This window comes from Bacillus cereus group sp. MG4, from assembly GCF_040460055.1.
GTDB lineage: Bacteria > Bacillota > Bacilli > Bacillales > Bacillaceae_G > Bacillus_A > Bacillus_A wiedmannii.
Genome location: NZ_JARVGZ010000001.1, coordinates 5,144,611 through 5,202,281, shown reverse-complemented (window position 1 = coordinate 5,202,281; position 57,671 = coordinate 5,144,611). Strand labels below are relative to the sequence as shown.

Genomic DNA, 57,671 nt, shown 5'->3' with positions numbered 1-57,671 from the left:
CGTTCCCTCCCGCCAAATATTAACGCGGCAATTACAGCTCCAACACCAGAGGATGCCATTCCTAATCCATACACGTATGCTTCAAAATGATGATGAACATTAAATAACCATGGAATTAATACGACGATAATTCCTGCATAACAAATATTGATGAAAGAAAAGACTAAAATTGTAATCCATAGCCACGGATGACTTTTTAAAACGAAAACACCTTCCATAAACTCTTGTTTGTAATCGACCTTTCTCTTTTCAATGGAGTTTACTTTTTTAAACTTTATTTCTCTTAAAAATAATAAACAAAAAAATGATAGCAAATACGTTACTGCATCTAGTCCAAATCCTATTCCAGCAGATGCAACTGAAACGATTAATCCTCCAAGAGCCGGTCCAATTAGTCGTATACCTTGATTACTCATTTGCGTTAATGCATTAGCTGCATTTCGAATGTCCGGTACAAATACTTTCGCTCTTACAGCCGCATACGCTGGCTGAAATATCCCTTCCATAAGTCCATATAATGCTACAAGTACATATAGAAGTGGAATTGTTAAAACGTCCATAAATATAAGTGTCGCAAGTAATAGCATTACTATACAGCGAATTATATCTGTAAATAACATTACTTTCACCCGATCAATTCGATCTACGACTAATCCAGCAAACGGTAACGCAAGAATATTAGGCAGCATGTACATTGCCATTGTCATCCCCATTACAACTGTTGAACCAGTTAATGAATACACAACGACTGGCAAAATAACCATCGTTATCGAACTGCCTAAAGTCGAAAGTAATTGCCCAATCCATAAAAACTTAAAATGTGGTGACGCTTTAACTGGCAATAATAATTTCCAAACATACCCCAAACCTTTTTCTCTTTGTACTTCCCCTTGCATTTCTCTCTCCTCTTTTCAAATGATTATAGACTTTATTATATATCACTAAAAATTCCTAATATTCTTTTTTAATTATATAAGAAACCATTATGTTATGGTAAAATTATCAAAAAAAATATAAAGGAGAATACATTGTTATGCCTCAAAATTCTCATAACATCGAGCACCGCATCTATACAATGTGTATGATCCAACGAAATAATGAAGTTTTACTTATAAAACGCCCCGATCATCGAGGTTTTCCTGGCTACATCGCTCCTGGCGGAAAAGTAGATTTCCCAGAAAGTATCGTTCAAGCTGCTAAACGAGAAGTAAAAGAAGAAACTGGATTACTTGTTTCAAATTTAACTTTTAAAGGATTAGATGAATACGTAAATCCGAAAGAAAATGTTCGATATATGGTATTTAACTATTGGACAGATTCATTTGAAGGTGAACTCCTTTTGAATCCTCCTGAGGGCGAATTATTATGGGTAGCAATCGATACAGCACTAAATCTTCCTATGCAAAATTGGTTTAAAGAGAGATTCCCATTATTTTTTGAAAAAGGTACGTTTGAAATTCAACGTGTTTGGGACCCAGACTTAGATAAACAAGTTGCTATGACAATTACGCATACGTAAAAAAGGCTTGGTATCTCTCCAAGTTTTTTTACTTTCCTTCTATTTTCTTAATCTCATAATCAATTTCTAAAAACTTAACTCCAAATATCCACATTCTATGGTTAGCTTCTAATATGTGATTCGTGTTCTCCTTTATAATAAAAGTCTCTGCTAACGGTAAACGAATTGTAAAGAAACGAGTATGTAAATAAATCCCCTCATCTCCTTTACCATTTCTTCTCAGCTTACTAGTAATGATTAAATCATTACTCTTATTACATAATTTTAAAACCCCCGTCATATTCGAATATGGTAAAGGTAATGCAATATTCATATATGTCTCGCTCTTATATGTGTGCTTTGAGTAAAGAGCTACAAAAATAGATTCTCCTGCTTCATTTTTTCTTAGCCAAGCCCTTACATTCTCCCTTCCATCTTTCTCATCTATTATCCCAACGATAGAGCCATGCATCGTTTCCCACTTACCGCCCATTCCTAAATGTATTTGTCCTACACGCTTACTCATTTTCTCATAGCAAAATGCAACCGGACGAAACCAACGAGCCCACTTAATATACGATTGTAACTCATACTCTTTTGTATTTTCATAAAAACGAGTAATACTTAAAGGAATCTTCGCCATGCCAAATCCCTCACTATGAAAATCGTTCATATTATCAACTAAACCTTTGTATTCCTTGCTATCTATTAAACTTCTGTTATGTAAAAATGCTTCCCCAACTGTCGCATTTCCTCTTAACCTGCTCATTGGTTTCCCGTAATATTTATAATTCGGAGCACTCTTTTCAATCATCCAGCCGACAAATGCGGGTAACGCTACTCCAATTCCATTGGCAACACCATGAATCCAAACCATTTGAGCAATTGTAATCGTCATTACATGTTTCAAATTCCCATATGAATATATAAGTGAAAACATAATTGTTACCATGAGTGTACTAGACGATATGATCAGAAGAACCTTTGCACTAATAGCATTAAATTTCGTACGCCAAACATAAATCCCATAACTATAAATAGCACATAAATATAGAAAAACTGCAAAAAAATCAAATACTCTTGAGTACGTAATTCCTATTGCAACTGTCATAGGTGAAATGACGATGATAAACATAATAGCATCATATACTTTACTTCTCTTTTCTCTTTTTCTCCCAATTAAACCGGCTGATAACGGCAATAGAAATGCCGAATAATGAAAGTGTGCAGCGGTAAGCAAAACAATGTCAGAACTAAAGTGCATAATGGAGAGTTTTGCTACAGAAGCAAAAAACCAGAAACCACCTAAAAACAAATACATAAACGCACTATCGATAGCTGTCTCCTCTAACGGTTTCCATCCTCTTTCTAGCAATCTACTTATACCAAATAACGAAACAATTCCTGTATATACAAACCAAAGTAACGCAAAGAAATAATGATTTGTTACGAAAGCTAACGTTGCACTAATTGCTGCAATTGGATATAACGGCGATACAAATTTATAAAAGAATACATATGATCCATTTCTTGTTTTCTTATCAATGATGCAAAATGACATCGGTATAAATAACAAAATAGATAATAAAATAATTGCTTCCACCGGGTTTATATTTGACCACTCACATATTAGAAAAATAATATAACAAGCAAACCCAACTATTATATTTTTCATATCATTTATTTCCTCTCTACAAATGTTCCCTTATATGAAAATAATGAACCAATTAACGGATTGCTTACTTGTACATGAATTCGAAAACATTGTATTGTTTCATCATAACTTTCTACAATGTTGGCCTCTCCGTATAAAAACCTAGGTAACGGGACTTTCTTTCCAAACATGTAAAACCATTGTTTCTTTGAAGAAATATGCATTGCCCCCACCTCATCAATATGAAAATTCAATGTAGAAACGAGTAAATGTGGCTCACCAAAACAATCTACAATTTCATTATTCTCTTCATCCAACTGCATAACAGCGTTAAAGTATCTTTTCTTATTATGAAAATAAAAAGTACGATTCCACCGCACAAGTTCATTTCCATGTTCATCTCGCTCAGCGGTATTATGTATTGTAAATGGCACTTCCTTCCCCCGTTCAGAGAAAAACATTCGAAACTTCGATGCAATTTTTAATATCAATTTTACGAAAAAAGAACCTCCGTAAATTTCATCCATCTTTCCTTCTCCAGTAAAGCTATTTTCTTCTGTAATCTCATAGCGTTTCTGTAATTTTGGATGAAGTTTTTTATAAGAATCCCCTAATAGTCTTTCATAAATATTAGCCATACATTATCCCTTTCTCTTCCTCTTGCAATTTTTTGAGCTTGGCAAATTCGTGCTATTTATATAACCGACAATCGATAACCCCATAAGTAGAACGTTTAATGTAATTGGATTAAACGGCTCTGTAAAGCTTACGATATTCGTAAAACCCGCCGCTATCGTTAAGGCTATTAACATAAAAATATGTACGATAAATACTTTTCGTTTTGGAAATGACAACAGCCATATGACATCAAAAATAATTTCTAATAATCCAATTATTTTAAGTACAAAAATACTATATTCCGTTGAACCAATTATCACAGATAGCATTTTTACTTCTTCTGAATGAGTAAACACTAGTTTCGGCACTATTCCTTGATACATCCATACAAAAGCAAACAAAAAACATACGAGCCAATATGTCATTGTTCTTCTAATTAGTAATCTCGGATGAAGTCCCTTTTCTAACCATAATTTTAAAGCATCAAAACTCCAAGCAGTCGCCCAGCCTAATAACGGACGAAACATATAGAAATCTATTACATTTCCTATACGACCAAACCTCGTATCGTAATCATATTGCGTCTCAAAATGAATGTGTTCTTTACGCGGTGTATACTTCCAATAACCACGCCCTATTTGAATAAGTGATAATTTATTATCTGTCCAAAATTTTAAAGAAGAAATCCGTTCACCCGTTTCTTTTCTTATTTCTCCTATCGATTCCCCTTCACCAACTATTTCAAGTCCAAATCCAATTTTAGTTTTATATAAAAACTTCTGCGGTTCTCCTTCTTTTTTCTCTAAATACGAAATTTCAGTAAAGCGAGCATCCCATTCTGTATGTATATCTGGTCCCTGTGTATATCCCCATAATTTTTCCATTGTTGTGTTCATTTCTGCCGAAACATAAATAGGCTTTTTCCCCTTCATTCTTCCACCTCCTACACGCTATAAACTTAATGTACATGCAATGAATTTATTTTGCTACAGTTTTCACAAACTACTTCAAGAAAAGAAAGAATTTTTAAAATTTATACAAAACACTTGATTCCCCGAAAAATTTAAATTATTATAAAACAAATGTTACCAACAACTTCATAAATCAAACACTCTCGCCTAAAACGTGAGATAGAGGTTGCGATACTTATGATTATTCTAATGGAGACACAGAGATGTCTATGAAATTAGATGAAAGGAAGTATTGCCGAAATCGATAATTTTCTCTGCATTTATCGATTGGGGCTGTTTTCGAATAGAAACAGAACTGTCATATGTACAGCAGTGTATGTATGAAGAGCTATCTACAAAAAAGAGATATCATTTTTATGGTATTCCTTTTTTGGCGGTTTTTTTATTAGCTCCGTTTTCTGTTTCCCTTTTCCTGTAACAGCACCATCCTCACTTATTTGAGATGGTGTTTTTTGTTTTTCTCTGGTAACTACAGGAATATTGGAATCTATATATGTCCTAATCTATTCTTAAAAATGGATGAAAGAAGGAATTCGTAATGGAAACGATTGTACAAAAATTTGGTGGCACTTCTGTTGGAAGCGTTGAGCGCATTCAACATGTAGCAAATTTAATTATTGAAGAATATGAACGAGGGCATAGCATCGTCTCTGTCGTTTCAGCAATGGGAAAAAGCACAGATGAACTCGTAGCACTTGCTAACGCGATTTCAGAAAATCCGAGTAAACGCGAAATGGATATGCTTCTATCAACAGGAGAGCAAGTTACTATTTCATTATTAACGATGGCACTACAAGCAAAAGGTTATAACGCGATTTCATTAACAGGATGGCAAGCTGGTATTACGACAGAATCTGTACATAGTAGTGCACGGATTACTGACATTCATACAGATCGAATTCAATCTTATCTTACTGAAGGTACGATTGTTATTGTAGCTGGCTTCCAAGGAGCCAGTAAAGAACATGAAATTACAACGCTTGGACGTGGTGGTTCTGATACAACTGCTGTTGCATTAGCTGCTGCACTGAAAGCAAAAAAATGTGATATTTACACGGATGTGACCGGTGTATATACAACGGACCCACGAGTTGTAAAAGATGCTTATAAATTAGATAAAATTTCTTATGACGAAATGCTAGAACTAGCAAACCTCGGTGCTGGTGTATTACACCCGCGTGCTGTTGAGTTTGCTAAAAATCATAATGTCATGTTAGAAGTTCGCTCAAGTATGGAACAAGAAAACGGAACAATTGTAAAAGGAGAATGTAACATGGAACAACAATCAATCGTTAAAGGTATTGCATTTGAAGATAATATTACACGCGTCACAATGAAAGGATTGGAACAAGGTGCACTTTCAACAGTTTTCTCTACATTAGCAACAGCACATATTAATGTAGATATCATCATTCAAAGTATTACAAATGAAGGAACTGTTCACCTCTCCTTCTCAATCCATTCTAATGATTTAAAAGAAACATTAGAGGTATTGGAACAAAATCAAGAAACACTTCACTATGAATCTGTAGAATATGAAAATCATTTAGCAAAAGTATCCATTGTAGGATCTGGTATGGTCTCTAATCCAGGAGTTGCCGCGAATATGTTCACTACTTTAAAAGAAGAAAATATTCATATTAAAATGGTAAGTACATCAGAAATTAAAGTGTCTGTCGTTATTGACCGCCTTCATTTAGTAACAGGTGTTGAGGCACTGCATCAATCATTTATGGCGAAAATCGAACCTTTAGTGCAGATGAGTTAATTTCCACCGGTAAAACTTTAAAAAATATATGAATCTATTTCCTTCCTATATAAATAGCAAGCTGTTTGCTTTGTATAGAGTGACAAGAAAGTTATTTACAACAATCGAACCATTTAATAGCGTACAGGATAGGAATATTTTGTGGGGAACTCGAAGTTATTTTATCGAATAGCAACTACATTATCAAAATCTTGAAATGATAGCATTCACGAAATAAAGTTCGCACATATTTCAATAGTAGAGGGTTTAGGAAGTGTTGTTCGTTAACAAGGTGTTATATACTATCCCCGAAAACACTTTGTCACATTTTCCTACACTGTGACAAGGTGTTTTTTGTTTAGAAGAGATTTTAGTATAATTATAAGGATAATTATATAATAAATTTATACATATAAGGAGATAAAGACTATGACAAACAACAGATTACTACGAATGGACAATGTCAGTATCGTTGTAGAATCCCTTGATAACGCAATCTCTTTCTTCGAGGAGATTGGTTTGAAACTCGAAGGGAGAGCAACTGTCGAAGGTGAATGGGCTGGTCGCGTAACCGGACTCGGTTCTCAGTGCGTAGAGATTGCTATGATGGTTACGCCAGATGGACACAGCCGAATTGAACTTTCGCGATTTCTCACCCCACCTACTATAACAGATCACCGGGCAGCTCCTGTAAACGCCCTCGGCTATCTGCGCGTCATGTTCACCGTTGAAGATATTGACGAAATGGTATCCAGACTTACTAAGCATGGTGCTCAGCTCGTTGGCGAAGTAGTTCAGTACGAGAACTCGTATCGACTCTGCTATATTCGTGGAACCGAAGGCATTTTAATTGGTTTAGCGGAAGAACTCGGTAACAAATAAGAAAGTGATGAATTATGAATTAAACTACTATATTTTTAGCCACGTCCTAATTTTAGAACGTGGTTACGCTTGTTTGAGCTTTTAAAAATGTATTTTCATTTTACACATAGATTTCTAGACTCTATCCAAACACTTCTCTAACATATCAACGAAATCCTAAAATCATAATAAAATAATTTAACTGCTCACTTCATCCTTTCCTAGGAAATATAACTGACTCCTCTCATGTTATATCTTATCGCCCTTTCCCATGAAAAAAAGATCTATATTCATTCAAAATAACTTTCTTCACATCCGAGTAAAAAACCATCATGAATAGTGCAGCTCCTAATACAGCCACCTGTATTTTTTCATAATCAATGAAAGTACTCATAATTAGCAAACCAAATCCTATATAAAAACCAAACTCGTTCTCTTTCTCAAAATCCTCATCTTCTTCATCAATATGTATTTTTTCTTTAATGTTTTGATTCCCTTTTATTAACTCATCGAGCGTAACATTGTACATTTCACTTAGTAAAATTAAATTATCAATATCAGGACAACTTTTATCATTTTCCCATTTGTATACTGCTTGCCTTGTCACACCAATCTTTTTAGCAACATCCTCTTGCGAAAACCCCTTTAATTCTCTTAGTTTTTTTAGCTGTTCTCCTAAGTTCATAACGTCCCCTCCTTTAACAAATTATTACATAATAGGAGATAAAAAAGAAAGAAACTAATAGTAAAACTCTCTGTAAACCATTCGTTTACACAACAAAAAAGTGAGAGCAGCTCCGTGTTGGAGCTACTCTCACTTCTATTAAAACAAATGAATGTTTTCTTTCTTGCAAGCTTCACGTAAATCGTCAGGCCATACAGAAGATTGAACTTCACCGATATGTGCTTTACGTAAGAAGTACATGCACATTCTTGATTGTCCAATACCACCACCAATTGTTAATGGTAGTATATCTTCTAGAATACCTTTATGGAAATCATACTCACGTTTGAAATCATCACCCGTTTTTGTTAACTGTTCATCAAGTGATTTACTATCAACACGAATTCCCATTGATGATAATTCGAATGAAGCTTGTAGTACTGGGTGCCAGAATAAAATGTCACCGTTTAATTTCCAATCGTCGTAATCAGCTGCACGTCCATCATGCTTTTCACCTGAACGAAGTGCATCACCAATTCCGATAATGAAGACTGCACCGTGTTCTTTCGCAATTGCATGTTCACGATCTTTCGGTGTTAATTCTGGATATTTATCTTCTAGTTCTTGGGAAGTAATGAAAACAACCTCTTCTGGTAAATACTTTCCAAGGAACGGATATTTTTCAAATAAGTGATCCTCTAAATCTTTGAATATTCCATAAATTGTTCGTACTGTTTCTTGTAAGTAATCTACAGTGCGCCATTCTTTTTGAACGATTTTTTCCCAATCCCATTGGTCAACGTAAATGGAATGTGTTGCATCAAGCTCTTCATCACGACGGATCGCGTTCATGTTTGTATATAAACCTTCACCAGCTTCATATCCGTATTCATGTAATGCGAATCTTTTCCACTTTGCTAGTGAATGCACAATTTCTAATTCTTCTCCTGAATGTAACATATCAAATTCAATTGGGCGTTCTACACCGTTTAGGTGATCGTTTAATCCTGATTTTTTCGTTACGAATAATGGTGCAGATACGCGGAATAGTTCAAGTCGTTTTGCTAATTGATCCTCGAAAAATGTTTTAACTTCCTTAATTGCGATTTGAGTCTCTCTTACTGTCATTAATGATTGATACATGGTGGTTTCCTCCTAAAATGTTTGGATGTTGTGAAAAGAAGCCAACAAAAAAAGCCCTTCTTTCCCAAAAAACTGGGACGAAAGACTTTGGTTCCGCGGTACCACCCAAATTAGCAACAGAGGTTGCTCACTTATACAATACGGAGATGAAATATCTCGATACTGTTCTTCTTGTAACGGCGAAGTTCCCGGCTAAGTCTACTTTCCTCTAAAGGATTTCGGTTAGCAACTCCAGGAGGTTCTTCATAATAGGCTTCGTATCAGGCTCACACCACCCCTGACTCGCTTAGACTACATCCTACTACTACTCGTCCTTTCATAGTCGTTTTGTTGTCACATCTCTGAAACATTTTATTAATGATTATTCTATACAAAAAATAAAGAAAGTCAACAAAAATTTAAAAATATTTTTCAATTCTTTATTTTACGGCTTTATTGATTGTTTTCAATATAACGTCTTCACTTCTTTTGTCTTGTCAATCCAAAAAACGTTTCACTAACCGAAACTAACATATACACAACAAGTAATGTAATCGTTCGAAATATAGAATCCGCAGTATTTCGTATTATTTTCATTTTCTTTGTAATTCCTTTCAGTTTACTTGCAAATTCGTGTTATACTATAGCATTCAAGCAGTTTATTTTACTTAAAGCAATCATAGTCATTTATAAAGAGTATGTTCTAAATCATTGACTATTATCAAATAAGATTTTTATATAACGGAGTGATCATATGAGTAAAACGAAAGCAAAACCGAAAAAAGGTGTAGGACAAGGTACAGGAAGTAAAGGATGGAATCGTTGGCAATCAAGTGCAAAGAAAAAGGCAGCTGCCAAGCCATATAAAAGTAAAGGGACTAAAAAATAAATTCTGTATTATCTCTTTACTTTGTTCAAAACAAATTATAATTATTACACTAAAAAAGCTATGCTCTCATACATGTGAAAGCATAGCTTTTTATATTAAATCATTAAAATATCTCGTATTTCTTCCTCCGTGATTGATGATAATTTCTCTTCTCCCGGCTCAATCACTTCAGCGATTAAATTTTTCTTACTCTCTTGCAGTTCATGCATTTTTTCCTCAATTGTTCCGTGGGCTACTAATTTTATAACTTGTACTGTATTTTTTTGTCCCATTCGATATGCTCTATCAGCTGCTTGTTGTTCAACAGCTGGATTCCACCATAAATCGTATAATATAACCGTATCGGCACCCGTTAAGTTAAGACCCGTACCACCAGCTTTTAAAGAAATGAGAAATAGATCCCCTTCCCCCTCGTTAAACCGATTACATAGCTCTACACGTTCTTGTGATGGTGTACTCCCGTCTAAATAAAAGTATGGAATCGCTTGACGATTTAACTCACGACCAATAATAGACAGCATCTTCGTAAATTGAGAAAAGATTAAAATTCTCTTACCAGTACTTCTGCATTCCTCTAGTATCTCTAGTAGTTGTTCAAATTTAGCTGAACTACCCTTATAATCATCAACGAATAAAGCGGGATGATTACAAATTTGTCGCAATCTCGTTAAGCCAGCTAAAATTCTAATTTTATTTTTACGTAACGTATCTTTATCTAAATGTTTTAACGTTTCTTCCCTTAATTTCGCTAAATAAGCAGCATAAAGTCTCTTTTGATCTGGTAATAACTCCGATGACTGTAAGTGCTCTATTTTATCTGGAAGCTCCTGTAATACGTCTTCTTTTAATCGTCTTAATACGAAAGGTTTTACGCGCTTCGCTATATCTTCGCGCCTTAAATCACCGAATTCTTTTCTTCCTGGTAATAATTCTGGAAATACGACATGGAAGATAGACCATAGCTCTTCTAATGAATTTTCTACAGGCGTTCCCGTTAGCCCGAAACGATATTCAGCTTGAATTGTTTTCACTGCTTTTGCAGTTTGGGTTGTAGGATTTTTAAACGCCTGTGCTTCGTCAAGAAACAGTGTATGAAACGGCCTCGCATACGATCTTATATCTCTTCTCAGTAATGGATATGACGTAATTACGACATCAAATTCCACTATGTCTTTTAATATTTTTCGCCGCTCCGTTTGATTTCCATCTGCAATAACTGCTCTAATATGCGGGGCGAATTTTTTCAATTCACTAAACCAATTATAAACGAGAGAGGACGGTGAAACGACTAATATAGGTAGTTTCTTTTCTCGAATTTCAGGCAACACAGAATCTATGTAAGCAATACTTTGCAGTGTTTTTCCAAGTCCCATATCATCTGCTAAAATACCGCCAAAACGGTAATAGGCGAGTGTTTTCATCCACTCAAATCCGTATACTTGATACTCTCTCATTACAGCATTTAAAGTTTGCGGCACTGTAAACTTTAATTTTTTCGGATTTTGAATACTTTCCACTAAATCTTGAACAGACTCATCTAAACTTAAAACATTACCTTCGTGAAGTCCGTTCATCCATTTTACACTCCGGATAAGCGGAACGTTCACTTCTTCTCCGTGTAAAAACTCTTTCCGAATACCCGATTCTTTCACAAACTGATTAATTTCATTAAATTCTTTGCTCTCTAGTGATAAGAAAGAACCATTCGCTAATCGGTAATATTTGCGTTTCTCTTCAAGAGCCACTAATACACCTTTAATTTCTGCTTCCGGTATTCCTTTTATATCAAAACGAAATGATAACCAATCAATTCTTTCTTTTCTTCTCACTCTAATAAGTGGTGCTGTATCCCCTTTATGAATACGTAATTTAATTGCTGTCGTCGCATAAATATCAACTAAGCCTTTTAACGACGGGACGACGTGATATAAAAAGTTATACTCAGCCTCTTCATTATGCATAAAATAGCCGCCTTCTGTTTTCGCAAAGGCACTTTCACTCATAATATCTAAAATTTCTTTTTCCTTTTTCTCATCACGATTAAAAACAGACGGCTGTCCATCTTCTTCTAACGGATTGATCATGACGTTTCCATAATGAAATTCAAGACCTGCTAACAAACGATTTTTCACTCGATCTAAATACAGCTTTGCTTTTAGCGACGGCGTTTCAACACGATCTGATATTACTTCATCAATTCGTACCGTTCCTAGTTTCATTAATCCTGGCACAACTTTCGCTACAAAATGTTCCATCTTACTTTCAGGAATATAAAACTGGTTGCTATTTGAGCGACTCATCATCTTTTGCAATTCAATAAGTCGCATACAATCTTCCATAGGTAAATGATATAATTTCCCATCGTAAAGAGCGTTGTTATACATTTCCATAACTTGAACACGATTTAGGCCGTCTATATGAAGTGTGAATCCACCATTATTTCCTTTCGTAAACTCAAAATGTAATGGCAATAAACCGTTTGAAATTTGTAAGCCCTGAAACTGTTGTCCATTTTGTTTCAGCTGTACATACTCAACTTTAGAAAGTGAAAAGAGCATATCTTTCCACGAAGCTGGCGGTATGAATATCATACTTTCATCTTGTTTCGCATTTACTTCTAACGTATCTTCATACATTTTTTCGTTATGATATATTTTAATGAGTTGTTGTATAATTGCGTCCGTTTCTTGTTTAAAGCTGTGTATATCTGGCGTGTATGTAAATTCATTAGAGCAATGAAAAGTCTCTCTTTTCTCCACTTTAGAAAGAAATTCTCTAATATGATTTATAACATATGTTTTCGCAAGTTTTAACTGAATTCCAAGAAGGGCCCCACCACTTTTCGTCGCTACTGGTGAACATATAAACGCAACATCTAATATTTCACGTGTATCAAAACGGTGTTGTTTACTTTTTGGCCGTAGTGGTTTGTCTGCAAACAACTGAAACATCCCGTTGGTTAATTGATCATTTTTGCTACTAACAGAGCTCATTCCACCCGTTTGCTGGTTATAATTTATTTGTATTAGTACGGCTGCAACATGTTGACAGTACGTTTGAAAAGACGCTAATGAAGGACAACTACATCTCGCAACTACATCACCTTTTTTAGCTTTTTCTACTGTAACATGAAAATCTTCATTCCCTTTTACCGTCGCCTCACAAATTTCTTTCGTTTCATCATAATGATTCACAATTACTTTATTTGCTTTATAATAAGCTTCGCCTCTTTTATATGAGGTCTCTCCGCATACTTCTTTAATAATCGATTTATTTAATGTAAAACTCATTGTTTTGACACTTCCTTAATGTAAAACTCATTGTTTTGACACTTCCTTAATGTAAAACCATTTTCTCTTACTTAACATTTTACATGCTCTACGAGAAAATATAAAATATTGATTTAACAAAAAAAGATGCTTATTTATAAGCACCTTCTTCACTCTATCTCCATCAACCTTTTCGCCTCAAAATATAACACCTGAATAAATTTCTTCGTATTAATTCGTATATGGCCAGAAGTCGCTATTTCATCCTTTGTCATTTCTGTCATTCGTTTTCTAACTACAGTGAAATCAAAAAACTTTGGGGCATAGCTTTCAAATTTCGGATTTGAAAAATCTGTTAACCCTAAAGAGGCCAAATGATTTAACGACTGATAAATCGCTCTGCGCACTCTTTGTTCAGATGCTTTTTTCTCTTTATCAATATCCGTATCTAAAGCTTCATCCCCTAATTTTTTTATCGTAATATAGTGAAAAATATCTTTTAACGCAGGAAAGCCAAATTCAAATGTTTGCGCCTTTTCTTGCCCATATAAATATTCCAGCATACTAAGTAAATCTTTACTTCCGTTCTCTCCCGCAATACCGAGTTCTGCTAGTAAGAAGCGTCCTGAATCTGATATCTTTTTTCCCTCTTGCACTGTTTCACTACGCATTTGCGGCTTTTCCCACTGAAACACATTATTTAATGATTTTTGAATGTCATATATAGAACGTTCCAGACGAATACGCTCCATCACTTTTCGTACAACAGATATTACTTCTATTTTGTTTAGTGGTTTCGTAATATAATATTCTACACCAAGTGTATACGCCTCACCGATGAGCTGTTTCGATTCAACTTGGGAAATCATAATAATTTTCCCAGTAAATGAAGACGCTATATGGCGAACTGTTTCAATGCCGTCTCTCATTGGCATTAATAAATCAATAAATAAAATATCTACTTTTTTATAATTTAGCTGTTCTGCTTCAATAAACGCTCCATCTTCCGATTCTCCAATTACTTCCCCAAGATCGCCATCCTCAATAATTTGCGAAAGCATTGAACGGAAAACTTCATCATCATCTACAATATAATAAAACAAACCTATTCCCCTTCCCGCTTTAAACTGCACTCCGGTAAACAAACGATAAACTTACACCCTTTTCCTGTTTCATTGTCTTCTAACCTTACTTCTCCGCCGAGCTCTGTTACCATTTCGTGTATGTAAGAAAGTCCAATACCTGTTGACGGTGTTCCTGTTTGATCATACTTGGAAGTAAACCCTGGCTTAAATACTAATTTCTTATACTTTTGTGCAATACCAGGGCCATCGTCAATTACTTCAAAGATTACATGTTGCTCTCGTTTATATAACTTAATACGAATGAGACCTCTATCTTCAATTGCTTCCACTGCATTGGCAACTAAGTTATTAAAGATTGATAGCACTGTATACACGTGATATGCAGCGTGTTCACCTTCTATATGTTTTGAAAAACGTATATCTTTCCCTAGCATTTCAGCATATTTCTCATTTATTCTTACGATCATTTCTGTAAGCTCATGTCCTTCTACATACTCAGCCACATTTTTATCTAATAACAGTTTAGATAATCCTGCAAAAATCCTTTGATTATCCTTTTTTATTTCGTGCACTTCTCCTGCTATTTTCAATGCTGTTTTACTACTGGAATCATCATCTGTCTGTAAATTTCGATATAGTTGATATGCTTCTTGTGTAATCAATTCTGCATTTTGTAACGTTTTTTTCAAGTGAACAGATTCTACATATAAATTTGAAAGGTGCATGAACATTTTTTCATTTTCTTTTCGGACTTGTGACTCTTTTAATTTCGTTTCATATAAAATCATCATATTTAAAAAGCCCAGTGCAAAGAAACTACGAAAAATAGCAATAATAATTAATTTATTCACTTCAGAAACTGTTATCGTTGTACCGAGTACTACCATATGATAAATCGCAAGTTCTGACATACTTGCGATAATTTCAATTGTAATTCCAAGGCACCCAATAACGATTGGTTTCTGATGAAACTTATTCACCCTACAAAGTGAAAAAAGACTTCCATAAATAAAATAATAGAAGAACACAGGATAGCGCAAATAAAATGATTCTGTCATATGAAATGAACCTTGCATGATCCAATCAAGGCATACACGGAATAAAACGACACATATACCGACAAGAATACCTGCAGCTGCTGCTGGTATTCTTCTTAAAAATAATAATAAAAAAAAGAAAAGCGGTGTCCCAAAGCTAACGCGAAACGTATCGTTAAAAGGATGAAAATTAAGCTCTCCAGCAATCGGAACAACAACCATTAATATAATTAAAAGGGATATATCTTTCTTCCATAATTGATTCCAATTCAAAGGTGCCACTTCCTATACTTTTTTCGACAATAAAAGTGAAAGCCCGCTTATTATAATAAACGGGCTTTATTTCTATATTCTAACCTTTTCTACCGCTTTTATTTGGCGGTACTCCGGCTCCCATATTGCTTCTTTCACTGCAATCTTGATATCGTTATCACTTAAGTTCTCTCTAGCAACACCTTCTGCAACGGCAACTTTCGCTACTTCAATTGCAACCATTTCCGAGATATTACGTAACTCTTCAACTTCTGGCAAAATAGGTGCTCCTGGCTGACTTGTATCTACCATGCTTGCAACTGCTTCAGCAGCTGCTGCAAACATTCCATCCGTCATGACGCTTGCACGTACGACAATTGTTCCAAGACCAAGGCCTGGGAAAATAAGTGCGTTATTTGATTGTCCAATCACATACGTTACACCGTTGTATGTAACTGGTTCAAATGGACTTCCTGTTGCAACTAATGCTCTTCCTTCTGTCCACTCGATTAAATCAGCTGGTTTTGCTTCAGCAAGTGGCGTCGGATTCGACATCGGTAAAATGATTGGTCTTTCTACGTGAGAAGCCATTTCTTTAATAATCTCTTCTTTGAATGCTCCTGCAACAGTTGATGTACCGATTAAAATTGTCGGTTTTACATGCTTCACAACTTCAGCAAGTCCGATCACATCATTTTGTTTCCACTCACTTACTTCCGCTTCTTTTCTTGCATATGGAATTTGGAAATCAAGAAGATCTTCCATATTATTTGTAACTAACCCGTTACGATCAATACACCAGAAACGCTTATATGATTCTTCTTCTGATACGCCAACGCGGACCATTGCATCTCTAACTTGATCTGCGATACCGATTCCAGCCGTACCAGCACCAAATACAACAACGCGGTGTTCACTTAAAGGGACACCCGAAACTTTCACTGCCGATAACACAGCAGCAAGTGAAACTGCACCTGTACCTTGAATATCATCATTAAATGTACAAATATCATGACGATATTTATCTAAAATTTTCCGTGCATTTCGAGAGCTAAAGTCTTCCCAATGTAAAAGTGCTTTCGGGAATTGTTTATTCACTGCTTGTACAAACGTATCAATAAATTCATCGTAAGCTTCACCCGTTATACGAGGGTGACGATTTCCAATATAAAATGGATTGTTTAATAGTTCTTCACGATTTGTACCTACATCTAAGATTACTGGTAATACACGGCTAGGATCGATTCCAACTGCGGCTGTATAAACAGCTAATTTTCCGATTGCGATGTTTATACCACCAACGCCCCAGTCACCAATTCCAAGTATGCCTTCTCCGTCTGTAACAACGACTAAATCAATATTTTCTGCTGTTGCACCGATATTGGCGAATGCTTCTTCGATACCCGCCGGATCGTTAATTGATAAATACACACCACGCGGTTTACGGTATTCATGACTATATCTTTGAATCGCTACGCCTACTGTTGGTGTATATACGATCGGTAACATTTCACGTAAATGATTTGTTAATATACGATAAAATAACACTTCATTTCGATCATGTAACGCTGTTAAGTATACATTCTTTAATAAATCGTCCGGCTGAGAACAAAATTGTTCATACGCTCGGCGTGCTTGTTCTTCTAATGTTAAAACCGCTGGCGGTAATAACCCTTTTAAACCTAATTCTTCTCTCTCTTCTTGCGTGAAAGCGACCCCTTTATTTAAAAGTGGTGTTGATAATACTTCTACTCCTCTTAATGTCGTTTCTAATGAACCATTAGAAGCTACTGTAAACTTACTCATAACATCCCTACCTCTATTCATATATAGCATTTCTATATTGTAAACAAAAAAGAGGGGATTGTCCCCCCTCTTCTTTTAATTTTTCTTTAAAAGAGTTGCTCCTGCAATCCCTGGGTGTGTCATTTCGAATGGATCTAGAATTAACTCTAAGTCTTCTTGTGACAGTACACCGTTTTTCACACAAAGTTCTCGAACGGATTGACCTGTTGCAATTGCTTCTTTCGCAACGCGAGCTGCTGCTTCATAACCGATATGAGGGTTCACGGCTGTAATAATTCCTACACTCTTCTCAACATACTCTTTTAAGCGATCTTCATTCGCTTCAATTCCTTTTAAGCAATTATCTGTAAAGGCACGGAAACCGTTATTCATAATGCTAATAGATTGAAGTAAGTTGAAAACAAGTACTGGCTCCATAACGTTTAGTTCTAATTGTCCTGCTTCTGAAGCAAGGCAAATTGTATGGTCGTTACCAATTACTTGGAACGCAATTTGATTAATTACTTCTGGCATAACAGGGTTTACTTTCCCTGGCATAATAGATGAACCTGGTTGACGAGCAGGTAACATAATTTCCGCTAAGCCAACACGTGGACCCGATGCCATTAAGCGAAGGTCATTCGCAATTTTAGACATATTCATCATACATACTTTAAGTGCTGCTGATACTTCAGTGTATGCATCAGTATTTTGCGTTGCATCTACTAAGTCTTCTGCACCAACAAGTGGTAGTTCACTAATTGCAGCTAAATGTTTTACAACTGCTTCAATATATTCTGGATCTGCATTTAAGCCCGTACCAACTGCAGTTGCCCCCATGTTCACTTCATATAAGTGTTGACGTGATTGCTGAATTCGTTTCATATCACGTTCAAGTACGCGAGAGTATGCTTTAAATTCTTGTCCAAGACGAATTGGCACAGCGTCTTGTAAATGTGTACGACCCATTTTAATAACATGATCGAACTGCTCTGCTTTTAATTCAAATACATCGTGCATATAACCCATCGTTTGTAATAAACCTTCTAATGCGTTTAATGTTGCGATATGAATCGCCGTTGGAAATGCATCGTTTGTTGATTGCGCCATGTTTACATGACTATTTGGACTAATATAATGATAGTCTCCCTTTTCCATTCCTAATAATTCAAGAGCACGATTGGCCATGACTTCATTTGCGTTCATATTCATTGAAGTACCTGCTCCGCCTTGGATTGGATCTACGATGAAATGATCATGCCATTTTCCATCAAGAATTTCTTGAGCAGCTTCTGCGATCGCGCCGCCCTTGTTCAATTCCAATCTTCCTACATCTGTATTAGCAAGCGCTGCTGCTTTTTTTACAATTGCAAAAGCTCTAATTAAACCTTCATGGATTTTGTATCCTGTAATCGGGAAGTTTTCAACTGCACGCATTGTTTGTACGCCGTAGTATGCATAGTTGGGTACTTCTTTTTCACCTAAAAAATCTTTTTCAATTCGAACACCATTTTTAACTTCAGTTAATGTTGCCATGATTATTCACTCCTTAACGATTTCTTATGCTGCTTTTGTTTCTTTGACTGTTTCTACATATTGTTTTGCTTTCTCATTATCGAATTCGCCTTCCCACTTCGACATAACAATAGCCGCTAATGCATTTCCTAATACATTGACAGATGAGCGAATCATATCTAAAATGCGGTCAATTCCCGCAATTAACGCGATACCTTCTAGTGGTAACCCCATTGAACCTAACGTCGCTAATACAACAACGAACGATGCACCTGGAACTCCCGCCATACCCTTGGATGTTAACATGAGAACGAATAATAACGTTATTTGCTCTGTTAGTGACATGTGCACACCATACATTTGTGCAACAAACAATGCCGCTAACGCTTGATAAATAGCCGATCCAGTCAAGTTGAATGTATAACCTGTCGGAATAACGAAAGAGGCAACTGCCTTTGGACAACCGAACTCTTCCATTTTTCTCATTATATTAGGTAAAACAGCTTCTGAACTTGCTGTCGTAAATGAAAGAATAAGTTCTTCTTTTAAAATTTTCATTAATGTAAAAATGTTTACGCCAACCATTCGTGCATTAATACCTAATACAATCACAACGAATAGTATAACAGTTACGTATACAGCTAGCACTAGTTTTCCTAAAGGAAGTAGTGTTGCTACACCAAATTTTGCAACCGTAACTGCAATTAATGCGAATACACCAAATGGTGCAAATTTCATAACTTGATTTGTAACCCAAAACATCGCTTCGAGTACACCTTCAAAGAAGTTAAAGACGGGCTTTCCTTTGTCTCCAATTGCCGCAACTCCTAAACCGAATAATACTGAGAAGAAAATAATCGGTAATAAGTCACCTTGTGCAATCGATTCAAATACGTTTTTCGGTACAATATGAACAATCGTTTCTGCAAAGCCTTTCTTCTCTGTTGCATCTGCTGTTTGTTTATAAGAAGAAATATCACTTTGCTGTAAATTACTCATATCAACGCCAGTACCTGGTTGGAATATATTTGCCGCAAGTAATCCCATTAAAATAGCGATCGTTGTAATGATTTCAAAATAAAGAATTGTCTTCCCGCCTAGTTTACCAAGCTTCTTCATATCTCCTACACCAGCTACCGCAACAATTAATGCTGAAATAACAATTGGTACTACAATCATTTTAATTAAGTGAATAAATATATCCCCAATTGGTGTGATATAAGAAATCGCCGTTTTATTGCCATAAAAGACTGCCCCTACTACAATCCCTAAAACAAGCGCGACAAAAATTTGTGTTGCCAATCCGAATTTTTTCATTTATGTTCATCCCCTTCATGCGAACGCTTTCAATTTGAATTTATAAAAGCTACTCACACATCTTATAAGCGAACCTACAAAATCATACAAAAACCTACAAGTTCGTCACAAAAAATTCGAAAATTTTTCTTTTCTTTTTCATTGACACCTTTTTATTAAAAAGAGATACAATATACTTGATAAGTAATCAGATTGTTTCGTATAATCAAAAAGATATATACTTACTACAAATCGAAATGAAAAGGAGTGGATGGTATGAAAAATTATGTACAAAAATTCGTCCTATCTTCTTCTTTTCTTTTTCATTTTCTTAAAAAGGAACAAAGGCATTTGCCTTTGTTCCTTTTTTATTGCGATCTATATAGGGGGAATTGTTATGAAGCCATATAAAAGAGTCTTAATTAAATTAAGCGGCGGCGCACTTGCTGATCAATCCGGAAATAGCTTTAACTCCAAACGATTAGAACATATCGCAAACGAAATTATATCCATTGTTGATTTAGGTATCGAAGTATCTATTGTCATCGGAGGCGGTAACATTTTCAGAGGCCATTTAGCTGAAGAATGGGGAATTGATCGAGTAGAAGCTGATAATATCGGTACGTTAGGTACAATCATTAACAGCTTAATGCTTCGCGGCGTCTTAACAAGTAAAACAAATAAAGAAGTACGCGTTATGACTTCCATCCCGTTTAATGCTGTAGCTGAACCATATATCCGCCTACGCGCAGTACATCATTTAGATAACGGTTATGTTGTCATTTTTGGCGGCGGTAACGGGCAGCCGTTCGTTACGACAGATTATCCAAGTGTTCAAAGAGCCATTGAAATGAATAGTGACGCAATATTAGTCGCAAAACAAGGAGTAGATGGCGTCTTTACTAGTGATCCAAAACATAATAAATCAGCAAAAATGTACAGAAAACTAAACTATAACGATGTTGTTAGTCAAAACATTCAAGTCATGGATCAAGCCGCTTTATTACTTGCCCGTGATTATAATTTACCAGCACATGTCTTTAACTTTGATGAGCCTGGTGTAATGAAAAGAATTTGCTTAGGGGAGCATGTGGGGACATTGATTAATGATGATGCTTCATTGCTTGTGCATGAAAACTAATTATTTCTCATAAAAAAAGGGTGTCTATAAAAGACACCCTTTTCCATTAACCTTATAAATAAAAGTCCACCAACCCTGCTAATTTCTCCTTACAACGCTCCCAAAACGATAACTTTTCAAAAAATTCTTTCGTCATCTCTTTCGAATTACGAAAATCTTCTGTTAACGCCTCATTCACTTCTGAAACGATAGTTCCACCATGAATATACAAATTCATCTCATCATTTATATAAAAGCTACGTGCAGTCATGTTCGTTGTACCGATAACAGTTAGTTCATTATCAATCAGCATTAACTTTCCATGAAACATTCCTTTTTTATAACCATATACTTTAATCCCATTATTAACAGCTTGACGAATATAAGGATACGCTGCCTCTTTAATGAGAGGAATATCTGGTTTATATGACCAAAGTATTTTCACTGTAACACCACGTTTTTGCGCTTCAATTAAAGCATTCATAAATTCTTTATTTTTCGCTATAAAATAAGGTGTTGTAATTACGATTGAATGCTTCGCTTGTTTTATTAATTCGATATATGTTTCAGCGACGTGATGTCCATTATAGCTAGCCATCGTATGTAATGTATTCCCTTTACTAGCTTTATTCGTACTTCTTTTTATATTTTCTTTCGTATCTCGTTTCCAATCTAAAGCGAATTGTTCTTCTAAATCTTTTGCTCCTTCTCCTTTAAGCCGCACATGATAGTCACGCCAATATCCAAAATGCTTATCTTTCCCTAAATACTCATCTCCTATATTAAAACCACCTGTATAGCCAATCTCCCCATCAATCGTCGTAATACGGCGGTGATTACGATGGTGAAGTGAATAAAATCCGAATGGCAATTCAGGTTTTCTACTATATGTAAAATGTACACCACTTTCCCGCAATTCATTTATCATCTTTCTTTCAAATGATAAATCATTAATGCGATCAACTGATAAATAGACGTTTACTCCTTCTTTTGCCTTCTCTTTTAATAAGTTTAAAAAAGTATGGCTACTTTTATCATCCGACAAAATAAAAAAGTACGTGTAAATAGATTGCTTCGCCTCTCTTATATCAGTAAATAACTGTTTATAAAATGACTTTCCTTCTACATATAATTGAAAATCACTATAATGAGGAGCGTACTCTGTCGGCATATTTTTCCCGACTTCCATTTTTCTTCCGAGCGTAACGTCAATATGCATCCAAATTAAAACAAAAACGAAAATAGTAATTACAATAGAAGTAACTCGCAATATTTTTTTAATCATTTTAATTTCCTTCCGCTCATTTTCTTTCCACCCTTCTATTTTGTCATTCAAATTTAGATTTCATGCTTCATACAAAAAAGGATGCGACTTAACGTCACACCCTTTCTCCACTAAACAAAGTTCCTCGCATCATTATTTCTTCCAAACTTATAAATAGCAATTAAGAAGAATGCTACCGCAAAGGCAATTAAGATTAATATATTTAAATACAAATCTGAAATCGGAATTCCTTGTTGAAGTTTTGATACTGTGTCTAATAACCATCTCTGCGGAAGAAAATCAGCTACTTTTTGCACAGCTTTCGGCATAATGTCATATGGAAAATAACATCCAGCGAGTAAACATGTCGGTACAATGATCATATTTTGCATCGCATTTGCCGATGCTGAGTTTTTCGAAAAAGCGACCAGAACTAATGATATTCCAATCGCAATTAAAGCAAATAGCATGAGTACGCCAAGCATCACTATGAAAGGCATATTAATATTCGTATGAAAAATATTCGTTAGGAATAGGATTGTAATCAAAATTTGTACTGTTAGTATCATCATATTTACCCCGACATTAGATAATATGAATTTCTTCCCATCTATCGGCGTTGATAAGAGTCTAAAATACGTTCTATTTTCTTTTTCTTTTAAAATATAACCTGATAAGTTAGCTGCTGAAAACAGCATAAACATAATAAGGTAACCCATCGTTTGGTTTGTCATATCTTTATTTTTCGAAGTATCTTCTAGCGTCTCAGTTTTTATTTTAAATGAACTTTTTTGATACCCTGCGTACATAGTATCAAATGCTCTTTGATCTGTTCCTGCCACTTTACTAATAGCTGCTACATTATCAATATAGTTGTATATATATGATTTTATAAATCCTGTTACTTGATCACCTTTAATCGATGAGATTTCAATATGATCCGGTTTCCCTTCTCGAACACTTTCAGAAAAACCAGAATCTAATGTAATAACTCCATCAAGTTTTTTGGAAGTGATTTTATCTTCTACTTCAGATTCTTTAATTTCACTTACTTTTACATGATTTAATCCTTCTAAAAATTTCACCGTATCATTTGCTATAAATTGATCTTCTTTATTTATAACCCCGATATTTAACGTCCCTTGCCCCACATTCCCATACATTGAGAAGGAGATTAGTGTTCCTATTATCGGCAAACTAATAATAATGAATAACCCTTTTTTATTTTTCAAAAGTACAGATAACGTTTTTTGTATGAGCCATAAAATATCTTTCATACTATAGCCCCTCCCGTCTACGTAATGCAATAATTGCAATTAATAAAAAGAGTGCTGAAATGCCAAGGTTTAAACATATTACCGGCAGTGCTGCTCCTACATCATTTGCATAAACAATTTTCATGACAGCTGTGTTTGCCCACGTTAATGGTGATAAATTCGTAACAAAATTTTCTTCTACTACGAAATATGCACCACCAAAAATAGAAGCTAATTGCACAACTACAAGAATAATTGCTCTCGATGATTCAGCTGTTTTCGTAATATATCCGATCCCTAAACCGAAGCTAATTGCTAGAAAGACTTGTGTTAATAAAATAATAAATATGATTCCAATATGATCGCCCCAATTCGCTTGAAAGACAAATTTACTAAATAACATGACAAGTAATACGCAAAGGGCATTTGCTACTAGGCTACCAAGTACTTTTCCAATGAATATTTCAGCCTTACTTATAGGTGCAGCAATGAGTCGATCTCCTGTTTTACGTATTCGTTCTCCACGAATTAAAGAACTCGCCCCCATCCCAGCATATAGTGCAATCATCGTTGTCATTACAACCGCATAATAATCCATAGAACCTGGTTTTTGCGCAACTTGTAAAGATGTTTCTTTTATATAATCATTATGATTTCCGTTTGAAATAACTGTGCTCACCTTACTAGGATCTACTTTTGCAACTTCGACCGCTACATTGTACTTATCAATAAATGTTGTAAGCATGCCTTCCACAATACTTCCCTCAATACTACTTTTGTCACTTCCGTAAAATTTTGCACCATCTTTATTTAATTCTACATAAGCAGCATATTTATTTTGCTTCACTTCTTCTTTCCCATCTATACTGCCGGAAGGTTTTTTAAAATGAATACCCGATTTATCGACTTCTTTCGTAAATGCTTCGAACGATTGAGAAAACGTGCTACTCGCTTCATCTTTGTAGAGCACTTGTATATCTTTAATCGCTTGACTATCGCTATCAAATGCATTCGTTAATGCTGTTCCTAACACAAGCATAAGTACAATCGGAAATGCTAACATAAAAACTAAAGTTCTTACGTCTCTGAAATCTCTTTTAATATGCATAACTGCAATATTGAAGATGTTCAATTGATGAACCTCCCTTTACCTTTTCTTCATTTACCTTTTATTTATCTCGTAAGTTTCTTCCAGTCAACGTAAGGAATACTGTTTCTAAGTTCGGGGCCTGCTCCTCTAACGAACGAATTTCAATGTCATGATTAATGAAATGCTGAATAATTTTATTTAAATTATTTACTCCTGCATCCGAGTTTACCTTGATTACGTTCTCTTCAATTTGAACAGCTTTCACACCGTTTATCTCTTTTAACTTTTCTACATCTAAATTTTCTACTGATTTTACTTCAATCCAAATGTCTTTCGTATCGGTAATAATCGCTTTTAACTGTTCTTTCGTTCCTTCTGCAATCACTTTACCGTGATCTACAATTGCTATTTTCGTACAAATCTCTTCTACTTCTTCCATGTAGTGGCTCGTGTAAATAATAGTACTCCCCATTTCATTTAATTTCCGAACAGACTGAAGGATATAGTTTCTTGACTGCGGATCAATTCCAACTGTCGGCTCATCCATAATAATTAACTTCGGTCTATGAGCAATCGCACAAGCAATATTCAGTCTTCGTTTCATCCCGCCAGAAAAGTTTTTCGGGTAACTTTTATGCTTATCACTAAGCCCTACAAATTGAAGTGCTTCCTCTACTCTCGCTTTTAGCTCAGCTCCTCTTAACCCATACAGTCCAGCAAAGAATTTCACATTTTCATAGGCAGTTAACTCTTCATAAATCGCAATATCTTGTGGAACGATACCGATATTCATCTTCGCAAACCGATTATGTTTCTTTATATTTTTTCCTAATATGCTAATTTCGCCTTCATTACTTCTTAACAACCCGGCAATCATATTTATCGTTGTACTCTTACCAGCACCATTTGACCCTAAAAAGCCAAATATTTCTCCTTCTTTAATAGATAAAGACATATTATCTACCGCGATGAAATCACCAAATTTTTTCGTTAAATTTTTTATTTCTAATGTATTCATCATTTCACCCCTATTTCGATTTCTCTGCTTTTAGTATAAACAAAAAAAATGAACCTGCTCAGTGCAGAAGTTCACTCTTTTCACATGAGAATATTCACTTTTTTCATATGAGATGATTCATCCTCATCACAATTTCTTATATCGGCAACAGCATCGTTACTGAAAAACCACTTCTTCCGTCTACAATAATTTTTCCGTTTACTGATGCTGTTCGCTCCTCCATTCCCATAATCCCGAGACCTTTCTTAACGAGAGCTGCACCTTTTCCGTTATCCTTCACTTGTACTTTCACCATCTTGTTAAGTACATGAATATCGATTGAAATGACTGTCGCATCAGCATATTTCATCGCGTTCGTTAGTGCCTCCGTAACATTTTCACCGATAATCTTCCACTGAATTGGAGAAATCATATCTAAATTCCCTTTATATACGAAAGGAATATTTATATCATGTTTACCGGCAAATTCCTCTATGAATAATTTCATACGATGAATACCAATTTGCTCAGTTGGCGGCTTCATATTTTTTAATGTAACCCGAATACTTTCAATTCCATCTTTCGATATATGAATTGCATTTTGTAATAACTCGGCAGATTTTTCTTTATCTATCCCCATTAATCTCTTTGCTGCTTCCATTTGAATTAGCGCCCCTGTCATCGAGTGACCAATTTTATCATGGATTTCTTGTGACAACCGATTTCTCTCTTCTAACTTAAATGTGTACTCCGATTGCTTTATGTACTCTTTATTTTCATTTAAGCTTTTCGTCAGCCGCTGCATATCTTTGCGCATCTTATCATTTTGTGATTCCAGCTTTAATACACGAGCGATATAACGATCTGCCATAGTTAATACGATAAAAGAAAATGCAACAATTAATCCATATGTCATTCGAATACTTTCTTCTGTAAAGATAATAGGAATCATCATAATGATAAAGAGCTGCCATTTCTTCTCTATATAATGAAATGTAATTTCATATAAGTTCAATGGTAAAAATAAAATAAAAAATGGATGAACCTTCCATGTAAATAACATAACTATGCCCATTGAAACACTAGATAATATGTTTTTGTACGTATCTTTTTTAAATATAGAGATCAGCACATTTACAGAAAGATATAAAAGCAAAGTAAGTATAATCCATGGTAAGTTCGCGACATTTAAATAAATGTAGCTAAACACAATATATATAAAGACAATTAATTTACTTACAATTAACCAAAATTCCATATCTTTAATCTACTTTCCCTGTTAAATAATAAATCGCAATTTGTGTACGATGTTCAAGTCCAGTTTTCCCTAAAACTGATGTAATATAATTAGCAATCGTTCCTTCTGATATGAAAAGCTGCTTTGAAATTTCTTTATTTGAGAACCCTTTCGCAATTAATGCGATAATACTAAGCTCTCTTTCAGTAAAAAGACTCTTATCTATTTTACATTCTTCCTCTTTACTTTCCATTAAATTAGACTTAATTTTATCAAGAACGACATCTTGCATAACAGTTTGACCGTTATACACTCCTTTTATTGCATCACGAATACGCTCCGGATCATTATTTTTTAACAAATAACCTTTCGCTCCGTTTTTCACTGCGTCCAAAATATATTCATCATCATCAAATGTCGTTAAAATGAGGGGCTTCGTTTTTGTCTCTTCACAAATTATTTTCGTCGCCTCTACCCCGTTCATGTTTGGCATACGAACATCTAAAAGTGCAATATCTACTTCATGCTTTTTACAATACGCTACAGCCTCTTTTCCATCATTTACAGTATCTAATACTTCAAACTCTTCGTATGTATTTAGAATAATTTTCATGCCTTCTCTAATAAAAGAATTATCATCTGCTATTAATATTTTAATTTTCATGTTTGTTAGTATGGACCTTCCCCTACTAATATTCACATCCTTTCTTCACGTAACATTTCCTACTTGCTCATTATATACTTCTCTTTACCATTTTTTCACACCTTTTTTCGTATAGCTTCCTTCCTAAAAATATATTATTCTTTTTTTACAACATGTGTAGGGTGACCGATCATTTCTTACGTCTATATAATAGAATGCGTCAAAAAGGAGGGAGAGACCCATTGAGGAAAAACAATTAATTGAAAAAGCACAGCAAGGAAGCGAACACGCTTTTCGTATCCTTGTGCAAACATATCGTCATTATATTTTTCAAGTTATCTTTTCTATTTTAAGACATGAAGAAGATACAAAAGATGTTACACAAGAAGTATTCGTAAAAATTCACGCCTCTCTCCCTAATTATCAATTTCGCGGATTAAAAACGTGGATGGCTCGTATTGCCACCAATCACGCTATTGATTATAAAAGGAAGAAAGCTAGAGAAAACGAAGAACTCCCCTTATGTAAAGAAACTGAGGAAAATATAAAATCCTCTCATAATGTTGAGGCTTTATTATTGACGAAAGAGCAAAAATTACTCATTGCTCAAAAACTGAGAGAACTTCCCGGAAATTACCGTGACGTCGTTCTCGCACATTACTTAGAAGAAAAAAGCTATCAAGAAATTGCTTTACAGGAAAACATCGAAGTGAAAACAGTCGAAATGAAACTGTACCGGGCAAGAAAATGGATTAAAAAACATTGGAAGGAGGAAGAGTTTCTATGATGCATTATTCAAAAGAGGATTGGCGCAATTATACTTTAGATTTTATAGTAAGCAATGAACGTGAATCTATGGAAGAACACCTTTATGAATGTGATCATTGTTTAGCACTTTATATGGAAAGTATCGATGAACAACATGAAAACCTTCCAATGATAAATGATGATTCATTTACGAACGAAGTTATGACGCAAATTAATTTTGAAACGCTACAACCTAATGAAAATATAAAAACAAACTCACTAAAGCGCACGATTATTCACTACATAATTGCAACCGCGGCTACAATTATTTTTATGGTAAGTGGTTTATTCCAATATATTTTCACAGCGACATCAAATTTCGAGAAATCTTCAAAACATAACGAGTCTTCTATCTCGCAACAAATTGTAAACAAATCGGTAGACACATCAAAAAAGGACGGAGGTTCAAAGCATGAATAAAAACCCTTTTTTAGCACTTGTATTAGGACTCATTCCTGGGCTTGGACATTTATATTTAAAGAAGTTTGGACGGTTTATTTTATATAGCGGAGGGGCTGTATTACTATTTTCTTTTGCAGTTTTTTGCGTAGTAGAATTAGGAGAGCGCACCATTGTCTTTCTCCCTCTATTTTTACTAGCTGTTCTATGGATAATTAACTTACTAGATTTAGTTATCACCATTATAAATCAAACGAAAAAACAAGAAGCTGGAGAATTGATAAATTCCTCTAAAGAGAGCGAACGATTTTATATCATTCTCCTATCCATCATCCCTGGACTTGGTCATTTCCAATTAGGGCTTATGCAACGTGGGCTTACATTTTTAGTAGCTTGCACAGGGATCGGAAGTATGATTATTTTCGTTGCACTTTTAACATCACAAGAAAGTTTCCTTATCTTCCTTATAACATTACCTGTTTTATGGATTTACAATTTCTTCGATGTTGTTCAGCAACTCCAGAAAAAAGAACGCGGCGAGCAACTAAATGACCGTACTATTTTCGAAGAATTTGAAGAGCACCGTGAACAAGGAAAGAAAAATAAAACATTCGCTTCCATTTTAGCGATGTTCCCCGGGGCAGGACATATGTATTTAGGCTTACAGCGCCGTGGTCTTCAGCTTATGGCAGCCTTTTTACTATCTATTTATTTGCTCGACTTATTAAGACTTTCTGCGTTTTTATTTTTAGTACCAATCATTTGGTTCTATAGCTTTTTTGATGCGTTACAGCAAACTGCAAAATACGGAAAAGAACGTGTTAATGACGAACCTATCATAGATTATTTTATCAATCATCAAAGATGGATCGGTATTGGGTTAATTACACTCGGTGGTTACTATTTATTAGATCAAACAGTCCTTCCTATTTTGAATGACTATTTTGCAACTATATTTAACATTCATCTTAGCGAACTATATTATCGCTATTTCCAAACATCTATCGTTGCTCTCCTTTTAATTGGTGGCGGCTTTAAATTGTTACTTGGAAACAAAGAAAACAAAGGTGGTACAAACGAATGAGAACATGGCGCGTTGGAACATTCTCAATGGGGCTTTCCATTATTACATTAGGTTGTTTCTTACTATTTTCAGTTGTAAAAGGTACTGAGGTATTAGATTCCTTAACAGCATGGTGGCCTGTTTTACTTATTATACTTGGCGTGGAAATTTTACTATACCTTCTATTTTCTAAGAAGGAACAATCCTTTATTAAATATGATATTTTTAGTATTTTCTTTATCGGCGTTTTAGGAAGCGTTGGAATTGCTTTTTACTGTTTATTATCAACTGGATTGCTAGAAGAAGTTCGTCATTCTATTAACACAACTAGGCAAACGAGTAATATTCCAGACGGACAACTTGATATACCTGAATCTATCAAAAAAATCGTAGTGGATGCAGGCCATCATCCTCTAACAATAGAGGGAAATAATACAAATCAAATTCACCTTCTTGGAACATATGAAATGACAACAAAAGCTAATGAAAAACTCAATTTAAAACAAGAAGATTTCCTTTCCGTTCAAACAGCTGGGGAAACGATGTATGTAACATTAAAATCATTACCCGTTCAACATAAATTCTTTAACTCAACACCACAAGTGACACGGACACTTGTACTTCCGCAAAATAAAAATGTAGAAGTTCGTGCTTCAAATAACGAACTATCCCTTTATCCAGGTCAATTACAAAACAATTGGTTTGTACAAGAAAGCTCAAGAGTGTCTGTCCATCTTGAAAAAGAGAGTGATGTGTCTTTAACAGCAGTAACAAATCAAAAAAACACACATGGAAACACACCTTGGGAACAAGTAGAAGATGTAACGAAAAAAGAAGATAATACTTCAGAAGAAAATCCAGAATTCAACGAGCAAGAACATTGGTATAAAAGTTCGATTAAAACAGGAAATGGGACTTACAAGTTAAATATTGAAAGAGCTTATAATATAAACATGAGTATTATTGAAAAATAAAAAACCTTCCACAATTGTGGAAGGTTTTTCTCATATAATTGCTTTAATTCCTTCTAACACTAATCCAATCATAAATCCGCAAACAGCCCCGTTTACTCGGATCCACTGTAAATCTTTACCTACATTATTTTCAATCATTTCAATTAACGTTTTATCATCTAACTTATCAAGATTTTCTTGTACAAGTTTTCCGATTTTCGAATGATTCTTTTCAACAAGTGTCACAACTTGTTTTTGTAACCAACCTTCTATTTTTTGAACAGTCTGTTCGTCTTCTTTTATTTTATTCATTTGTGTTTGTAAAAATGGAATAACATATTTATCCGTAAATTCTTCATTTTTCACAAAAGTAATTGCCCTTTGTTGCACTTGATCCAGCATCTCTTTAATTTTGTCAGTAGCATTCCAATTGGCAATCCATTTTTCTTTCCATTTTTCTAATTCTTGTAGTAACGCTTCATTTTCTTTTACATTTATAATTTCTTGGCGAATTTTCGCTAATATAAGTTGTCTTGTGCTATTATCTGCATCTTGTAAGCTGTTAATATTACTAATAATAAACTTCTGCAAAATGCCGCCAATTTTATCTTCATCTACAATATTCATAAACGATTTCAAAGTAAACTGTAAGAATCCATCTACTTTTATGTTTTCCATCGCCTTCATACCTAAGCTTCCGAGCTGGTAACGTGCTTCATCTTGCGCTGTCCAATCTTTCACTTTTACTAATATGTAATCCAGTGTCTTTTCATCATATTCTTGCACAACTAATTGATCAACAAGCACCTGTAAAATGTTACTTGTATTAATTGTATGCAAATACATTTTTAATTCTTTTTCAATAATAACAGCTAATTTTTCTGTATCTATTGAAACAATCGCTTTCTCAGCAATCGTTACAATCCCCTTTTTCACAGCGTCAGACTGCATTTCTCTCTCAGCAATTTGCAACACCATTTGTGCTAGCTGCATGTCTTTTACTTTATTCGTAATACTTTCTTTCGTCAGCCATTCATTTTCTAACGTATGAATGAGCCCTTTCGTTACTCGTTTTCGATTTTTAGGTAATAACGCTGTATGAGGAATTGGAATTCCCATCGGATGACGGAATAAAGCTGTAACTGCGAACCAATCCGCAAGTCCACCAACTAATCCAGCTTCAAATCCCCCTTGAATAATCTCCCCTGCTACCGTTCCTTGAAAAGGGATAGAAGCAGCAAAGCCTACTCCCATAACCCCAAGCGAAATACCCGCTATATATTTAGTCTGTAATGACATCGTATACACATCCTCTTATTATGTAAAATAAAGCTATTTTGTTATGTTTATTTCATATTCGTTCTTTATATCTATACTATAATGAACTAATGCGAAAATAACAAAGAATTTATAATAATACATTTGTTATATAAATAAAAAATGAGGCTACAACTAGCCTCATTTTTGTTTTAACATTAATGCCTCACCTGTTTTATAATAGCCATTCATTACATCTTCCGGAACCATACTACCGCCAGTTCCCCACACAATATGAATACCTTTCTTCACCTTCGCCATTAACTGTTGCTTTTGTAAATACTCATCTTCTGTACATACTTTCACTGGACCTATCATTCCCGCTAGCGCAGAGGGCTCTAAATAAATATTTTCCGTATCAGCTAGTTCTTTTAACAATCTATATAACTCTTCATCACTTACTGTGTAATTTCCACTCAAAAATGGCTCCATCGTTTTACCGACAAATCCAGACGGTCTTCCTACCGCTAGTCCGTCCGCGTCTGTTACATTATCAATCCCTATATCTTGAACGGCAATTTTATCATGAAGTCCTGTCATTAAACCGAGTAACATACATGGAGAGTGCGTAGGCTCCGCAAAGAAACAGTGTACGTTGTCTTTATACAATAACTTTAAACCAAATGCGACTCCGCCAGGTCCGCCCCCTACTCCGCACGGAAGGTAAACGAATAAAGGGTGCTCTTCATCTACTACAATCTCTAACTCTTCTAATTGCTTTTGTAAACGTGATGCTGCTACTGCGTATCCTAAAAATAAATCATGTGAGTTTTCATCATCTACAAAATAACAGCTAGGATCTGCATCTGCTTGCTGACGCCCCTCTTCTACTGCTTTACTATAATCAGCTTCATATTCAATAACGTTTACACCTTTACTTCTTAATAAATTTTTTTTCCATTCTTTTGCGTCCGCTGACATATGAACAGTTACGTTAAAACCTAGTTTCGCACTCATAATCCCAATGCTTAGCCCTAAATTACCTGTAGAACCTACCGCAATTGAGTATTTTGCAAAAAACTCTCTACAAGTATCACTGTCTAAAATGGAATAATTATCTTCTTCTGTTAACATCCCATGCTGCAAAGCTAATTGTTCAGCATGTTTCAGCACTTCATAAATCCCGCCCCTAGCTTTAATTGATCCTGATATTGGAAGCTGACTATCACACTTTAATAGCAATTCTCCTAATATAGGTTGCCCGTAATTTTTCTCTAAAGACCTTTTCATAGAAGGTATCTTCACTAAAGGTGATTCTATAATACCGCCTGTTTCTTTCGTTTCTGGAAAAACTTTCGCAATATATGGTGCAAAACGCTTTAATCTCTCTTCCGCATCTTTTACATTCTCTTCATTCAGTGGCGAATCTATTATTGCCATTTCATACTTTTCCATGTTCGGATTCATCCAAAACACTTCTTCTGTTGCGATTAATTTATTTATTAGTGGATATTGCTCTTTTAATTTCTCTATTTCCTTCATTTCTCTTCCTCCTCATAACCTTGTAGCTTACGATTCAATAAATTATAATTAAATTAATTTTAATATAGTTTAACATAAATTATTCACTTTAGTTAATTTTAATTTAATTTATTTAAATATAATTTAATAATTAGTAAGGAGATTTTCATTATGGAAAATATAGATATTGGTAAAAAGATTGAAAAACAAAGAAAAGAAAAAGGTTTAACGAGTAAAGAACTAGCAACGATGGCAGGTATAACACCATCTATGTTAAGTCAAATTGAGCGTGGGTCTGCTAACCCTTCTATTCAAACATTAAAAGTACTCGCTAAAGCTCTTGATGTTCCAACATTTAGCTTTTTACTGGAAGATACAAATACAGACGATTTAATTGTACGTTCTCATAAACGAAAAAAAATGATTATCGATAATTTATCATATGAATTGCTTTCACCTGATTTCACAGGAAATTTAGCAACAGCAATTATGACTGTTCCACCGAATACAGCTTCATCAGAAAATGTACTAGAACATAAAGGTGAAGAGTTAGCATACGTATTAGACGGGAAAATTACATTACATTTAAATGAAGAAGAATACATGTTAGAAACGGGTGATAGCGTAAAAATACCTGCTTATTTAAAACATAAATGGGTAAATCAATTCGAGAAAAATGCCATTGTTTTATTTTCTGTTACTCCGCCGATTTTTTAATGCAAAATAAAAAGATAGCCACGCATGGACACACTCCATACGTGGCTATCTTTTTATTTTTTCGGCACGAACAAAATCCCTAAACTAATAAAAAAGAAGCTCATTATTTGCTGTGCTGATAAACCAAATAAAACCGAATTTTGTTCACTAATAAGCGAAATAATAATATGAGCAAATCCCTCAACTATTAGAAAAACACTTATGTTCTTTCCATTTCCAAGTCTTTCATTTTTCATCCATAACAAGCCGATTATACAAAGGGCGAGGATGATCTCGTATGCGAAAATAGGGTGATATAAAAATTTAGATTCATATATTTTCACACCCCAAGGCAATGTCGTTTGTACACCTATTTTGTGGTTGAATAGAAAATAAAAAATAATACTCATACATAGTCCATAAGGCAATGTATCAAGTAAAATACGAAGCGAGAATTGCTCCTTTTTACTTCTCCAAACAATGTATAGACTCGCAATTATGCATCCTACTACAATGTGTTGCATACTACCTACAGCTAATAACGCTTGCAATGGCGACCTAATAGCCCATACTGGATTTAATATTGCCGGTGCAAATTTCCATACAAATACGACAATAAGAAAAGCATTTGTTACTGCATCCATCGTTTTTTCATATGGTACACTTTCGTTCTTCATCTTTCGTTTCATCAACATAAATCCAAATAAACTTCCAATTATAAGAGATACGGGTTGTAACTTCACGATCCACTCCATCACTATGAAATCCTCTCTTTAACTCTCAATTAATTTCTTAAATTTCTCTTCTAATTGATCTGGAGGTAATACGCCTCGTACTTGCTCTACGATAATTCCATCTTTATTAACAAAAAATGTCGTTGGTAACGAAAATACTTTATAATCTAATCCAGCTACTCCGTCCATATCTAGTAAAACAGGAAACTTAAATCCGTGACGATCTGCAAATGCACTCGCTTCTTGTACTGGATCTCCAATTGTCGCATTTACCGCAAAAATTTCAACATCCTTTTTATATTTATCATACATACGAACTAAGTCAGGTGCCTCCATTTCACATGGGCCACACCATGATGCCCAAAAATTAATAAGGTACGGTTTTCCTTTTGCATCATTTAACGAATGCAGCTTTCCGTCTAATCCTTTTAATGTTATGTTTGGTGCTTTAAATCCTACTTGTGGTAATACTTCTGTTTCTTGTAACTCCGCTTGTTTTGCTTTTCTTTCTTTTTCTTCTTTCTTTGTATTATAAAAGTTAACTCCGGCCCAAATTAATGCCCCGGCCAGTATAATAGCAATTAGTTTCTTCACTTTTCTTCCTCCTCATTTTTAAAAGCCTGTAAATCCACCGAATAGACGAATAAAGAATGCGGTAATTTTCGTCATTTGATTTGTATACAATAAAACCCCTGTTACAATCATCATTCCACCGCCAATTTTCATCATGACATTGGCATATGTAACAATCCATTTTACCTTCCCAATAAAGAATGCCATCACGAAAAATGGAACTGCAAACCCAAGAGTATACGCTGTAATATAAAGAAGTGCCCCTTCAGGATTCGTCGCACCAAGCATGAGTACAGCTGAAAATATCGGTCCAACACATGGCGTCCAACCCGCTGCATATGTCATACCGACTAAAATCGAGCGAATATATCCAGTCGATTTACTTCTATACTGCACCTTTTTCTCTGCCATAAGCCACTTCGGTTGAAATAAGCCTGTCATAAACAGTCCCATCACAACAATAAAAATCCCACCAATTTGTTGAATCAATTTTTGGTTAGATGAAAATGTTAGTCCAATCCAGCTTACCGATAAACCTAACGCGTAAAATATAACCGAAAATCCGATCATAAAAAATACGGTATGTATAATCGCTGATTTTTGCATCATTCCACGATTTTCTTTTAAGTCTTGAATAGACACACCGGTAATATATGATAAATAAGATGGATATAGCGGTAAAGAACATGGTGATATAAATGACAATAACCCTGCCCCAGCTACAAGCCAAATTGTTAAATCTGCTGCATTCATTTTATTCCCCCTAAAGCACTACAATGAGTAGTGTTAATTCTTAAAAAAAGAGGCTATATGCACTCTCCGACAATAAGTACAACCGACACACAGAATAAACCTAATGTTATATATACCGAATTCGTATGTAACGGAATATTGAGCTTAACAACTTTTTCATTTAACACTTGCTCGATTCGTAAATTTATTGCTGTTTTTGCAAATGAAGCTGTAACACATCGATTATCCATTGTCTTTATTTTAATTAATTTTAATAATGCGCTGCCTAACTGGAATTTAGATTTCATTTTTCGCATCGCATACTCGTCTGCAGCTAACTCCTGATACACATGATAGCGCTGCAATAGCCCTTTTAATATCGGGATGTACATCATTCCTTCTGCTAATAACGTAAAACAAAATAATTTTAACGGATCTCGATTATTTTGATGATATTCTTCATGGAAAATAATCGCATCCATTTCTTCATCTGAAAATGTTTGAAGCATCCCTTCTGACATGACAACTTTCGGACGAAATAACCCAATTGTAAATGCCGCAACTTCCGTGGTCGGCAATATATATATTTGTTTTCCTTTTCGAATGAAAGGGATAAGTACTTTATGTAATTTTTTGCTATAGAAAAATTGTCGCCAAATTCTTTTGCAAACTATGAGTACTGTAAGTAATAGTAATCCAGCAATTATAATACGAATGAGCGATAATTCCTTCATATGCTGTTCTAACTGAAACAAACAAAAATTCGAAAGAAAGAACGCCTTATTTTGAAACAGAAATGGATATGTAACGTAATACACTAACATACTGAAAAAGAGGATACTAACAATCACTGCTAACAATACGATTTTACGCATTTGCCATTTCATTTCATTAATCCTCTTTTTTTAACTGACTCAATTTGTCTTCTAACTTTTTTATTAAAGTCGGATCAGCCTGCTCTAACTCATCTAGCATATGATTTACAACTAAATCTCCAAACTCCCCCATCAATTCCTGTGTCATTTTCTTCGTTTGATTGGATAAGAATTCTTCTTTTGTTTGCACAGCACGATATATGCCACTTCTTTTCACAGTCTGTTTTTCTAAGTGTAATTTCTCTACTAACCTGTTCATAACTGTCATAACAGTGTTGAAATTCACAGGTGATTCTTCACTTAATTTCTGCTGCACTTCTTTAATCGTAATACCTTCGTTAGACCAAACAATCTCCATAATTTTCGCTTCAAGCGGTCCAAAGAAATGATTTAATCCTTGCTCATTTAACTTATAGTTTTGAGTAAACATCGTATAGCTCCTTTCACACTACGAATTGTAGTACAAATTAAATGAAAGGTCAAACGCGAATGAGATACATTAAAATTCACTACCTATAAATACGTACACCATTCCATTCATTATAAGCCTAGCTTCTCTCCAAATGTTTCAAACAGATACTGTTCTAATATTTGTACACTAAACTTCTCATTACGCCCAAGTGCAAATAATTCCCGATCTTTCGCTACGATAGTATCTAACGGAATAACGACATTATCCACTATTTTTGTAATTTCAATGATGTTACTTTTTACATTTACCTCTGTTTTAAATTCAATATTTTCTAATACGATATGCGAGCGTCTTCCTGATGCCAAAAAAGTAAAGTTAGGATTTTTATAAATGCCAATTTCACTCTCTAATGGGTATAAATACTGAAAAATGATATCTCTATGTCCATCTTTTATTATTTTTTCATCCTTCTCATCATCTAGGTATTCTTTCACCTTTGCTGTAAATTCAAATCGAAAATCCACTTTTTTCACGCTCCCTCTTTGTATTTTTATATTAAATAAATATATTGAAATAATTTTACCATATTGTAATACAACTTCCCATTAAAAGTAAAAACTCACTTGTAAAATTCCTATTATTTCCGATTCTTTTTTAAAGTATAAATACTAATTCAATATGAATTAATGCTTCGTTATATCTATTTAAACATATTTTTTCCATATTTTGAAACAATAGAAAAAATCGTTATATGCCAATAAATTATTTTTAATTCATTTCTCTATGTAGCCAATGTCTTTTTACTATTTCGATATACTTAAACTATATTTTCTACTTATTCATTACATCACAGAAGGAATGTAACTCTCTTCTATCGAATTTTTATATAACAAAAATGATTAGGTGGTGCTTTACTATGAAATTAGCTGTCATTGGCGGTGGTGACTTACAAGATTCAAATCACCTGCCTATTAATGAACGACTTATAGAATTAACAAATAAACAGTATCCAAAAGTATTATTCATTCCTACAGCTAGTCATGATGATGAAAGCTATATAAAATTATTTGTAGACACATTCGAAAAACAATTACACTGCGAAGTACAAATTTTACGTACTATAGCTGATACACCTTCTAAATATGAAATAGACGAAATGATTCAATCAGCCGATTTAATTTATCTTGGCGGCGGGAACTATATTCACATGCTTACACAATGGAAAGAACATAAACTCGATGAAAAATTACTATTGGCTCTGCAGCAAGGAACGCTCATTGCAGGGTGTAGCGCCGGTGCTATGTGTTGGTTCACATCTAGTATCCGATCAGATTATGAAGGTTCTGGTTATATAGAGTGTAACGGTTGGGGGATTGTGAACAAAAGATTTTGTCCACATTATAATCAATTAAATAGAATGAACGCCTTCCATTCCTTTTTACAAAATCATCAAGGTAATATAGAAGGAATTGCACTAGAGGATAATTGCGCTCTATATATTACAGAAGAATCTTTTGAAATTATCGGTGAACCTGAAAAAGCGTGGGAGTTTTATATGAGTGATAACAAACTCATTAGACAACATTTTGATATTACTTTAAAAAGCTATTTATAAAGATACCTTTACAAAAAATGTCCCTAAGTATAATAACTTAGGGACATTCGCATGATTTAACTCACTAGTCGTGTAATTCGTTTCTTCTGCCATGAAAGCTTATAATATGCATACTGTAATATTAAGCTGACAATAAATGCTGCTGGGTACCCAATCCATATCCCTTCTATGCCAAGACTTGTATGGTAAGAAAGGTAATACGCTACAGGTACTTCAACAAGCCAAATTGATACAACTCCGATAACAGTTGGCCATAATACTGTACCACTCGCTCGCATTGTCGCACTAATAATTTGCGCATGCCCAAAAATTAAATAACTCCATAACGTAATCATAACTAGGCTATGAGCAATTTCAATTGTAGTTTGACTCGTTAAAAATAGCGATAGAATATCTCTTGAGAACAAGTAAATAAGGGATATTAGCACACCACCTATGACGTAGTTCATAATAATTCCGGCCTTCACAACTTTTTGCAATCGATCAAATCGATTCGCACCAATTGATTGCGCTGCAAAAATAGAAACTGTTATACCAAGGCTAACAGCTGGCATTTGTACATAACTTGCAACTTGGTTCACAACGCCATAAGCTGCTGTTGCATCTGAACCGTAGCGATTTACAAACGCGATGACCGCAATTTCAGATAATGAAACTAATATCATATTAATACTCGCTGGAATACCGAGTCGTAGCAATAGCTTTAATAACTCCCCATCCATGCGAAGATATTTCCTTACCGTACTATCTAATTGTAGTGGGTGATTTTTCTTCTTTAAATACACTAGCATGACAATAAACGTAATCACTGTAGATATAACAGAAGCATAGGCTGCTCCATACACATCTAATTTCGGAGCTCCTAACCATCCGAAAATAAGAATTGGTAATAAGATCATATTTAGCGCTGTACTTACAATTAAAAAGTAAAATGGCGTTTTAGAATCTCCTGTACCTCTCATAAATGTTGTGTATGCAAAATATAAAAATAATACTGGCATCGATATAAATAAAATACGTGCATAATGAACACTTATATCAATAATATTTTCTGGCGTTCCCATTAGGCGCATAATATCCATCGCAAAAATACTACCTATTATCGCCAACATAACTCCAATAATAAAGGTAAATGTCAGTGTCGTACCAACGATAGCTTTTAAACGATCTTCGTTATTAGCACCAAACGCCTGACCAATTAAAATAGAACTCCCTGAACCAATACCAATTACAAATGAAACGAGTAAGAAAAATAGTGGAAAGAATGCTGATATAGCCGCTAAATCATTAACGCCAAGCCATCTTCCTACTACTACCATACCGAATAATTGTCCAATCGATTGTAATACATTACTTAATAGTAACGGTACTAAAAACATGGACATCGATTTCCAAATCGGTTTACTCTCACTTTCTAACTTATGTGACTCCGCACCTTCTTTATTATTATCTGTAGGTGGTTTCAAATTTCATTTCTCCTTTTATTAAAAATCTGTTTTTCAACTTCTATTTCTTTGTATAGTTGTTATAATAATGTGTCTCTATTCATTTTCTTTTCCGTATTATTATAACTTTACCCAATATTGGCTTCCATCTGCTGTTCTATCTAAAAAACCATATTCGATTAAATATCTTCTTAAAGTTACAAAATCCGGGTATACACTTTCTATGACAGTATTTACTTCTTTTTCAGTGTACTTTTTATTACTATCAAACTTCGTCACTAAATGGCGTAATATAATTAATTTACGCTTTTGCTTTTTCGGAAATTTAGAAAGCGGCCCATCTAATCCTTCTGTAAAGTGTGCTTTTAATACTTCCTCATTTTCTTCCTCTGTAATATTGTAACGATCATCTACCATCGTTGCTGTTCTATGAATCGGTACAAATTTCGTTTGTACTTTTGATTTTTCTTCTGATAATTCCATTAACGCTAAAAACACTTTCGCTTGCTTCATTTTCTCTCGAAGTGTAAATCGATGATTACGAATGGTTGATGTACTTCCACCATCCATCTCTTTTACAATCTCTTTATCATTTAGCCCCATATGGAAAAACTGAACCATTTTCTTTTGCAAATCAGTTAAACCAGTATACTTCTTATCAAGGTTTAATAAATAATCAAACATAGACGTATGTTCATTTTGCACATGCAATTGTACAAACTTCTCTGCTTCATACAAAACTTGATTATCTTGATAAATTACGCCCTTAATAAACAATTCTCCACACGCTAAACAAATATATTCCTCTGCTTCCGCTTCAAACACATACCCTTTCTTCAATTCTTCTACCGAAGCATCCCAAAACTTCTCTGAAATATCACTCATACTAAACACTCCTTCAAAACGTTTATTTTAAAGCCAAACAAATCATAATAACGTTTATTATCACTTCATCATCTTAACATAACACAAATAAACATTCCAACGTTCCGTTTACCCATTTTATAAACTTTTATAAAAAAATCTATTAAACAAACTAAAAAAGGATTTAAAATAAAGAAAAGCGAATGTATTTAATAAATGAATTACGATAGGATGTGAAACAAAACATGACCATTCTGCCCGACCCTTGGTTTACGGTTAAACAAATCGCTCGAAATACATATGCGATTAGTGAATATGGACATTGGGAAAAAGTGCATTCCTTCTTACTTGTGGGAGATACTACCGCACTCCTTATCGATACTGGACTAGGTATCGATAATCTGAAGCGTATAACTGACCAACTAACAAACTTACCCATTATTGTTGTCACAACACATGTCCATTGGGATCATATCGGTAGTCACGCACAATTTGAAGAAATCTATGTACATGCTTTAGAGGCGGATTGGCTCATTAATGGCATAAAAGGACTTCCTATTACTCAAATTAGGCACGACATCGCCCGTGATATTACTTTACCTACACCTAAAACATTTCAACCTGAAACATTCAAACCCTTTCAAGGAACACCAACAAAATTACTACAAGATGGAGATATGATTGATATCGGAAATAGGAAGATTCAAATTATACATACGCCAGGTCACTCACCAGGACATATTTGCCTGTATGATTATGAATCTGCTTTTTTATTCACAGGAGATTTACTGTATGAAGGCACGATTTTTGCATTTTATCCAACGACAAACCCTGTAGATTTAGTTCAGTCTCTAAATAAAATTACAAACCTCTTTCCTATTAAACAAATTTTTGGTTCACATCATACCCTCGGCCTTTCACCTGTTATATTGAAAGAAGTGAAATATGCTATTCAATATTTAAATAATAACAACCTCGTTCAACACGGAACCGGTATTCACCCATTCCAAAACTTCAGCATTCAATTTTAACTACAAAAAAGGTGTTTCCGTATAAGAAAACACCTTTTGCTTTTTATATATTCTATTTACAGTCTCTACTAAAACCTTACTTGCTTGTACAAATGTATGCTTTCGGTTTCTATCTTCAACAAATGTATTAGCACAACTACCCATAATCATCATACAACTAATTATGACTAGTGCTAACTTTCTATTCTTGTAAGTCACTTCATGCCACTCCACTATACAAAACTTCATTTAAATTTATCCCATCAAGAAATTTTACATGAATAATAAAACGCGTGAATATGCAATTCTGCATATTCACGCGTTTTATTACGATGTTATGATTTAATTTAGTTAAAGTACATGTATACCGAGGTGACCAACTTGAAATTTAAAGCGAAAAAAAATCCATTTCACGTCATTTTCATTTCATTATTTATCATGATTTTTTTCATTTCGCTATTCTTCCAAAATGAAAATTCTATTTTTTTCACTCTCATGATGCTGCTAAATGTCGTAAATCTTTCTTCCTTCTATTTTTCTCACTACCATATAACTGCTTCATCTCTTATTGTAAAACATGGTTTCATATTTCATACTGAAATTCCATTTGAAGACATTCGTCACGTTAAATACGCTGGTAAAAAACTTCATTCAAAGAAATGGACTAGACAGCAATTAGAAATCCATTACAATTTATTTGACTCAGTAACTGTTTTTATACCCCAAGAAGAAGAAAAGTTCCTTTCAGTCTTAAAAGAAAACTGTCCGCATATGAAAGTATTGAATATGACTGCTAACAAATAATATATGTTGGCACTTGTAATAGTACAAATGGAAGGACATAAAATAAATATCAAAAAAGCCAAGATTCTAAACAAAGAACCTTGGCTTTTTTTTATTACTCTTTCGGAGCAATCATTTTTTTCGGATCGACAATTTCATTAAATTGTTCTTCTGTTAGTAGTCCAGATTGCAGTGCTGCTTCTTTTAACGTTAACCCTTCTTTATGAGCATGCTTCGCAATTTTCGCTGCATTTTCATATCCGATATGCGGGTTTAATGCTGTAACAAGCATTAATGAACGATTCACATTCTCTTTAATTACTTCTTCATCTGCTTCAATACCAACTGCACAATTATCATTAAATGAAACAATTGCATCTGCTAATAAGTGAGCGGATTGTAAGAAGTTATATGCAATAACAGGTTTAAATACGTTTAACTCAAAATTACCTTGACTCGCAGCAAATCCGATTGTTGCGTCATTTCCCATCACTTGCGCTACAACCATCGTTAACGCTTCACTTTGCGTTGGATTTACTTTACCTGGCATAATAGAGCTTCCTGGCTCATTTGCCGGAATAATAATTTCTCCTAGACCACTACGTGGACCACTTGCCAGCCAGCGCACATCGTTAGCAATCTTCATTAAATCAGCTGCTAATGCTTTTAATGCACCATGCGTATATACAACTTCATCATGGCTCGTTAATGCGTGGAACTTATTTGGTGCAGAAATAAATTGCTTACCTGTAAATTGGCTAATTTCCTCTGACACCATCTCACCAAATTTAGGATGAGCATTAATACCTGTTCCAACTGCAGTACCACCAATTGCAAGCTCTTTCATATATGTATTGCTCTCAGCAATCATACGCTCTGTTTTTTCAAGCATACGGTGCCATCCGCTAATTTCTTGTCCTAATGTTAACGGTGTTGCATCTTGTAAGTGTGTACGACCAATTTTTATAATATGTTCAAATGCAGTTACTTTTTCTGCTAGCGTTTCTTTTAATTTCGTAATTGCTGGTAATACGTGATTTTCCACTGCAATTACACATGCTACATGAAGCGCCGTTGGGAATGTATCATTTGAACTTTGAGACATGTTCACATCATCATTCGGATGAATATGTACGTCAGATTCCTTCTCTTTCAAAATTTGATTCCCTCGATTTGCAATTACTTCATTCACATTCATGTTTGACTGAGTACCACTACCTGTTTGCCATACGACAAGCGGAAAATGTTCATTCCATTTCCCTGCAATTACTTCGTCAGCTGCTGCCACAATTGCTTCTGCTTTTTCTTCTGATAGCTTTCCTAATTTTTGATTACTAAGTGCTGCACTCTTCTTTAAAATGGCAAATGCTTTTACAATTTCAAGCGGCATTTGCTCTGTTCCAATCGGGAAGTTTTCTTTACTACGTTGTGTTTGTGCTGCCCATAATTTATCAGCTGGAACTTTTATTTCTCCTATTGTATCTCTTTCAATTCTGTACTCCATTTTTTCATCCCCTTGAAAATAAAATACCTACATTTCTCATTTTAACAGACTTTCACCCAAATGATAAGAATTCTCACTTATATATATAAAAAAAATACCTCCTGCCATCGCAGAAGGTATTTTTTTATGATGCTTGCTTTCCTTTTTCAACGTCATCTACATACCAAATGAATTTGCCTGTATATCCGTAAATAACTGCTAAAATTAACGATACGAAGCTTAACCACATAAACGGAACGTATGAGAACGTTGCTACACCTAAAATACCAGCCATAAAAATACCATTATCCGACCATGGCACCATACCTGAAGTTAACGTTCCACCTACTTCTGAGTTACGTGCTAATACACGTCGGTCTATTTTTAATTTATCATAGCTATCTTCCATAATTTTCGGTGTTAAAATTAGTGATACGTACATCGCACAACCAAATATATTCGCTAAGAATGCTACGATTAATGTAGACAATGTTACATTACCTGCAGAATTTAATTTCTTCTCAAATTTTGATACGATTACTTTTAAAACACCTAGTTTTTCAAGTAATCCACCAAATCCTAAACCGAAAATAATAACGGCTACTGAGCCAAGCATACCATTAATTCCTCCACGGTTTAATAACTTGTCAACAAATTCAACACCAGATTGAATTGAGAATCCATTATACGCTGTTCCAATCGCCTCTCCAAAGTTCATTCCTTGGAAAAGAGTTGCCCAAATTGCACCAATTAAAGCTCCCATTGCAATTGTTGGCATAGATGGTTTCTTCATCGCTAATAGTGTGATAACAACGACCGCCGGAACAAGCATCCATATTTTAATATCAAATTCCTTTAATAAAGCTTCTTTTAAAAACTCTACTCGATTCAAATCTACATTATCGCCGCCATACATCCAACCAGCAACAGTAAACATAATGCTAGTAATAATATAAGCTGGAACATCTAATACGAGCATAGCTCGAACGTGAGCAATAACATCTACTTTCGCCATAGACGCTGCAAGAACTGTACTATCAGAAAGTGGTGATAATTTATCGCCGAAATAAGCTCCTGAAAGAACTGCACCAGCAACAAGCGGAAGTGGTAAGCCAAGTCCTTCACCAATCGCCATCATAGCAATACCTGCTGTTCCTACTGTTCCCCATGATGTTCCTGTTGCGATAGAAGTAATCGAACAAATAATTAATGTTGCTAATAGGAATATGCTAGGGTGAATAAACTCTAATCCATAATAGATTAATGTTGGTACTACGCCACCAGCAATCCATGTTCCAATTAAAGCACCTACTGCAACTAAAATCAGTATTGCTTCTAATCCGTTAGAAATCCCTTTCGTAATTGCATCTTGCAATTCTTGATAACGAAATCCTAATCTTAATCCAAGCGCAATTACTAAAAACCATGAAATAAATAGCGCTAATTGAATTGGGAGATCAAAAATCGTTTGGAAGGAAAAGACAACAGCAAGAAATAGTAATAAAAGAACTATGATTTCTAGCATCGATGGTAATCTTACACTTTTCATTTTTTTCTCTCCTTACAAGTCGATAACATGACGTATGTCGTCTTACATGTATGTAATATACAATTAGCGAAGACAAAACAAAATTTTCATATTATTTCGATTTATTTTTCCAGTATAATATACGGACACCTTTTCTATTGTAAAAGTAGATGCTACTTTTCGCAATGGAAAATATAAAAAATGTTACATTTTTTATATTTAACAATCAAAGAGTAACTTTTTTAATATTTGCCACCATAAAACTTTTTACTATTATCCTCACCGTTTTAAGGAGTATCATTATTCCCCACACAAAAAAAGCACACATCATTCAAATGATGCATGCTCCACTTTTATTTATACATGTTTTGTATTTCTTCTTTATTTTTAAGTATTTCCACAAACTTCTCGCTACAACCTTTCGGAAATAACACTCCAAGCCCATATGAATGCTCAAACTGAAAATGAGGGTACTTCGCCTTGACCTCATCCCAAAATTTATACACGCCGAAGTTTCGATCTTTCACCTCAATATCATGAAATAATACGATACCGTTATTCGCAAGTTTCGGTAACCATGTTTTATAGTCATGAGAAACTGCTTCATACGTATGATAGCCATCAATATGCAACAAATTTATCGTTCCATCTTGAAATTGATCAACAGCCTCATCAAAAGTATATCGAATTAAATTACCTATATTTGGATAACTCATGTTTACCACTTTATCTACGATTTGGAAAACACCTTCTCCATATGGACCTGTATGCCCGTCTCCTGTCCAAGTATCTACAGCAAAACATTTTGTAGCTAATCCCCCATCCTTTACCCCTTGACAAAAACTGAAAAAAGAAGCGCCTAGATGTGTACCTAGCTCAACTAATATTTCGGGTTTTTCAAATCTTACTAAATCGTATGCGAACTCCAAATGCCCAAGCCACGCAGTATTCGCACGAATAAATGGACTAAAATTATCAAATTCAAATGTTGGTTTATGAGTAACCCAGTTCATCGCGTATCTCCTTCTACACATATTTTTAACAAACCAAATTACTCTTATCTTTATTTTTTTATCGTCATGATTATGATTTATTTTTATAATTTTATCTCGCTTTATTTCACCTCCTCACTTGTATCGTAAACATAACTGGAACTACTAAAATTCCCACCTTATAACACAGAAATTTCAGTTTATTTTTTATTCATTTCGTGATATATTGCATATTGTATCCGAAGCGAATTTGTAGAAAAGGAGAATAAAAACTATATGGATTCAAATCGTTTAAAAGGAATTATTATGGTTGTAATTGGTGCTTTTTTATGGGGATTGTCCGGAACAGCTGCACAACAACTTTTTCAATATGAAAATGTTTCTACTGAATGGTTAGTTACAATTCGATTGCTTATATCTGGCGTTATCTTGCTCCTTATTTCATCATTCGGAACGAGAAAAAAAGAAATATTCGGCATATGGAAACAAAAATCTGATGCTACTAAAATGATATTGTTTGGCCTATTCGGTATGCTTGCTGTACAGTACACGTACTTCGCTTCTATTAAAGAAGGGAACGCTGCCGTCGCAACATTATTGCAATATTTAGCTCCTATATTTATTACTGTATACTTACTTTTCAAATGGAACGTTCGGCCATCAAAAATTGATTTCATTTCCATTACCCTTTCATTAGTAGGCACTTTTCTCTTACTAACAAACGGGTCTGTTCATAACTTGGCTGTTCCTACACCAGCTATTATTTGGGGTATTTTATCTGGATTATCTCTTGCTTTTTATAGTTTATATTCAAAGGGATTACTAGAAAGGTGGTCTTCCTCTGTTATCGTTGGATGGGGCATGATTATTGGGGGTATTGGTGTAACGATTCTACACTTTATTTCTACGAAAGAATTCATTTTATTATCGACTATGAAATATGTAAAACTAAGTACCCTACCGCTCATCACATTTGTCGTCATTTTCGGAACACTGATTGCATTTTATTTATACTTAGACAGCATACGATACCTGACTCCGAAAGAAACGACATTATTCGGTTGTACTGAACCACTCGCAGCTATTATTTCTTCTGTACTTATATTACACGTACCCTTTCAATCTTTTCAGTTATTAGGGGCTTTTTGTGTCATTGTAATGGTGCTCATCTTAAGCCAAAAACCGGATGAAGGGAAACCGAAATTAAAGCTTGTTCATGCGGAAAAGGAAAATATACAATGAAAGGATTGAATTCACTATGCCTGTCCCTCAAAATTATAAAAAACAAGGAAGAGTTTCGGCAAAATCACTCGTTTTAAATCAACTACAAGATTGGATTATTGAAGGTGTACTGCAACCTGATGAAAAAATTAATGATGGGGAGTTGGCTGAAGCACTAGGAGTAAGCAGAACACCTGTAAGAGAAGCACTTCAAATATTGGAGCTTTCTGGATTAGTGGAAATGGTACCTGGGCAAAAAACAAAAATTGCTCCTATTAAGTTAGACGACATTCCTATCATTTATGAAACGATGGCTGGTCTTCACGCTATTATAGGAAAGCAAGCACTTCAAAACATTACAGACGCTGATTTGAAACTACTTTCTGAAATAAATGCTGATTTTCAGCGCTCTATAGAGAAGAAAAACGCAAAACAAGCTTTAAAACTAGATATACAATTTCACAATACAATTTCTTCTATTGCTAAAAACCAATATATTGAACCCTTTCTAGAAAATATGCAACTTCACGTTTTACGCCTTGAATATTTATTTTTCCAAAACTTTGTTCCAGCAAGTCAATCTATTGAAGAACATCACTCCATCATTCAAGCATTGCAAAAGCAGGACGAAAAACAAATGGAACAAATGATGTCTCAAAACTGGCTCCGTCCAATGAAAGAAATATCAAAAATAATTTCTACGAAATAATAATAGAGCTGGTTACACAAAATCGTAACCAGCTCACCTTTTACTAATCTATATAGTTATGCCTGAATATCTGCATATTCTTCCATATCTTCGTACTCTTTTTCCAATTCCTCTAAAGACAGCTCGTATAATTGTCGGTCGCGAATTTTAAACACACCTGCTCCAATTAACTCATCAATTAAATGCCTCTTACGATTTTCAACAGCAAAACGGAGTTGACTACTCATCTTTTAAAAAACTCCTTTCCACAATCATTAAAAATGATAATCTTTATCAATTACCACTTTTGATTATAAAAGATGACTCTTTATAAGTAAAGTAATTTCATGAAATATTTACCTTACAAAGTATTTGTGGCCACATTATATATATGTATGCCGTGCGAAAAATGTTATGACACATTTTCTTATCCTTTTTCTTTCATACTTTGCAAGTTGTCTCACTATGATTAAATTCACCATCTATTTCCACTTGAATGGTGACATGTTCTACATGAAACTTCTCCTTTAATACATCCGTAGCCTCTTTTAATACATTTTGCGTTTCATCACCTTTAATAATCAAATGGCAAGTTAATACTTGAAAATCAGATGTGACAGACCATATGTGCAAATCATGAACTTCTTTTACAACCGTAATATTTAATAATGTACTTTTTACCTCTTCAACATTTATGTGCTGGGGTGCACCTTCCATTAATATATGGACCGTATCACGTGTTACACGCCATCCACTAATAATGACTAAAATAGACACAAGAATACTAGCAATCGCATCTGCAACAGTCCATCCGAAAAATTTAATAAGTAGCGCAGCAATAATCGCTCCAACTGATCCTAATAGATCGCCTAATACGTGTAAGAAAGCACTTCTTAAATTCAAATTCCCCTTCACATCTCCGCCTCTCATTAATATCCAAGCTGATAAAATATTAATAAGCAGACCAAGTACAGCAATAATGAGCATCCCATTACTAGCAATCTCAACTGGCTCTTTAAAACGGCGAATTGCTTCAATAAAAATGTATACTGAAATGACAATAAGAACGACACCGTTACATAATGCCGCTAACATTTCGACTCGCTTATACCCATATGTTTTCGCAGTTGTTGCTGTTTTTTCTCCGAGCTTGAACGCAAGTAAACTTAACGCTAAGGATACTGCATCACTTAACATATGCCCCGCGTCAGATAATAGTGCTAAGCTATTTGTTACAAATCCCCCAATAACTTCAGCAATCATAAAACTTGTCGTTAATACGAAAGCAATTAGTAACGCTTTTTTATTGTTAGAATGACCGTGATCATGTGAATGTCCCATACGAATGCTCCTTTAAGTGCAATATCTGTATGTTAGTATGAAACAAACTCCCCCTCTTTATCCCCCATTAACTGCCCATAAACGTCCGCTTCCTCTACCTACACACTTCGATATTTTTCAAACAAGTCCTTTTTCTCAACAAAAAATAAGACTACTTCTTTTTCAGCTTCATATTGTTTACTAATGAAAGAATTTTTAAGGAGGTTACTAAAATGAAACGTTTATTTCTCTGTATGGAGCGAGAACTTGTTGTAGTGAAAGAACAATATGGTCACTTTGAAACAGCGTGTCACTTACAAAATATGCAACCTACCTGTATCGCTGTTGATCCATTTCAAAAGAATCGTGTATACTGCGGAACATTTGGACGAGGTTTATGGTTAAGCGACGATGGCGGGGATTCGTGGAAACCGATTGGAGATTCATATCGTTACTTTGATTTCCCTAAAGAAGATGGTATTTTACACTCTTCGATAACTTCCATTACGATAAGTCCTAATGAACAAGTTAACGGCTATGGCGTCGTTTATGTCGGCACAGAACCGAGCGCTTTATTCCGTTCTGAAAATGGTGGTGAAACGTGGACTGAACTTAAAAATATGAAATCATTATTATCTTCTTATACGTGGGCTTTTCCGCCTAGACCTTTCACCCATCATGTACGCTGGATTACAGTTGATCCAAACAATCCAAATACAATCCATGTTTCAATTGAAGCTGGTGCTGTTATTCAAAGTAATGATAGAGGGCATACTTGGATTGATAAAAAATTCGGTGCTCCTATCGATGCGCATCAATTGCTTATGCACCCTGAAGCTCCAAATCGCCTTTATGCATCATGTGGTGATGGTTTTATGGGCGGACCTGATCGCGCATACCTTGAAAGTTATAACAGTGGAAACAGCTGGATCTCATGCAGTGAAGGACTTGAACACCATTATTTATACAGCATGGCTATCGATCCGGCTGATTGTGATACAATTCTCGTTTCTGCCGCACCGAGTGCTGACCTCGCTCATCATCGTATTCCTTATGAATCTTATATTTATCGGAAAACGAAAGATACTCCTTTCCAGCAATTGCAGCAAGGTCTACCATCTGCAATTGGTACAGTCATTTCAATGTTTGCTACAAATCCAGCAGAACCACATACGTTTTACACTTTAAATAACAACGGCGTCTTTCAATCCAATGATAGCGGCGAATCGTGGGAACAACTAAACATTCCGTGGAAAGATGAGTATAAAACGCAGCATCCACATGCATTACTCGTTACTAGTTCTTAACGAAAAAAAGACTGCCTAATGGTTTTAGGCAGTCTCTTTTTTATTTCTTTAAGTCAATTACAATATCATCTAACGCAATACCCTTATTGCCTCCCAATCTTCGAGGCACAAAACGCTCCTTTACTTCTCCTCCAACTATTGTTACCGAGCCATAATTTTCAGGAGTGTGAATTCTTAAATTAACGTAAGGCGTTATTATTAACTTAGTCGCATTCTCATTAAGTTGTTGGAATGTTTCACTCCAATTAAAATTATAAGGATCTTCACCTGAGCCTCCATTTCCTTCTCCATAATACTGATTACCTATATCATCTCTCACTTTTAAATCAACATCCACTCCATCCCATACACCTCTTATTTCTTGAGCTACTTCTTGGTTGTAATATAGAATAAACGACATGGGTGTTATTTCCATTCTCTCCATATTAACTTTTACACCATCTTTTTCTGCACTACCTCTAATCAATTTCTCTTTATTTTCTATTCCTTTTAGATTAATATTAAAATTCCAATCTCCTTTTATCTCTTCTTCTGTTTCTAAAATGTTTATACTTTGTATACTCCATTCAACATTCACTGTAGTTCCTTTATTACTAACTAGATCACTACTTGTTTTTATTAAACCTTTATATTTCCTATCAGCGACCTTAATAATTTCATTGCTTCCTGATTGGGCACCTGCTCCTTTAATAGTTAAAAAATCCAACGTACTTGGATTTTTGCCTAAATCTCTGTTACTTTCTATAGAATAGTTTATTGATACTGTCTTACCATCAAAAATCGCATTATTAATCGTTATCTTAATTCCATTTCTTTCTTTTGTCATATTTAGTACTGTGGCGTATTGTTGATAATTATTATGAAGCCCCGTTTTCTTCTCTGCGTCCGCTTTATAATTTTCATATAACCCTGTTCTACCATTATCTAAAAATCGGAATATATCACCTACAATTGGCAATCCCCCTGCATATGTAGGAAATCCGATACCAAGCGTTGCAACTGATAATCCTACTAAAATAGATGCAACAGCGACACCCTTTTTCCAACTTTTCATCTTTTTCTTCGTACGTATCGATTGTTTTACATTACGTTTCACTTTTTCTTTTTCAATTTCAGAAGCCTCAATTTCCTCAAGTTCTTTTTCATCTATATCAATATCATTTAATAGTTCATAAATGTCTTTCATATTGCACTACCTCCAAAACTAATTTTCGTAGCATTTTGTTGTAGTTTCTTTTTCCCACGGTACACACGATTATCGATCGCTGCCCGAGTTAACCCTAATTTGTCTCCTATTTCTTCTGTCTTCATACCGAGAAGATATTTCATAATGAACACTTTTTGATCTAGCGGTTCTAATTGATTAATAAGCTTCAATAATTCTTCCCTATCTTCCATAACGATTAATTCGTCTTCCGCTGACTTTTCCGTACTGATAGGAATCTCATCTGAAATAATTTCTACTTTTCTAGTCGCTTTCCGGTAATAATCAATCGCTTTAAATTTTGCAATTGCCGCTATCCATTTTTTAAAATCACTCGGCTCTCCATGAAATTTATTTGCGTTATTCCAAATGGAAAGAAATATATCGTTTACACATTCCTCTATGAGTCCATCATTTTGAACTGGAAGAAGAACTTTGTGCGTTATTCCTTTTATGAGTGGTAAGTATGTATCGACAACGAATTCTAGCGCATCTTCTTTTTGCCGTTGTAATCTTTTTATAAAATTTTTCTCATTTGATTTCATGTAGCGATTCCCCTTATTTTTTTGTAAAAGCTTTTACACCCTATATAACGTCTTACAAAAAATTTTCTCTCATCTTTTTTTATTTTTTGTATGTTATGGAATACTTTCCCTACGCCATTGTCTCACATAACTATGTATTACAAGAAAATTTTCTCAAGTCTGCAATTTAATTCATGTAGTACACTATTTATATAGTCATTCTTTAACTTGGTGTACATTTTACCCCGCATTAACAGGAAATAAATCCCACCTCAAAATTGGGCGAATGCGAGGAAGTTAGGTGGGAGATAACTGCCCGTAAAAGCCCGATTGGTTCAACTAATAATCAGTGGGTGATGGAAAAAAAACCACTGATTAAAGTTTCACTTTATTTCATTAATCTACTTTTCAACATTTTAAACTAGGAGATGAGATGTGTATGTGTGGAATTACAGGTTGGGTAAATTGGAATAAGGACCTTTCCAATGAACATGTTATTTTAAAAAAGATGGCAAATAGTATCCAGCATCGCGGTCCGGATGCTGAAGGATTTTGGTTTTCACCTCGTGCGGCTTTTGCACACCGTCGGTTAATCGTAATTGATCCAGAAGGCGGGACACAGCCGAAGATATTTCGTGCCGGTGATTATACGTATGCTCTTACTTATAATGGAGAAATTTATAATTTTCGCGAGCTTAGAGAGCAACTTCAAAAATGTGGTCATGCATTTGAAACGCATTCGGATACAGAGGTGTTACTACATGCTTATTTAGAATGGAAAGAAGACTGCGTACAACATTTAAATGGTATTTTTGCCTTTGCAATATGGGATGATCAAAAGCAACAATTATTTTTAGCACGTGATCATTTAGGCGTAAAGCCACTCTTTTATACAGAAAGAAATGACAGTATTATTTTCGGATCCGAAATAAAAGCGCTATTAGCCCATCCATCTGTCCCTGCTGAAATTGATGCAGATGGCATAAACGAAATATTTGGATTAGGATTATTTCGAACTCCAGGATGTGGCGTCTTTAAACATATTCAAGAAGTGCGTGCTGGACATTCTATAACGTTTACACGTGATAAAAAAGTAGTTAAGAAATATTGGAATTTAGAAAGTAAAGTTCATACAGACTGTACTGAGGATACATCATCACATATTTTATCTCTTTTACAAGATACAGTAAAAAGACAATTAATTGCCGATGTTCCTCTCGTTTGTATGTTATCAGGAGGATTAGATTCTAGCGGTATTACTGCTCTAGCGGGTAAAGAGTTTGCAGCGGAAAATAAAACACTTCATACGTATTCCGTTGACTTTGTAAATAGTGCAAAAGATTTCGAGCTGACATTTGCTCGCACTGGTTTAGACGCTCCTTGGGTAAAACGTGTTTCCGAACATGTAGGGACATCTCATCATGACATTATTGTGAATGCTGAAGAATTAGCAAATCACTTATTCGTCCCTCTCCGTGCAAAAGATTTACCGAGTGCTGGCGAAATGGAAACTTCACTATATTTACTATTTTGCGAAATGAAAAAAGATGCAACTGTAGCTTTATCCGGCGAATCTGCTGATGAAGTATTCGGTGGGTATCCTTGGTTTCATCAAGAGGATTTACTATTTGTCGATAAATTTCCTTGGCTAACAAATTGGAAAAACACTTCCCCTCTTCTACTAAATGAAGTAAATAACCAATGCAACTTAGAAAACTATATTGATGCACGCTTCCAAGAAGCGATTCTTGAAGTACCTACTCTTGAAGGGGAAAGTAAAAAAGCCGCGAAACAACGCCAAATGTTTTATTTATTTTTAACGAGATTTCTCCCGTTCTTACTTGATCGTAAAGATCGTATGAGTATGGCTGTAGGCTTTGAAGTACGTGTACCGTTTTGCGATTATAGATTAGTTGAATATTTATGGAACGTTCCTTTCAATATAAAAAGCATTGATAATATTGAAAAAGGCATTTTACGTAGAGCACTGCAACCTGCTTTACCTGACGATGTACGCAATAGAAGAAAAAGTGCTTACCCAACTTCACAAGATCCACATTATTTACAAACAATCCGTCATTTATCACTCGACTTGTGCAGTAATAAAAACAATCCTATTTTCTCACTTATTAATCATTCCACATTACTTGCCATTGCCGATGAAAGCAATAAAGAAATTAACAATTTTGAAGCAAGAAGTGCTATGGAATATATGCTACAAGTAAATGAATGGTTGAAAACGTATCATATTCATATCGCTTAACAAAAAGGAGTTCAAGGATAAAAACCTTGAACTCCTTTTATATTAATTAGCACATTGTTTATTTTCAGTGTCAATAGACCACCCAATAATAGTGGCACAATCTCTACCTTTCCACTGCAGTACATTTGTTAATACTGGCTCAATCTGTAAGCAACTTCCGTCGTGCAATATTTCTACTAAAGATTGATCATCATCAAATTTTCGTTTATCACACTCTAAAATACCGTCCGTTGCCATTACGATGTGATTCATTCCTTTTTCTAATCCTCTGACACCTGATGTAAAGCAAGGTGTATTTGCTGCGAAAATATTTTTCCTACCAATATATTCGTAATTCTTCCGTTTATTTAACCGCCCTTTACCATTCTTCGTTTTTTCAGAATGGAATAAATATGCGAAGCAATCACCAACTGATAGCCAATATAAAAATTCGCCTTTTCGCAAACAAATTAAGCATGCAAGTTCCTCATCATCTTGATCACATTTTTCAATAAACAATTCATCTGTAAATAACGCTAATAAGTACATATGCGTATGATGAAAAGCTAAATGTATCGGGTAAGAAAATAACTCTTTTAGTTTCTCTTTTCTTGCTGAAATTGCTTCTATTATATAATCGATATTTTTTGTTTTGTGGTGTGTATCAAAAATCATAACAAATTCAAATTGTAATTCAGGATCCCACCAAGCAAGCACCGCATCTCCTCGTTCATATGCATCACTTTCTTGATTTCCCCCATATACGCCGACTGAAAGAGGACCACATTTTTCAACATGTATTTCATCTACATACATCTGTTCATGACTCACCCATTTGAATGTATTCACAGCTATCATCCTCTCTCTTGCTAAATGTATACCTTTACACATAGATTACCTTATATTTCAATAAAAATAAACTTTTTCAACATTTTTTATCCAAATAAAAGGATTTTATTTCTATGCTCACGAATATATCTTACTATACGACATAAAAATAGGGGGATTTATCATTATGAAAGACATCAATCAACATTGGGAAAGCATTTATTATCACTTACGATATGAGTATGAGGACAACCTTTCTCACCAAGCCATTCGTATTTTACAACTCATTTCTCGTGAGAAAGATATAACAATTGGAAAAGTGGCTACTGAGCTTAGTCTCTCTCATAACACAGCGTCAGAACACGTAAAGCGCCTTATTCAAAAAGGATTTATTATAAAAGAAAGAAACAAACAAGATGAAAGGGTCGTAAACCTTACTTTAACGAAAGAAGGCATTGAAATATTAGAAAAGCATACTTTACTAGATAAAGAAAAGATAAAAATATTAGAATCACAGTTATCAAAAGAAGAACAACAATTAATTGAAAAAGCCTTTTCGTTATTAGCGAAGGAGGCAAAATATGCATTTCCTCGTTAAAGTAATCGTTTCTGCACTTATTATTGGCGTTATTACTGAAGTCGCTAAACATTATAGTACGATAGGCGGCTTTATTGCTGCCCTTCCTCTCATTAGTTTACTTAGCCTATTTTGGATTTCTTTAGAA

Annotated in this window: 56 protein-coding genes, 1 riboswitch and 1 other annotated feature (2 of these 58 only partly in view); of the genes, 19 read left to right on the top strand and 37 right to left on the bottom strand. The window is 34.7% G+C overall.

Annotated features, from left to right (window positions below; genetic code table 11):
* Positions 1-896 carry the 5' portion of an MFS transporter gene (locus QCI41_RS27455; RefSeq protein ID WP_353836176.1) on the bottom strand. 367 nt of this gene lie to the left of the window's left edge, so the window shows 896 of its 1,263 coding nt (coding positions 1-896); it begins with the start codon at positions 894-896; its stop codon lies beyond the left edge, outside the window.
* A gap of 137 nt (positions 897-1,033) precedes the next feature.
* Here QCI41_RS27455 and QCI41_RS27450 point away from each other — a divergent pair, with 137 nt between their 5' ends.
* Positions 1,034-1,519 (top strand): 8-oxo-dGTP diphosphatase, encoded by a 486-nt coding sequence (locus QCI41_RS27450; RefSeq protein WP_353836177.1) that lies wholly within the window; start codon positions 1,034-1,036, stop codon positions 1,517-1,519.
* Positions 1,520-1,547: 28 nt separating this feature from the next.
* On the opposite strand, the gene QCI41_RS27445 is transcribed toward QCI41_RS27450, so the two are convergent.
* The 3 genes from QCI41_RS27445 to QCI41_RS27435 are packed head-to-tail and all read right to left on the bottom strand — an operon-like array spanning position 1,548 to position 4,702.
* The gene (locus QCI41_RS27445; protein WP_353836178.1) at positions 1,548-3,173 is read right to left on the bottom strand and encodes a YndJ family protein; all 1,626 of its coding nucleotides are present in this window, start codon (positions 3,171-3,173) and stop codon (positions 1,548-1,550) included.
* A 5-nt stretch (positions 3,174-3,178) separates the two neighbouring features.
* Positions 3,179-3,790 (bottom strand): DUF4166 domain-containing protein, encoded by a 612-nt coding sequence (locus QCI41_RS27440; protein WP_353836179.1) that lies wholly within the window; start codon positions 3,788-3,790, stop codon positions 3,179-3,181.
* Positions 3,791-3,793: 3 nt separating this feature from the next.
* On the bottom strand, positions 3,794-4,702 hold the full coding sequence (locus QCI41_RS27435) for a DoxX-like family protein (RefSeq protein WP_353836180.1): 909 nt from the start codon (positions 4,700-4,702) through the stop codon (positions 3,794-3,796).
* A 191-nt stretch (positions 4,703-4,893) separates the two neighbouring features.
* Positions 4,894-5,080, top strand: a riboswitch (Lysine riboswitch).
* A 199-nt stretch (positions 5,081-5,279) separates the two neighbouring features.
* Between QCI41_RS27435 and QCI41_RS27430 the strand changes: the two genes are divergently transcribed.
* The gene (locus QCI41_RS27430; protein WP_353836181.1) at positions 5,280-6,509 is read left to right on the top strand and encodes an aspartate kinase; all 1,230 of its coding nucleotides are present in this window, start codon (positions 5,280-5,282) and stop codon (positions 6,507-6,509) included.
* A 408-nt stretch (positions 6,510-6,917) separates the two neighbouring features.
* Positions 6,918-7,370: a VOC family protein gene (locus QCI41_RS27425; protein ID WP_353836182.1), complete on the top strand. Its 453-nt coding sequence runs from the start codon at positions 6,918-6,920 to the stop codon at positions 7,368-7,370.
* Between the two features lie 235 nt (positions 7,371-7,605).
* Here the strand turns inward: QCI41_RS27425 and QCI41_RS27420 are convergent, their stop codons facing one another.
* Together QCI41_RS27420 and asnA are read right to left on the bottom strand one after the other, a co-directional pair.
* Complete coding sequence (locus tag QCI41_RS27420) at positions 7,606-8,034, bottom strand: helix-turn-helix domain-containing protein (RefSeq protein WP_353836183.1); 429 nt, start codon at positions 8,032-8,034, stop codon at positions 7,606-7,608.
* Positions 8,035-8,172: 138 nt separating this feature from the next.
* Positions 8,173-9,156, bottom strand: a complete 984-nt coding sequence (gene asnA, locus QCI41_RS27415; RefSeq protein ID WP_353836184.1) for an aspartate--ammonia ligase — start codon at positions 9,154-9,156, stop codon at positions 8,173-8,175.
* A 70-nt stretch (positions 9,157-9,226) separates the two neighbouring features.
* Positions 9,227-9,485: a binding site (T-box leader), on the bottom strand.
* 404 nt (positions 9,486-9,889) lie between these two features.
* On the opposite strand from asnA, the gene QCI41_RS27410 reads away from it, so the two are divergent.
* A complete protein-coding gene (locus QCI41_RS27410) occupies positions 9,890-10,024 on the top strand; it encodes a DUF3934 domain-containing protein (RefSeq protein WP_000047588.1) in 135 nt (44 codons plus the stop codon).
* Between the two features lie 95 nt (positions 10,025-10,119).
* Here QCI41_RS27410 and QCI41_RS27405 read toward each other — a convergent pair whose 3' ends face one another.
* From QCI41_RS27405 to QCI41_RS27380, 6 genes are all read right to left on the bottom strand, one after another.
* Entirely contained in the window at positions 10,120-13,314 is a 3,195-nt protein-coding gene (locus QCI41_RS27405) for an SNF2 helicase associated domain-containing protein (RefSeq protein ID WP_353836185.1), read from the bottom strand.
* Positions 13,315-13,463: 149 nt separating this feature from the next.
* Complete coding sequence (locus QCI41_RS27400) at positions 13,464-14,396, bottom strand: response regulator (protein WP_097917590.1); 933 nt, start codon at positions 14,394-14,396, stop codon at positions 13,464-13,466.
* Positions 14,397-14,398: 2 nt separating this feature from the next.
* Positions 14,399-15,697, bottom strand: a complete 1,299-nt coding sequence (locus QCI41_RS27395; protein ID WP_097857301.1) for a sensor histidine kinase — start codon at positions 15,695-15,697, stop codon at positions 14,399-14,401.
* Positions 15,698-15,760: 63 nt separating this feature from the next.
* Positions 15,761-17,473, bottom strand: coding sequence for an oxaloacetate-decarboxylating malate dehydrogenase (gene malS, locus QCI41_RS27390; protein WP_353836186.1), 1,713 nt, complete (start codon positions 17,471-17,473; stop codon positions 15,761-15,763).
* Positions 17,474-17,548: 75 nt separating this feature from the next.
* The gene (aspA, locus tag QCI41_RS27385) at positions 17,549-18,988 is read right to left on the bottom strand and encodes an aspartate ammonia-lyase (protein WP_000224196.1); all 1,440 of its coding nucleotides are present in this window, start codon (positions 18,986-18,988) and stop codon (positions 17,549-17,551) included.
* Between the two features lie 24 nt (positions 18,989-19,012).
* A complete protein-coding gene (locus tag QCI41_RS27380; protein ID WP_046955104.1) occupies positions 19,013-20,284 on the bottom strand; it encodes a cation:dicarboxylate symporter family transporter in 1,272 nt (423 codons plus the stop codon).
* Positions 20,285-20,660: 376 nt separating this feature from the next.
* On the opposite strand from QCI41_RS27380, the gene pyrH reads away from it, so the two are divergent.
* Complete coding sequence (pyrH, locus tag QCI41_RS27375; RefSeq protein WP_353836187.1) at positions 20,661-21,404, top strand: UMP kinase; 744 nt, start codon at positions 20,661-20,663, stop codon at positions 21,402-21,404.
* Positions 21,405-21,456: 52 nt separating this feature from the next.
* On the opposite strand, the gene cls is transcribed toward pyrH, so the two are convergent.
* From cls to QCI41_RS27345, 6 genes are all read right to left on the bottom strand, one after another.
* Positions 21,457-22,668 carry a cardiolipin synthase gene (cls, locus tag QCI41_RS27370; protein WP_353836188.1) on the bottom strand — a complete coding sequence of 404 codons (1,212 nt, stop codon included), beginning with the start codon at positions 22,666-22,668 and terminating at the stop codon, positions 21,457-21,459.
* A gap of 110 nt (positions 22,669-22,778) precedes the next feature.
* Positions 22,779-23,924, bottom strand: a complete 1,146-nt coding sequence (locus tag QCI41_RS27365) for an ABC transporter permease (protein WP_353836189.1) — start codon at positions 23,922-23,924, stop codon at positions 22,779-22,781.
* A 1-nt stretch (position 23,925) separates the two neighbouring features.
* Positions 23,926-25,035: an ABC transporter permease gene (locus tag QCI41_RS27360; RefSeq protein WP_353836190.1), complete on the bottom strand. Its 1,110-nt coding sequence runs from the start codon at positions 25,033-25,035 to the stop codon at positions 23,926-23,928.
* A 37-nt stretch (positions 25,036-25,072) separates the two neighbouring features.
* Positions 25,073-26,011: an ABC transporter ATP-binding protein gene (locus QCI41_RS27355; RefSeq protein ID WP_064449823.1), complete on the bottom strand. Its 939-nt coding sequence runs from the start codon at positions 26,009-26,011 to the stop codon at positions 25,073-25,075.
* 136 nt (positions 26,012-26,147) lie between these two features.
* Positions 26,148-27,248, bottom strand: a complete 1,101-nt coding sequence (locus tag QCI41_RS27350) for a sensor histidine kinase (protein WP_353836191.1) — start codon at positions 27,246-27,248, stop codon at positions 26,148-26,150.
* Between the two features lie 4 nt (positions 27,249-27,252).
* A complete protein-coding gene (locus QCI41_RS27345; protein ID WP_046959036.1) occupies positions 27,253-27,891 on the bottom strand; it encodes a response regulator transcription factor in 639 nt (212 codons plus the stop codon).
* A gap of 283 nt (positions 27,892-28,174) precedes the next feature.
* On the opposite strand from QCI41_RS27345, the gene QCI41_RS27340 reads away from it, so the two are divergent.
* The 4 genes from QCI41_RS27340 to exsE are packed head-to-tail and all read left to right on the top strand — an operon-like array spanning position 28,175 to position 31,113.
* Positions 28,175-28,657 carry an RNA polymerase sigma factor gene (locus tag QCI41_RS27340; RefSeq protein ID WP_353836192.1) on the top strand — a complete coding sequence of 161 codons (483 nt, stop codon included), beginning with the start codon at positions 28,175-28,177 and terminating at the stop codon, positions 28,655-28,657.
* A complete protein-coding gene (locus tag QCI41_RS27335) occupies positions 28,654-29,097 on the top strand; it encodes a hypothetical protein (protein ID WP_353836193.1) in 444 nt (147 codons plus the stop codon). The genes QCI41_RS27340 and QCI41_RS27335 overlap by 4 nt, the downstream gene beginning before the upstream one ends.
* Positions 29,090-30,160 (top strand): hypothetical protein, encoded by a 1,071-nt coding sequence (locus tag QCI41_RS27330; RefSeq protein WP_353836194.1) that lies wholly within the window; start codon positions 29,090-29,092, stop codon positions 30,158-30,160. Before QCI41_RS27335 ends, QCI41_RS27330 begins: the two co-directional genes overlap by 8 nt.
* On the top strand, positions 30,157-31,113 hold the full coding sequence (gene exsE, locus QCI41_RS27325) for an exosporium protein ExsE (RefSeq protein ID WP_353836195.1): 957 nt from the start codon (positions 30,157-30,159) through the stop codon (positions 31,111-31,113). The genes QCI41_RS27330 and exsE overlap by 4 nt, the downstream gene beginning before the upstream one ends.
* Positions 31,114-31,143: 30 nt before the next feature.
* Here exsE and QCI41_RS27320 read toward each other — a convergent pair whose 3' ends face one another.
* Positions 31,144-32,391 (bottom strand): DUF445 domain-containing protein, encoded by a 1,248-nt coding sequence (locus QCI41_RS27320; RefSeq protein WP_353836196.1) that lies wholly within the window; start codon positions 32,389-32,391, stop codon positions 31,144-31,146.
* Positions 32,392-32,550: 159 nt separating this feature from the next.
* Entirely contained in the window at positions 32,551-33,891 is a 1,341-nt protein-coding gene (locus QCI41_RS27315; protein ID WP_353836197.1) for a D-serine ammonia-lyase, read from the bottom strand.
* Positions 33,892-34,041: 150 nt separating this feature from the next.
* On the opposite strand from QCI41_RS27315, the gene QCI41_RS27310 reads away from it, so the two are divergent.
* Positions 34,042-34,587 (top strand): helix-turn-helix domain-containing protein, encoded by a 546-nt coding sequence (locus QCI41_RS27310; protein WP_353836198.1) that lies wholly within the window; start codon positions 34,042-34,044, stop codon positions 34,585-34,587.
* Between the two features lie 53 nt (positions 34,588-34,640).
* Here the strand turns inward: QCI41_RS27310 and QCI41_RS27305 are convergent, their stop codons facing one another.
* The 6 genes from QCI41_RS27305 to QCI41_RS27280 form a co-directional block, all read right to left on the bottom strand.
* Entirely contained in the window at positions 34,641-35,321 is a 681-nt protein-coding gene (locus QCI41_RS27305; protein WP_353838793.1) for a prolipoprotein diacylglyceryl transferase family protein, read from the bottom strand.
* Positions 35,322-35,339: 18 nt separating this feature from the next.
* A complete protein-coding gene (locus tag QCI41_RS27300) occupies positions 35,340-35,894 on the bottom strand; it encodes a TlpA family protein disulfide reductase (protein ID WP_000733168.1) in 555 nt (184 codons plus the stop codon).
* 18 nt (positions 35,895-35,912) lie between these two features.
* The gene (gene ccdA, locus QCI41_RS27295) at positions 35,913-36,626 is read right to left on the bottom strand and encodes a cytochrome c-type biogenesis protein CcdA (protein ID WP_353836199.1); all 714 of its coding nucleotides are present in this window, start codon (positions 36,624-36,626) and stop codon (positions 35,913-35,915) included.
* A 53-nt stretch (positions 36,627-36,679) separates the two neighbouring features.
* Positions 36,680-37,492, bottom strand: coding sequence for a M56 family metallopeptidase (locus QCI41_RS27290; protein ID WP_353836200.1), 813 nt, complete (start codon positions 37,490-37,492; stop codon positions 36,680-36,682).
* Positions 37,493-37,496: 4 nt separating this feature from the next.
* The gene (locus QCI41_RS27285) at positions 37,497-37,910 is read right to left on the bottom strand and encodes a BlaI/MecI/CopY family transcriptional regulator (protein ID WP_283885116.1); all 414 of its coding nucleotides are present in this window, start codon (positions 37,908-37,910) and stop codon (positions 37,497-37,499) included.
* A gap of 110 nt (positions 37,911-38,020) precedes the next feature.
* Positions 38,021-38,416 (bottom strand): DUF3942 family protein, encoded by a 396-nt coding sequence (locus QCI41_RS27280; protein WP_353836201.1) that lies wholly within the window; start codon positions 38,414-38,416, stop codon positions 38,021-38,023.
* Positions 38,417-38,808: 392 nt separating this feature from the next.
* Here QCI41_RS27280 and QCI41_RS27275 point away from each other — a divergent pair, with 392 nt between their 5' ends.
* Complete coding sequence (locus QCI41_RS27275; RefSeq protein ID WP_353836202.1) at positions 38,809-39,507, top strand: peptidase E; 699 nt, start codon at positions 38,809-38,811, stop codon at positions 39,505-39,507.
* A 56-nt stretch (positions 39,508-39,563) separates the two neighbouring features.
* On the opposite strand, the gene QCI41_RS27270 is transcribed toward QCI41_RS27275, so the two are convergent.
* Together QCI41_RS27270 and QCI41_RS27265 are read right to left on the bottom strand one after the other, a co-directional pair.
* On the bottom strand, positions 39,564-40,973 hold the full coding sequence (locus QCI41_RS27270) for an MATE family efflux transporter (RefSeq protein WP_353836203.1): 1,410 nt from the start codon (positions 40,971-40,973) through the stop codon (positions 39,564-39,566).
* Positions 40,974-41,072: 99 nt separating this feature from the next.
* Positions 41,073-41,837, bottom strand: a complete 765-nt coding sequence (locus QCI41_RS27265; RefSeq protein WP_353836204.1) for a DUF2087 domain-containing protein — start codon at positions 41,835-41,837, stop codon at positions 41,073-41,075.
* Between the two features lie 224 nt (positions 41,838-42,061).
* On the opposite strand from QCI41_RS27265, the gene QCI41_RS27260 reads away from it, so the two are divergent.
* Positions 42,062-42,847 (top strand): MBL fold metallo-hydrolase, encoded by a 786-nt coding sequence (locus tag QCI41_RS27260; protein WP_353836205.1) that lies wholly within the window; start codon positions 42,062-42,064, stop codon positions 42,845-42,847.
* On the opposite strand, the gene QCI41_RS27255 is transcribed toward QCI41_RS27260, so the two are convergent.
* Positions 42,848-43,075 carry a hypothetical protein gene (locus tag QCI41_RS27255; RefSeq protein WP_353836206.1) on the bottom strand — a complete coding sequence of 76 codons (228 nt, stop codon included), beginning with the start codon at positions 43,073-43,075 and terminating at the stop codon, positions 42,848-42,850.
* A 132-nt stretch (positions 43,076-43,207) separates the two neighbouring features.
* On the opposite strand from QCI41_RS27255, the gene QCI41_RS27250 reads away from it, so the two are divergent.
* Entirely contained in the window at positions 43,208-43,630 is a 423-nt protein-coding gene (locus tag QCI41_RS27250) for a PH domain-containing protein (RefSeq protein WP_353836207.1), read from the top strand.
* 94 nt (positions 43,631-43,724) lie between these two features.
* Here the strand turns inward: QCI41_RS27250 and fumC are convergent, their stop codons facing one another.
* The 3 genes from fumC to QCI41_RS27235 all read right to left on the bottom strand — a co-directional run bounded on the left by fumC (position 43,725) and on the right by QCI41_RS27235 (position 47,633).
* Positions 43,725-45,113 (bottom strand): class II fumarate hydratase, encoded by a 1,389-nt coding sequence (gene fumC / locus QCI41_RS27245; RefSeq protein ID WP_046959025.1) that lies wholly within the window; start codon positions 45,111-45,113, stop codon positions 43,725-43,727.
* A 124-nt stretch (positions 45,114-45,237) separates the two neighbouring features.
* Positions 45,238-46,641: a Na+/H+ antiporter NhaC gene (gene nhaC, locus QCI41_RS27240; RefSeq protein WP_353836208.1), complete on the bottom strand. Its 1,404-nt coding sequence runs from the start codon at positions 46,639-46,641 to the stop codon at positions 45,238-45,240.
* Between the two features lie 332 nt (positions 46,642-46,973).
* Positions 46,974-47,633: a class I SAM-dependent methyltransferase gene (locus tag QCI41_RS27235; RefSeq protein WP_353836209.1), complete on the bottom strand. Its 660-nt coding sequence runs from the start codon at positions 47,631-47,633 to the stop codon at positions 46,974-46,976.
* 255 nt (positions 47,634-47,888) lie between these two features.
* On the opposite strand from QCI41_RS27235, the gene QCI41_RS27230 reads away from it, so the two are divergent.
* Both QCI41_RS27230 and QCI41_RS27225 read left to right on the top strand, forming a co-directional pair.
* Positions 47,889-48,854 carry a DMT family transporter gene (locus QCI41_RS27230; protein WP_353836210.1) on the top strand — a complete coding sequence of 322 codons (966 nt, stop codon included), beginning with the start codon at positions 47,889-47,891 and terminating at the stop codon, positions 48,852-48,854.
* 16 nt (positions 48,855-48,870) lie between these two features.
* Positions 48,871-49,542: a GntR family transcriptional regulator gene (locus tag QCI41_RS27225; protein WP_353836211.1), complete on the top strand. Its 672-nt coding sequence runs from the start codon at positions 48,871-48,873 to the stop codon at positions 49,540-49,542.
* 56 nt (positions 49,543-49,598) lie between these two features.
* Here QCI41_RS27225 and fbpA read toward each other — a convergent pair whose 3' ends face one another.
* Positions 49,599-49,769 carry a Fur-regulated basic protein FbpA gene (gene fbpA / locus QCI41_RS27220; protein WP_000098304.1) on the bottom strand — a complete coding sequence of 57 codons (171 nt, stop codon included), beginning with the start codon at positions 49,767-49,769 and terminating at the stop codon, positions 49,599-49,601.
* Positions 49,770-49,962: 193 nt separating this feature from the next.
* Positions 49,963-50,862: a cation diffusion facilitator family transporter gene (locus tag QCI41_RS27215; protein ID WP_000510062.1), complete on the bottom strand. Its 900-nt coding sequence runs from the start codon at positions 50,860-50,862 to the stop codon at positions 49,963-49,965.
* Between the two features lie 212 nt (positions 50,863-51,074).
* Here QCI41_RS27215 and QCI41_RS27210 point away from each other — a divergent pair, with 212 nt between their 5' ends.
* Complete coding sequence (locus QCI41_RS27210; RefSeq protein ID WP_064449826.1) at positions 51,075-52,148, top strand: WD40/YVTN/BNR-like repeat-containing protein; 1,074 nt, start codon at positions 51,075-51,077, stop codon at positions 52,146-52,148.
* A 40-nt stretch (positions 52,149-52,188) separates the two neighbouring features.
* On the opposite strand, the gene QCI41_RS27205 is transcribed toward QCI41_RS27210, so the two are convergent.
* Together QCI41_RS27205 and QCI41_RS27200 are read right to left on the bottom strand one after the other, a co-directional pair.
* The gene (locus tag QCI41_RS27205; protein ID WP_353836212.1) at positions 52,189-53,334 is read right to left on the bottom strand and encodes a DUF4179 domain-containing protein; all 1,146 of its coding nucleotides are present in this window, start codon (positions 53,332-53,334) and stop codon (positions 52,189-52,191) included.
* Positions 53,331-53,897: a sigma-70 family RNA polymerase sigma factor gene (locus tag QCI41_RS27200; protein WP_000840023.1), complete on the bottom strand. Its 567-nt coding sequence runs from the start codon at positions 53,895-53,897 to the stop codon at positions 53,331-53,333. Before QCI41_RS27200 ends, QCI41_RS27205 begins: the two co-directional genes overlap by 4 nt.
* A 418-nt stretch (positions 53,898-54,315) precedes the next feature.
* Between QCI41_RS27200 and asnB the strand changes: the two genes are divergently transcribed.
* On the top strand, positions 54,316-56,139 hold the full coding sequence (asnB, locus tag QCI41_RS27195) for an asparagine synthase (glutamine-hydrolyzing) (protein ID WP_353836213.1): 1,824 nt from the start codon (positions 54,316-54,318) through the stop codon (positions 56,137-56,139).
* Between the two features lie 42 nt (positions 56,140-56,181).
* Here asnB and QCI41_RS27190 read toward each other — a convergent pair whose 3' ends face one another.
* Positions 56,182-57,009, bottom strand: coding sequence for a PP2C family serine/threonine-protein phosphatase (locus tag QCI41_RS27190; protein ID WP_353836214.1), 828 nt, complete (start codon positions 57,007-57,009; stop codon positions 56,182-56,184).
* Positions 57,010-57,133: 124 nt separating this feature from the next.
* Here QCI41_RS27190 and QCI41_RS27185 point away from each other — a divergent pair, with 124 nt between their 5' ends.
* Together QCI41_RS27185 and QCI41_RS27180 are read left to right on the top strand one after the other, a co-directional pair.
* The gene (locus QCI41_RS27185) at positions 57,134-57,544 is read left to right on the top strand and encodes a MarR family winged helix-turn-helix transcriptional regulator (protein ID WP_000651933.1); all 411 of its coding nucleotides are present in this window, start codon (positions 57,134-57,136) and stop codon (positions 57,542-57,544) included.
* Positions 57,528-57,671 carry the beginning of a DUF3147 family protein gene (locus QCI41_RS27180; RefSeq protein WP_353836215.1) on the top strand. Its footprint extends 186 nt past the window's final position, so only the first 144 of its 330 coding nucleotides appear in the window; its start codon is at positions 57,528-57,530; its stop codon lies beyond the right edge, outside the window. Before QCI41_RS27185 ends, QCI41_RS27180 begins: the two co-directional genes overlap by 17 nt.

What these genes read in the sequence shown, in the direction of transcription:
- pyrH (WP_353836187.1), top strand. Translation starts at nt 20,661, where the DNA reads ATGAAGCCATATAAAAGAGTCTTAATTAAATTAAGCGGCGGCGCACTT.
- QCI41_RS27410 (WP_000047588.1), top strand. Translation starts at nt 9,890, where the DNA reads ATGAGTAAAACGAAAGCAAAACCGAAAAAAGGTGTAGGACAAGGTACA.
- QCI41_RS27430 (WP_353836181.1), top strand. Translation starts at nt 5,280, where the DNA reads ATGGAAACGATTGTACAAAAATTTGGTGGCACTTCTGTTGGAAGCGTT.
- QCI41_RS27450 (WP_353836177.1), top strand. Translation starts at nt 1,034, where the DNA reads ATGCCTCAAAATTCTCATAACATCGAGCACCGCATCTATACAATGTGT.
- QCI41_RS27235 (WP_353836209.1), bottom strand. Translation starts at nt 47,633, where the DNA reads ATGAACTGGGTTACTCATAAACCAACATTTGAATTTGATAATTTTAGT.
- aspA (WP_000224196.1), bottom strand. Translation starts at nt 18,988, where the DNA reads ATGGCAACATTAACTGAAGTTAAAAATGGTGTTCGAATTGAAAAAGAT.
- QCI41_RS27285 (WP_283885116.1), bottom strand. Translation starts at nt 37,910, where the DNA reads ATGTTTACTCAAAACTATAAGTTAAATGAGCAAGGATTAAATCATTTC.
- nhaC (WP_353836208.1), bottom strand. Translation starts at nt 46,641, where the DNA reads ATGAAAAGTGTAAGATTACCATCGATGCTAGAAATCATAGTTCTTTTA.
- QCI41_RS27255 (WP_353836206.1), bottom strand. Translation starts at nt 43,075, where the DNA reads ATGAAGTTTTGTATAGTGGAGTGGCATGAAGTGACTTACAAGAATAGA.
- QCI41_RS27355 (WP_064449823.1), bottom strand. Translation starts at nt 26,011, where the DNA reads ATGAATACATTAGAAATAAAAAATTTAACGAAAAAATTTGGTGATTTC.
- QCI41_RS27420 (WP_353836183.1), bottom strand. Translation starts at nt 8,034, where the DNA reads ATGAACTTAGGAGAACAGCTAAAAAAACTAAGAGAATTAAAGGGGTTT.
- asnB (WP_353836213.1), top strand. Translation starts at nt 54,316, where the DNA reads ATGTGTGGAATTACAGGTTGGGTAAATTGGAATAAGGACCTTTCCAAT.
- QCI41_RS27275 (WP_353836202.1), top strand. Translation starts at nt 38,809, where the DNA reads ATGAAATTAGCTGTCATTGGCGGTGGTGACTTACAAGATTCAAATCAC.
- fumC (WP_046959025.1), bottom strand. Translation starts at nt 45,113, where the DNA reads ATGGAGTACAGAATTGAAAGAGATACAATAGGAGAAATAAAAGTTCCA.
- QCI41_RS27335 (WP_353836193.1), top strand. Translation starts at nt 28,654, where the DNA reads ATGATGCATTATTCAAAAGAGGATTGGCGCAATTATACTTTAGATTTT.
- QCI41_RS27210 (WP_064449826.1), top strand. Translation starts at nt 51,075, where the DNA reads ATGAAACGTTTATTTCTCTGTATGGAGCGAGAACTTGTTGTAGTGAAA.
- QCI41_RS27435 (WP_353836180.1), bottom strand. Translation starts at nt 4,702, where the DNA reads ATGAAGGGGAAAAAGCCTATTTATGTTTCGGCAGAAATGAACACAACA.
- QCI41_RS27320 (WP_353836196.1), bottom strand. Translation starts at nt 32,391, where the DNA reads ATGTCATTACAGACTAAATATATAGCGGGTATTTCGCTTGGGGTTATG.
- QCI41_RS27260 (WP_353836205.1), top strand. Translation starts at nt 42,062, where the DNA reads ATGACCATTCTGCCCGACCCTTGGTTTACGGTTAAACAAATCGCTCGA.
- QCI41_RS27365 (WP_353836189.1), bottom strand. Translation starts at nt 23,924, where the DNA reads ATGAAAGATATTTTATGGCTCATACAAAAAACGTTATCTGTACTTTTG.
- QCI41_RS27290 (WP_353836200.1), bottom strand. Translation starts at nt 37,492, where the DNA reads ATGAAATGGCAAATGCGTAAAATCGTATTGTTAGCAGTGATTGTTAGT.
- QCI41_RS27230 (WP_353836210.1), top strand. Translation starts at nt 47,889, where the DNA reads ATGGATTCAAATCGTTTAAAAGGAATTATTATGGTTGTAATTGGTGCT.
- QCI41_RS27315 (WP_353836197.1), bottom strand. Translation starts at nt 33,891, where the DNA reads ATGAAGGAAATAGAGAAATTAAAAGAGCAATATCCACTAATAAATAAA.
- fbpA (WP_000098304.1), bottom strand. Translation starts at nt 49,769, where the DNA reads ATGAGTAGTCAACTCCGTTTTGCTGTTGAAAATCGTAAGAGGCATTTA.
- QCI41_RS27215 (WP_000510062.1), bottom strand. Translation starts at nt 50,862, where the DNA reads ATGGGACATTCACATGATCACGGTCATTCTAACAATAAAAAAGCGTTA.
- QCI41_RS27310 (WP_353836198.1), top strand. Translation starts at nt 34,042, where the DNA reads ATGGAAAATATAGATATTGGTAAAAAGATTGAAAAACAAAGAAAAGAA.
- QCI41_RS27345 (WP_046959036.1), bottom strand. Translation starts at nt 27,891, where the DNA reads ATGAAAATTAAAATATTAATAGCAGATGATAATTCTTTTATTAGAGAA.
- QCI41_RS27200 (WP_000840023.1), bottom strand. Translation starts at nt 53,897, where the DNA reads ATGAAATCAAATGAGAAAAATTTTATAAAAAGATTACAACGGCAAAAA.
- QCI41_RS27190 (WP_353836214.1), bottom strand. Translation starts at nt 57,009, where the DNA reads ATGTGTAAAGGTATACATTTAGCAAGAGAGAGGATGATAGCTGTGAAT.
- QCI41_RS27265 (WP_353836204.1), bottom strand. Translation starts at nt 41,837, where the DNA reads ATGAGTGATATTTCAGAGAAGTTTTGGGATGCTTCGGTAGAAGAATTG.
- QCI41_RS27440 (WP_353836179.1), bottom strand. Translation starts at nt 3,790, where the DNA reads ATGGCTAATATTTATGAAAGACTATTAGGGGATTCTTATAAAAAACTT.
- malS (WP_353836186.1), bottom strand. Translation starts at nt 17,473, where the DNA reads ATGAGTAAGTTTACAGTAGCTTCTAATGGTTCATTAGAAACGACATTA.
- ccdA (WP_353836199.1), bottom strand. Translation starts at nt 36,626, where the DNA reads ATGAATGCAGCAGATTTAACAATTTGGCTTGTAGCTGGGGCAGGGTTA.
- QCI41_RS27205 (WP_353836212.1), bottom strand. Translation starts at nt 53,334, where the DNA reads ATGAAAGACATTTATGAACTATTAAATGATATTGATATAGATGAAAAA.
- QCI41_RS27185 (WP_000651933.1), top strand. Translation starts at nt 57,134, where the DNA reads ATGAAAGACATCAATCAACATTGGGAAAGCATTTATTATCACTTACGA.
- QCI41_RS27350 (WP_353836191.1), bottom strand. Translation starts at nt 27,248, where the DNA reads ATGGAATTTTGGTTAATTGTAAGTAAATTAATTGTCTTTATATATATT.
- QCI41_RS27425 (WP_353836182.1), top strand. Translation starts at nt 6,918, where the DNA reads ATGACAAACAACAGATTACTACGAATGGACAATGTCAGTATCGTTGTA.
- QCI41_RS27445 (WP_353836178.1), bottom strand. Translation starts at nt 3,173, where the DNA reads ATGAAAAATATAATAGTTGGGTTTGCTTGTTATATTATTTTTCTAATA.
- QCI41_RS27225 (WP_353836211.1), top strand. Translation starts at nt 48,871, where the DNA reads ATGCCTGTCCCTCAAAATTATAAAAAACAAGGAAGAGTTTCGGCAAAA.
- QCI41_RS27405 (WP_353836185.1), bottom strand. Translation starts at nt 13,314, where the DNA reads ATGAGTTTTACATTAAATAAATCGATTATTAAAGAAGTATGCGGAGAG.
- asnA (WP_353836184.1), bottom strand. Translation starts at nt 9,156, where the DNA reads ATGTATCAATCATTAATGACAGTAAGAGAGACTCAAATCGCAATTAAG.
- QCI41_RS27380 (WP_046955104.1), bottom strand. Translation starts at nt 20,284, where the DNA reads ATGAAAAAATTCGGATTGGCAACACAAATTTTTGTCGCGCTTGTTTTA.
- QCI41_RS27330 (WP_353836194.1), top strand. Translation starts at nt 29,090, where the DNA reads ATGAATAAAAACCCTTTTTTAGCACTTGTATTAGGACTCATTCCTGGG.
- cls (WP_353836188.1), bottom strand. Translation starts at nt 22,668, where the DNA reads ATGATTAAAAAAATATTGCGAGTTACTTCTATTGTAATTACTATTTTC.
- QCI41_RS27305 (WP_353838793.1), bottom strand. Translation starts at nt 35,321, where the DNA reads ATGGAGTGGATCGTGAAGTTACAACCCGTATCTCTTATAATTGGAAGT.
- exsE (WP_353836195.1), top strand. Translation starts at nt 30,157, where the DNA reads ATGAGAACATGGCGCGTTGGAACATTCTCAATGGGGCTTTCCATTATT.